Source organism: Bacillus swezeyi (assembly GCF_001969815.1).
Lineage (GTDB): Bacteria > Bacillota > Bacilli > Bacillales > Bacillaceae > Bacillus > Bacillus swezeyi.
This window is the reverse complement of record NZ_MRBK01000004.1, coordinates 1-57,671: the sequence shown is the minus strand read 5'-3', so window position 1 is coordinate 57,671 and position 57,671 is coordinate 1. Positions and strand designations below refer to the sequence as shown.

The window sequence follows — 57,671 nt, the reverse complement described above, 5'->3', positions numbered from 1 at the left end:
TGCATTTTTCTTGAAAGCTCTTCTCTTATAAACTGGGGATATCGAATATGAAGGGAGGGACAAAATGTTTAATCAGATCATGCTGGTCGGGCGTTTAACAAAAGACCCGGAGCTTCGCCATACATCTAACGGTGTCCCGGTTGCGAATATTATCTTGGCTGTCAGCAGGCATTTCAAAAATGCCGGCGGCGAAATTGAAACGGACTTTGTCAATTGTACACTGTGGCGCAAAACGGCTGAGAATACAGCCGAATATTGCAGAAAAGGATCAATCATCGGTCTGAATGGAAGAATTCAGACCCGAAATGATGTTGATTCAGAAGGGAAGCGCGTCTTTAAAACAGAAGTTGTTGCCCGCTCAGTACGGTTTTTGGGTGAAAAGCCCCGTGAATCCGCTGACGCTTAGAGAAGTAAAATGATGCCCTCTATACCCCCTTTCTTATATAAAATCAATCAACTCCCCGTTTTATCCCCTTTATAGCCGGTCTTTTACGACCGGTTTTTTTATTTGGACAAAAAAAAGACAAATTTAAATTGACTCAGAAAATTCTCATATGTATAATGTAAGCGAATACACAACAAATGTTCAATATTTGCACAAATGTGCAATGGAAAAGGGTGATCATATGGAAATGAAGGATGATAAACGCCTTTTGATTAAAATTTGCAAAATGTATTACGAAGAAGATCTGACACAAAGCCAGATTGCAAAAGCGACGGGAATATACAGGACAACTGTCGGGCGCATGCTGAAAAAAGCGAGGGAGGAAGGGATCGTCAAAATTACAATTGATGATCATGTCGGAGCACATTACGATTTGGAACGCCAACTTGAACAGCTCCTGGGACTTAGAGAAGTATACATTTGTGAGACGAATCCAGGGCAGGCAGAAGAAGAAAAGAAAAAAATCGTCGGCAAAGCAGGCGCAGATATTTTAAAACGCGTCGTTAAAGACGGAGATACAGTCGGTTTTGCCTGGGGGACGACGATGGCGGGAATGATCGGAGAATTCCACGGCGTGAAAAAACGGAGCGCTTCTTTTGTTCCGCTTGTCGGCGGTCCCGGAGCAATGGATACGAAATATCATGTGAACAGCATCGTTTACTCTATCGCCAGCGACTTTGGAGGCACCCCGCACTTTATCGATGCGGCGGCAGTCGTTGAAAAAAAGGAAACGAAAGACGAAATCGTGAAATCCCACTATTTCAAAAAAATCGAAAATCTATGGAACAGTCTTACCGTGGCAGCTGTGGGAATCGGAGCGCCGCTTAGTTCTTCGAACATGATCTGGACCGGGTTTTACGGGGATCAAGATATGGAGTGTTTAAAAGAGAAACATGCTGTCGGAGATATATGCTCCCGTTTTTTTGACCGTACAGGACAATTAATAGAGACGGAGATTAATGACAGAACCATCGCAATAGACATCAATAGGCTGAAGAATCTGGAGTATTCTATCGGTCTCGCTGAGTCCCATGAAAAGGTTCCTTCAATTATAGGAGCGGCAAAAGGCGGCTATATCAACATATTGGTGACAACTGCCGAAACAGCGAGAGAAATCGCCGAGGAGGTGAAGAATCAAAAATGATCTTTTATTTTATCATCACCATTGGGATAGCCTGGCTTCTCCAAAGCATCTTTGGTTTTTGGCAAATCAGGCATTTTAATCAAACATTTGCGGAATACAGGAAGTTGGGAAGGGTTGCTGTCGGAAGGCGGACCGGGCTATTCAGAGCCGGTACGGTCGTTCTGTTTGTCATTGATAAGCGAAACAAAATTCTTCGGGCATCCAAAATGCAGGGAGTGACGGTTTTTTCAAGGATCAGGCCTTTAAAAGGATTTGAGGGGAAATATTTGCTCAAAATCGGGCCGGATGATATTGCTCCGCATGACCGTCTGACAAGACTTGCAATAGAAGATGCCTTGAGAACATTTGACATCATCACTAAAGGGGGTGATATTCCGCCAAAGAAATCATTGCTTCAAAAAATAATGAGTGTTCATACGAAAAAAAGAGGTGAAATATGAAAAACGTAACAGGGCTTGCAGAGAAGTTTATGGATTTGTTCAGACATGGCGGAGAGGTTTTTGTCAGCATGCTTACAGACATCGTTCCTTTATTAATTATGCTGCTTGTCGCCATGAATGCGCTCATACGTCTGATTGGAGAAAGACGCGTTGAAATGCTTGCCAAAAAATCCGGAAAAAACCCTTTGACAAGGTATCTGGTTTTGCCGGTCATCGGTACCTTTATGCTTGCAAATCCAATGACGCTGTCGCTTGGAAAGTTTTTGCCGGAGAAATATAAACCAAGCTATTATGCGGCTGCTTCTTATTCTTGTCATACCCATAACGGACTCTTTCCCCATGTAAATCCCGGCGAACTTTTCGTATTTCTTGGGATTGCCGCCGGCATTACGACCTTGGGGCATGAAACGACAGAGCTTGCTCTCCGCTATTTTTTAGTCGGTATTTTTACAAACTTTCTGAGAGGCTGGGTGACGGATTTGACGACAGCATATGCAGCTAAGCAGCAGGGCATTCAATTGAAAGATTCGGTAGATCTTAAATAAGGAGGGCGGTTGATAACATGAGTTCCTATCGTTCAGTTGTCGTTTCAAAAGGACAGGGAGGATTTGGCGGACCGCTTTTGATCACCCCTGATGAGCAGAAAAATAAAATCGTTTATGTGACGGGAGGAAACAAGCCGGAGATCGCTGACTATTTAGCAGAGCTGACAGGGTGTGAGCTTGTCGACGGTTTTAAAACGACGGTTCCTGAAAAAGAGATGGCCGCCGTGATCATTGACTGTGGGGGAACACTGCGCTGCGGTCTTTATCCGCAAAAACGAATTCCGACAATCAATCTCATGGCAACCGGAAAAAGCGGACCGCTCGCTGCCCATATTACAGAGGATATTTATGTTTCAGGCGTAAAAAAAGAGAATATCAAACTGCAAGAGGCTGAAGAGGAGCCGGAACAGTCCAATATTCTAAAAGAAAATCATAATGTAAATAAACAAAACCATTATAGCACAGAGAAAAAAATTAGTGAACAACAAGCCCCAAAAGGCGTTATGGCTAGAATCGGGATGGCGATGGGGTCCGTTGTCAGCGTTTTCTACCAGGCGGGCCGGGAGGCGATTGAAACCGTTATCAAAACGATTCTTCCATTTATGGCCTTTGTCGCTTTGTTAATCGGCGTGATTAAGGAGTCTGGAATCGGCGACATTTTTGCTCAATTTCTGTCTCCTTTTGCAGGTTCTCTTCCCGGGCTCCTATTAATCTCGCTTGTTTGTTCTTTTCCGCTGCTCTCTCCGTTTCTCGGGCCAGGGGCGGTCATTGCTCAGGTTGTCGGTTCATTGATCGGCGTAGAGATCGGAAAAGGGAACATCCCGCCGAATTTGGCGCTTCCGGCGTTATTTGCCATCAATTCACAAGCTGCCGCAGACTTTGTTCCCGTCGGCCTCGGACTTGCGGAAGCGGAAGTCGAAACCGTTGAAGTCGGAGTGCCATCGGTGCTGTATTCGCGGTTTTTAACGGGGGCGCCGACTGTATTCATTGCTTGGCTGGCAAGCTTTGGACTATATGACAGCTAGATTTTCTAAAGGAGTGAGAAATGATGGTCATGCTGTATGAAACAAAAATAAACAAGATTGGAGCTCTGTCATCTGCTTTCTCAGGTGACAACATGCTCATCCTGTTCGGTGACGGGGCGCCGGATGAATTAAAAGATTACTGTTTATCCATTGACATAGAGCCTGTGGAAGGCGACTTCAGAGAAGGCGACGAACTTTTGCTCGGCGGAGAATCTTACAGGGTGACAGCCGTTGGAGAAGCTGTCGCAAAAAATCTGGCAAGCCTGGGTCATATTACGCTGAAATTTGATGGCTCAAAATCTGCTGAATTGCCCGGAACACTGTATCTCGAACAGAAAGAATTACCTGAGGTTTTGGCTGGAGACAGCATTCAAATCAAAAGATGTTGTTAAGGAGCGGGTGCAATATGGAAATCAATAAAGGAAAAGCGGCTTTGATTTGCGGCGGGGGACAAAGCTTGGGAGAAGCGCTGTCCTATCGCATGGCAGAAGCCGGATATGATGTTGCGATTGCAGATATCAACGGTGAAAACGCCAAAAGGACTGCCGATCAAGCGGCTGAGAAATACGGTAAAAAATCTTTGGCCATTCAAGCGGATTTTACGAAAGAAGCAGATGTGAAGGACATGATTGAGAAAGTTACTGCAGAATTCAACACAATTGATGTGATGGTTTACAGCGCGGGGATCGCCACAAGCAATAAAATCACCGATTTTCAGCTGAAGGATTGGGAGCGGACTCTTGATGTCAATCTTACAGGATACTTTTTATGTGCAAGGGAGACGTCAAAAGTGATGATTGAGCAGGGAGGCGGCTCAATGATTCAAATCAACTCGAAATCTGGAAAAGTCGGCAGCAAACATAACACGGCTTATTCAGCTTCAAAGTTCGGAGGTGTCGGGCTGACTCAAAGCCTGGCGCTTGACCTAGCTGAGCACAATATTCGTGTGAACAGTATAATGCCGGGGAATCTATTGAAATCCCCGATGTTTCAAAGCTTAATTCCGCAGTATGCGAAAAAACTCGGCATTCCTGAAAGCGAAGTGGAACGCGTTTATACGGAAAAAGTGCCGCTGGGACGGGGCTGTACGTATGATGACATCGCCAATGCCATATTATTTTACGCATCTGATAAAGCTTCCTATATGACGGGACAATCGATTAATGTAACCGGAGGACAGGTCATGCATTAAATCAGAGGGGGTGAACAGGATGAAACTGCTGGTGGATTCCGCTGATATATCCGAGATTGAAAGTTTGCTAGCTTCGTTTCCCATTGACGGTGTGACGACAAATCCCGTCTTGATTGCAAAGGAAAAGCGGCCTTTTAAACAGCAGATCCAAGAGATTCGCCATCTTCTTCCCGATCGCCTGCCTCTTCACGTCCAAATCATTGCGGATGATTGTAAAGGCATGATTGATCAGGCAAGAACACTTTATGACTGGCTGGACGGAAATGTATGGATTAAAATTCCTGTGAGCAAAGAAGGCTTGCGTGCAATACGGGAGCTTTCAGCAGACAGTATCCGCACCACAGGGACAACCATTTATACTCCTCTACAGGCAGTTCTTGCGGCAAAGGCCGGAGCCGGCTATGTCGCACATATGTCAACAGGATTGATCATGAATACGGTGATGGGGCGGGTGTTGTCAAAACGATTGCCGATTTTTTCAGATCATACGGTTTTAACTGCAAAGTGCTTGCGGCAAGCTTTAAACATAACAGCCAAATTCTCGCCGCGATGGAAGCGGGGAGCCATGAAGCGACGATCAGCCCTGAGCTTTTAAAACATTTGGCTGACCACCCTGCTGCAAATCGCGATATCCATGGATTTCGTCATGTGTGGCAATCTCAATATGGAACGTTCTCACTATAGCATGATAGCCTGAGTGGTGCTGGAATATCAATTCAGCCCTCAGGCTTTTTTTTGCTTAAAAACACTTATATAAACTTGATTTATTTATTTTTTAAACTTATAATTACTTATAGATAATGATGATTACTTAATTACTAAAGGGATGATCCAGTGTATCAAGAGGAAAGGCTAATTTCCATCATTGACTATTTGAAGGAGCATCAACGGATTTCCGTAGAGCAGATTTGTTCTTTATTCCAGGTTTCAAGAGATACGGCGAGGCGCGATCTTGTCAAGCTGAATGAGCAGGGCGCGATTATCAGGACGAGAGGCGGAGCCATTCTGCCTACCATTCATGATGAAATCAAAGATTATTCTGGAAGGCTGAATATCGTGTCAGAGGAAAAGAGCATGATCGGTAAAGCAGCCGCTTCTTTAATCAGAGAAGGCGACCGTATCATTTTGGATGCTTCCACCACTGTTCAGTCGTGTGCTGAGCATTTGCCTGATATCAATTGCACGATTATTACCAACTCGATTAACCAGGCGGAGGTTCTTTCGTCAAAACAGGGGGCTTGCATTCATCTCCTTGGCGGAAAACTTCAGAAAGAGCACCGATTTTTATATGGGGCTTCTGTTACTGAAAAGCTGTCGTGCTATCATGTTGATAAAGCGCTGATCGGTGTAGTAGGGATCTCTGAGCACGGATTGACCATCGCTCATGAAGAGGATGGAATGGTGAAGCGAAAAATCATTTCCCAGGCAAAACAAGTGATTGCACTCGCCGACCATTCGAAAATCGGCAGGACGGATTTTTATCGGTATGCTGAGCTAAGCGATATTGATCTTCTGATCACAGACCGGCTGCCGTCAGAAGATTTTCAGAGACTGCTTGATGAACACGGGGTGGAGCTGCTTGTGGCAGAGCATGAAGGAACTTAAGAGGGGGAATACAGAAGATGAGAATGATCGCGGTAGATTTGGATGGGACACTGCTAAACAGTGAAAGCAAAGTCGCAAAGGACAGCATAGATGCGATTAAAAAAGCCCGGGACAACGGGATTGAAGTGGTGATTGCCACAGGAAGGGCTTCATTTGATGTGCAGGCGATTTTTCAGTCGACCGGTATTAAAACATGGATCATCAGCGCCAATGGAGCGGTGATTCACGATCCTGAAGGGCGCCTTTATCATGCCGTGCCGATAGACCCTAAGAAGGCAGAAGGAATTCTCGAGTGGCTTGAAGAAAAGAATTACTATTATGAAGTATTCAGCGACGATGCGATCTTTACTCCGCAAAATGGAAAAGAGCTGCTCGAGATCGAATTGGATCGACTGAAAAGCGCAAATCCCGGCGCTGATTTTTCTAGGCTGGAGCAGGCCGCCGAACAGCAGATCAGCCAGCATGGATACGCATATATCCGCTCCTATCGGGAGCTCTATCAGCCTGATCGAAGCGTAAATGTATACAACATCTTAGGTTTTTCTTTTGATCAAGAAAAGCTTGAGGAAGGCTGGCAGCGTTTTAAAGATGCAAAAGATATCACGCTTGTCACTTCCGCAGAGCACAACTTTGAGATAGAGCATCTTCAGGCTTCAAAAGGGCTCGCTCTAGAAAAGCTTTCTCAAAAGCTCGGCATTCCGCTTCATGAAACAGCTGCTGTCGGCGACAGCCTCAACGACTGTTCCATGCTGAAAATAGCGGGAAAAAGCTTTGCTATGGGAAACGCACGCGAGGACATTAAAGAGCTGGCAGATGAAGTAGCGCCGACAAATGATGAGAATGGCGTGGCACACATCCTCCACAAGCTTATTGAACAAAATGTAAAATCGGTTTAATTCGCACATCCTTTACTATCGGCGTGATGCCGGAGCTGGAAACCGGCAGCGTAACGATGAGGGAGTGCGATTAAGCAGCGGGTTGTTCTTTTCTGAGAATGACCCGCTTTTTTAATTCTTTCAAAATGGGATGTTTGAAAACGGCTGAAAACGGGAAATTCACCAACGGATTCCGGCCACCAGACGATGTAGAAGGAGAGAGTAATGAATGCATCAAACATCCGCTAATCTGCTGTACAAGCTTAACCTGCTGAAAAAAGCGGTCGACCATATGAAGATGGGTTTGACGATTACAGATCCGTCATTGCCCGATCATCCCATTATTTTCGTGAACAAGGGCTTCTTGCAATTGACCGGTTATTCAGAGGAGGAAGCGGTTGGACGGAACTGCCGCTTTCTTCAGGGGAATGATTCCAATCGATCCGAATTGGAAAAAGTCAGAAGAGCCATTAAAAAGGAAGAAAGTGCTGCGGTTCAGCTGAAAAATTATAAAAAAGACGGCACTATGTTTTGGAACGAAGTGGTGATTGAGCCTTTGCGTTTCACAGAGGGCGGAGAAGAGAAGCTTTATTTTATCGGTTTTCAAAAGGATGTGACATCTGAAAGAGAGCAGCAAAAGCAGCTGTCGAATTCGCTTGATGAAGTGCTCGCCATTTCAACTCCCATCGTCCCGGTGAAGGATGGCATATCAATTCTGCCGGTGATCGGAACATTGACAGAGCAGCGCTTTCAAAATATGCTTGAAAAAGTGTCTACATATATCATGCATTCAAAAGATGACTACTTTATTATCGATTTATCAGGACTGCTGGGTATTGATACGTTTGTCGCCGACGCCATTTTCAAACTTCACGATCTGATTTCGCTTACGGGAACAGAGTTTTTGGTTACGGGAATTCAAACAGATCTTGCCATGAAAATGGCCGAGCTCAGAGTGGATTTCGGCGGTTTGAAAACATATATGAATGTTAAAGCGGCACTAGAGCATATTCAATTTTAAGATGCTGCACAAAGGAGGGATTCAATGGAATTCTGGCTGGTGACCATTTGCTTAACTGTGGCGTGTATGGGGATTTCCTTTATCTTTGGAAAAAAGCGGTCGGCACTGCAGTTTGGTATTCCGGCTCTTTTGATGATGTTGAGTGTTGTTGTGATCATCGCCAGCTTTGCCGTCGGAAGATGGAATGGAATGATTTTGGGCGGTGCAGGTCTTTCATTACTGCTCGCTTCTACCTTCTCATTGATCATGTTGAGCTTATTTAGGATGATTAAAGGGTAAAAAAACAGCTGTCGCTTGAGGCAGCTGTTTTTTAAAATTCAACCCGTAATCGCAGAGGTGTTCAGTGTGAATAATTCTTCGAGTTCATCTTCCGAAAGCTCTGTGATCCAATTCTCACTCTGAATGATCTGATCATTCAATGATTGCTTGGATTCAAGCATTCGGTCGATTTTTTCTTCAATCGTACCGGTGGTGATGAGCTTATGAACATGGACAAACCGTTTTTGACCGATTCGGTATGCGCGGTCTGTTGCCTGGTTTTCAACCGCTGGGTTCCACCATCTGTCATAGTGTACGACATGATTGGCAGCCGTCAGATTCAAGCCTGTTCCTCCGGCTTTTAAGGATAAGATCAGGATGGGAAACTCCTTATTTTGAAACTGCTCCACCATTTTGTCCCGGTCCAGTTTGGATAGGCTTCCGTTTAAAAACTTAACTGGTTCGCCAAATGTTTTTTCAAGCAGGCGTTTCATCATTTCGCCCATTCCGAGGTACTGGGTAAAGACGAGGCAGCTTTCATCACTTTCGCGAATATTTTTTGTTAATTCAAGCAGTTTTTCCAGTTTAACAGACCTGCCGTTAAGAAGTTCTGACCCGAATTCTTTTAAATAAAGGGCGGGGTGGTCGCAGATTTGCTTCAGCTTGCCGAGCATGCTGAGGATTAAAGCCTTCCGCTGCATTCCGGCTAGGCTTGACATATGTTCAAACGTATCTTTTACAAGCTGTTCATACAGGGAAGCCTGCTCGGCGGAGAGCGGTACGAATTCTTTTTCTTCTTGTTTTTCAGGCAGGTTGAGTGCAACCTCTTGATCCTGTTTTGTCCGCCTTAATAAAAACGGTTTTATCAGCTGCTGAAGCTGTTCAATCCGTTTTTCATCACGATCTTTTTCGATCGGCAGGACAAAGCGTTTATGAAAGCTGCCAAGGCTTCCGAGATAGCCTTTATTCATAAAGTCATAAATGGACCAAAGCTCTGTCAGGCGGTTTTCCATCGGAGTTCCGCTGAGCGCGATATGGTGAAGGCCTTTCAGCTTTCTGATAGAACGGGATTGTTTTGTATGCGCATTTTTTATATTTTGGGCTTCATCAAGGCAAATGCAGTTCCATGTCACACTTTGGAAATCATCAAAATCGGATTGCGCAAGACCGTACGACGTCAAAACGATATCCGTATCTTGGTAAAATTCCTGAAATGCTTCTCCTTTAGGGCGTTTTGGCCCGTAATGGAGCGCAACCGACAGGCCGGGTGCGAATGTTTGAAGCTCGCGCTGCCAATTTCCGAGAACAGACGTCGGTGCAATGATAAAAGACGGCGTTTTTTGCCCCTGCTCTTTTAAATAGGCAAAATAAGCAATCATCTGAATGGTTTTTCCGAGCCCCATATCATCTGCAAGACAGGCGCCGAAGCCGCAGTTTCGCAGAAAGATCAGCCAGTTTAAGCCGTCCTCCTGATAAGCCCTGAGCTTGCCTTGAAAGCTTTTGCTGACAGGATAGACTGGAAGCTCATCCCTTTGGCTCAGCTTTCTGATCATGCTTTTCAGCTGATATGACAGTTCAAACCGTACATCACTGAAAGCGGAGGCATCAAACAGATCGTCGTCCTTCTGTTGATCGCTTCGGTCTGTCAGCTCACGCGCCAAGATATCTGACATGTGAAGGCCTTCAGTTTCTGCGCGTTCCATCAGCTTTTTCATTTGTTTGATAAAGTTCGGATCGATTTTGATCCATTGACCGCGAATATTGACCAGCCGCCTTTTATTAGCGACGAGCTGGTGAAACTCTTCTTCTGTGAGTTCAATTCCATTTGTCGCAAACCGCCAGTTGAAGTCCATTAAAGCGTTCATTCCGACAAACGACTCGCCGCGGGGGCCTGACGACACTTTCGCTTTCAGGAGCATATTGCTGTCTTTGACAATTTGCCACCATGACGGAAGCAGGATTTCAATCCCCATGCTGATGAGTGTTTCGCTTGCTTCCGATAAGAAAATCCAAGCTTCTTCTTCCGACAGCAGCGTCGTGCCCGATTCGATCGTCAGCCACGGAACGACTTGGCGGAACCGGTCTTGCTCCCGGGCGATTTTATCGGCGTATGTCTGCCATGATTTTTTCAGTCTATTCAAACCATCAAAAAAGCGAATTTCTCCGCTTTTTTTATCGCGCAAAAACAATTCGATTTTCCAATCATCACCGTCAAACTCAGGTTCATTTAAACGGAGGCCGACGGTGAACGGCACGGGGTTTTCGTGCCAGCCGATCGTTTCAAGAAAATCTTCTTCATCAAGAAAATGTCCCTGGAATGTGGTGACCGCCGGGGAATTCTCCACAATCGATTCCCATTTTGCTTTTAGCTCATCATTGTAGTTGATGTAGTCTTCGACAGCGCGGGAAAACCATTCTGCTGTATAGCCTTCCAAAAGCTCTTCTTGATCCTTCCAGCGCAGCATCCCTTGCTTCCATGCTTCATAATCGGGAAGAAAATCTTGATCTGCGATAAACTCATAAATCGTTGAAGCTGTTTTCATCAATGGCTCTGTTTCTTCAGTCAACAGGATTTCACTAAAGGAATTAAATGAATTTTTGCCGAGGAATTCAGCCGCCATCCATGGAGACAGCAGTACGGCCGGTGTTTCTAAACCCGCATCTTCAAGGAAAGTTCCATAAAAGGATGATTCATGCCACTGAAATAAATGCCTTTCCATTTCACCGCGCGTGAGCTGCTGCTGGTCTTGATCATAACAAGATAAAATGAATGTATAGTCCTCTGATTGCTCGACATGTATTACGATTTCTTTAAGACTCGCCATCGATCAACTTTCCTTTCTTTAGCTCCTCCTGGAATGCCCGCAGCCTTTTATGGCGGGCTGAAAGCTGTTCCATAAATCGGTTCCAGACATCTTGTTTTTTTAATTTTTTATAAAACGTACGCAGCTTTTTTAAATATTTGACGGCTTCTTTGTAAGCGGAGCGGTTTCTCTGTTCAATCAGCTCTGAAATTTCCCGGTGGTACGATGGAATCAGCGCTTCAGGTGCTGCTGCTGCGATGTCCTTCAAGGCATTCTGCCCGATCTCAGAAATGGAAAAACCGACGAGGCTGTGGATCTCCATCCACTCCATAAAACGCTTTTTGTTATATAGAAAGTGGCTGTATTCCGTAAATGTATAGGGAAGACATTTTCTGCTGTACCTTTCATAGATATGCTTGTCCTTTGTGTTTTTGCTGTAATCGCCGAGAAACAGAAAAAATTCGCTTAACACATCCCGTATTTCCCGGTATGGTTTGTCGAGTCTGCAAAAGCCTTCTGCGAGGTTTTCGAGATGTTCATACCATTTTTTCAGGCGTTTCCAGTCTTTTTTCGCCGTCATCACCCCGAGCCATTGAAACGTATACGGCAGAATGTCCGGCGAAAACGTATCGGCTTTTTCAAAAATCACATCGTCGTTTTTCAGAAGGAATTGAAGATGAAGCCGGCCGAATTGGATTTCGGGAGACGTCTTCAGTTCGTTTAACACTTCAAGCTCCTGTTTCAGCCATTTTGGGCGGGAGAGGAGTGCGCTCCATATCTCTCCGAAAATCCGCAGTCTTTCATATTGAAAAATGTCCTGTTTGAGCAGAAGCTCGCGAATCACCCCGAGTGTTTGCTCCAAAAACGGATCGAGGGAAAATGAAAGCGCATATGTTTTCAGTTCATCAATTGAACTGTATATCGTATCCATCAGCTGTTCGACATAAGGATTCAGCGAATAAAAATCTTTCTCCGGATCGATCCGGCCTTTTTCAATCAGTGTATGCATGGCAAGCCATGTCGCAAGAGCCGCATGAATCTGATACATTTTTTTCAGCTCAGGCTCCGGAGGCGTCCGCTTTTTTAAGCTTGAGAAATAGCCGTAATAAAGATACTGCATGGTTTGCTGGTTTTTAGGCGTGTGCTCTTCCCAGCGCCTGAATTCCTGTTTGAAAAAGCTGATCCAGCTGTGCAGCGTTTGCGTGCGGGAATTGAGGCCGCGCTGGATTTGCCCGGAAAGCATGTCATGACGCTCCCGTTGTTTTTGCGCTTCTTTCCAAAATTCTGTAAATGTTCCCAATCGTTCATATTGTGCATATACATATAAATAAACGGCAAGCACATGGCGGCAGGTGTTTTGAGCCGGGCATGCACATGTGCTTTTTTTGACATCGGAAAGGTCGATAGCGACCTTAACCGGAACAACATCCTGTACGTAGGCTGTAACCGTATGCCCGTTCAGCGGTTTGACCCGATAGACGGAATCCTGTCTGTATAAGATAAGGGCTTTTTTCAAAAGCTGAATGTTCTCATCAGTGCACGGCAGTACATGCTTAAACTGTTCAGCCGCTTCCATCACAACTGTTTTTGAGATCATATCTTGAAGCATGTCTATCGCTCCTAACCGAATGACTTTTAAAAAGTTTCCAATCTCTCTATTATAACTTAATCCACCCATCCAAAAAAGATTTTCTCTGGAAAAGGACATAAAAACAAATGGGTGTCGAATAATGTAATAGACTATGGCAAATCGATTCTTTACATCATATAATTTGAAGTATAAATATGAAATGTTTTAATTCATGGAAGCTGAAAGGAAAAGGATATGGATGACAAGGGATTGAACCAGGAAGAATTTTTGAAAATTCTTATGCACGCTTATGACATTGGTGAAAAGTCGAAAGACATTACGACAAAAGAACTTCTTGAAGATCTGATTCTTCATATTAAAAATGGATATACAACGTAAAAAGCTGCAAACTGTGTTTTGCGGCTTTTTTCTTTCAGCAAAAAAGTGCTGAATCCTGCAAAAGTCGATATGTAACACCATATAAAAACTCAGATTTCCCGGAATCTCCCGCTATTTGTCAGGAAATTTTTTCCCAAAGGCGAATCATCATATGTATAATCAAAGTAGTTGTATAATTTGCTGAAAATTTAAATAAATCCGCAAATCTTGAGGGGGCTTTTATGGGAGATAAAATCGGCTTTAAAGATGTGTTCCTCGTTTTAAAGAAAAGATTCATTCTCATTGCTCTGATGACGATAACGGCAGCTTTATCCAGCGCCGCCGTCAACTTTTTTATCCTTACACCAGTCTATCAGGCATCTGCTCAAATCCTCATCAACGGCCGTCAAACCTCAAACTTTACCGACATTCAGACCAACCTTGAACTGATCAACACGTATAACGTGATCATGAAAAGCCCGATCATTTTGAATGAAGTGAAAGAAGAACTCAGCCTTCAGGAAACGGCTGAAGAGCTGAAGAAAAAAATAACGGTTGTCAGCGAAAACGAGTCGCAGATTGTCAGTATTTCCGCGACTGACAAAGATTATTCCAAGGCGATGAATATCGCGAATACCGTCGTTTCCGTTTTTGCGAGAGACATTGAAAGCATCATGGGCGGGATCGCTGAAGTCAGTGTCGTGGCAAAAGCCATGCCGGATGATGCACCGGCTCCGATCAGTCCGAACAAAACGTTTAATATTGCCGGTTTTACGGCATTCGGCCTGCTGTTTGGGGCGGGGCTCGCTTTTCTTCTTGAACTTTTGAAAAACACAGTGAAAAACGAAGAGGACATTGAAAAGGAGCTGGAGCTATCCGTATTAGGAAATATATTATACACCAAACCGAAAAAAGGACAGGCTGAGCATTTAAATAGCTTCATCGGAAAAGATCAGTCGTTTTAAGGAGGTTCGGTTATGATCGATATTCATTGCCACATTCTTGCGGATCTTGATGACGGAGCAAAGAGTGTGAATGACAGTGTAGAAATGGCTAAACAAGCCGTTGGGCAAGGGATTCATACCATTATCGCCACACCTCACCATCAAAATGGTGTATATATGAATCAAAAAGAGACAATCCTCGCAGCCGTCACAACATTAAAAGCCAGACTAGAGCAAGAAAATATCCCGCTAAGCATCACACAAGGTCAGGAAATCCGTTTATATGGCGGATTGAAGGACGACCTTGGCCGCGGAAAGCTGCTCAGTCTCGCTGATACAAAGTATGTCCTGATAGAGCTTCCTTACCACCATGTTCCGCGCTATGCGGAAAAGCTGCTGTTTGATCTTCAGTTAAACGGATATATCCCGATTATTGCCCATCCCGAGCGAAACATAGAAATCATGGAAAACCCGGGCATTTTATATCGGCTGGTCAAAAACGGCGCATGTGTACAGCTCACATGCTCAAGTCTGGCCGGACGCTTTGGGAGGAGCGTCAAAAGTGCGGCCCGCCGTTTTATCGAAGCAAACCTCGTCCATTTTATTGCATCAGATGCCCACAATCTCACCACACGTTCCTTCTTTTTTGATGCTGTAGAAAACGAATATGGCCGCGACTTCTTGAGTATGTTTATAGAAAATGCCGGGCTTCTCTTGAAAAATCGGGGGATTCATAAAGAACCGCCGCTTCCAGTCAGAAAGAAAAAGCTGCTGGGTCTGCTGTAAAAGATCTCCCGCCTTGCTCCGCAAAGCCGGCATTATTCAGTCAGAGGAGGAGCTGCATGAATATTTCGATTGTCGGCACCGGTTATGTCGGCCTTGTGACGGGGGTATGCCTTGCGGAAATCGGCCATCATGTCACATGCCTTGATATCGATGAAAAAAAGATTGCGTTGTTGAGGAGAGGGATATCGCCGATTTATGAGCCCGGCCTTGAAGAGATGGTCCAAAAAAATCTCACCCGCCGAAGGCTGGCATTTGAAACAAGATTTGATAAAGGCTTGGCAAATGCGGAGATGATATTCATTGCAGTCGGGACTCCGCAAAAAGAAAACGGCCAGTCCGACCTCCGCTTTATTGAAGGGGCGGCGGAAATGATCGGACGCCATGTGCAGCGCGATTGTCTTGTGGTGACAAAAAGCACTGTTCCTGTCGGCACAAGCGATCTGATTTCCGCGATCATCAAACGGCATTTAAAGGAAGGAATACGTATAACGGCAGCATCCAATCCCGAATTTTTGCGTGAGGGGTCTGCCATTTATGATGCGTTCCACGGCGACCGCATCGTGATCGGGGCTGATGACGACAAAACGGCTGATGCACTCGAACAGGTTTTTCAGCCCTTGCGCATCCCTGTTTTTAAAACGGATATAAGAAGCGCAGAAATGATCAAATATGCATCAAATGCATTTCTTGCCACGAAAATCAGTTTTATAAATGAAATATCAAATATTTGCGAGAAAATCGGTGCCGATATTGAATCTGTTGCATATGGAATGGGTCAGGACAAAAGAATCGGCCATCAGTTTTTAAAAGCGGGGATCGGATACGGAGGCTCTTGTTTTCCGAAGGATACAAATGCGCTCGTCCAGATTGCCGGACATGTAGAGCATAATTTTGAGCTGCTTAAATCTGTGATTAAAGTGAATAATGAGCAGCAGAATCTTTTGGTTCAAAAAGCGGCCGATCGTCTTGGCGGATTAAAAGGCAAGACGATCTCCCTGCTGGGCCTTGCCTTTAAACCGAATACAGACGATATGAGGGAAGCGCCCTCCATCAATGTCGCCGAAAAATTAGTTGAGATGGGCGCTTCCATTCAAGCATTTGATCCGGCTGCGATGAAACATGCAAAACAGGTTTTGCCAAGCTCTGTTCAATATGCAGAGACGATTGAAGATGCGATAAAAGGTGCAGATGCAGTGATGATTTTAACAGATTGGGAAATGATTAAAACCTTCCCTCTAGATTCTTACAAAACGCTGATGGATGAACCGGTTGTTTTTGACGGGAGAAACTGCTTTGAGTTAACGGAAGCTGCAGAAGCGGGAGTCGAATATCACTCGATAGGAAGACGGCAGGTTGTCCCGCTTCATATTTGACAGCCTCCGCCTCTCAGTCCGCTTCTTTAAAGCAGCGGCATGACCAGTCCGCCGTAAGCGAATGCCGCTGCAATGAGAAATGCGGGATGAACGCGAAATTTCGTTAATGCGGCTAATGATATCAGGGCAATCACCATCGATTGGATCAGACCGATAGAATGAACCGCATCACCGCCGATTTCCCATGTCAGCAAAAGCATCATCACGGCAATCACGGGCTGAACGGACAGTGTCATGCCTTTGATAACTGGTGACTGGCGAAAGCGGCGGATCAGTTTAAGCAGCAAAATCAGCGCGATAGCCGAAGGCAAGACGGTGGCGATGAGAGCGATGATGACACCAGGCCATCCGAGGACACTGTAGCCGACGAAAGCGGCAATTTTCGTGGCGATCGGGCCGGGCAAGGCGTTCGCAAGCGCGAGCATGTTTGAAAATTCGTCTTTTGACAGCCAATGAAAGTGCTGAACAATCTCTTCAAAATTGAGGGGAATCGAAGCGGGACCGCCGCCGTAGCCCAATAGATTGGCAATAAAGAAAGCCCAAAACAAATATAATACGATCATGGAGCGGACACTCCTTTATCCTTTTCCTGCTCCGAATTTCTTTTTAGCTTAAAGTGGAATGTGCCGTACGCTAAAAAAATCACGACAATGATGCCGGGGTGTATGGAAAACACCTGAAGGCCCAAGAACGCAAGAATGAAGAAAAGGACGCCTGTAAACACGCCAAATCCCTTCAATGCTTTTTGGCCAAATTCATAAGCCATAATCCCGAGCATGACGGCGATGACAGGGGTGACCGCGCCGATCATTCCGCTTACGACTTTTGAATGGCTGAGCACATTGACGGCCGCAAACAAGACGGCCATGGCGATACAGGTCGGCATGATATGCGCTGCTGTTGCGACGACCGCTCCTGGGACGCCTTTTACTTTGTGCCCCAAATAAGCCGACATTTTCGTTGCAATCGGTCCGGGGAGCGCGTTGGCGATCGCATATATTTCTCCGAATTCATCATCATCTATCCATTTAAATGTCGCGACGGCTTCATGCCGGATCAGCGGAATGACGGAAGGCCCTCCTCCAAACCCCAATATACCGGTTCTCACCATAGCAATGACCAGTTCCCGATAAGGATGCTTCATATGAGTTTCTCCTCCTGTTTTAAAGCTTCATTCCCATGCGGCTTTTATAGCGCTTGATCAGCATCTGGCAGTCAACGCTGACGACTCCTTTCAAAGGATAGAGCCGCTTAGTCAAAAATTCTTCCATTTCTTGATCATTGGCAAAGATTCCATGCATATGGAGTTTGCTCGGACCTGTCATATGATAGAGGCTTGTGACGGCAGGTTCTTTTTCCAAGGCGGCGGCGACAGACTCTAAATATTGAGGCTCGACTTCAACATTAAAAAAGACTGATACATGAATGCCTACCTTTACAGGGTTGATAACAGCTGTGAACCTCTCAATGATCCCTTCCTCGATCAAGTTGTTGATTCTTGTCTGAACGGCAACTCTTGAGAGGCCCACACGCTTCCCTAAATCCGTATAGGAAATTCTTCCTTCCTCATGTAATATGGAAAGAATTTTTTTATCTGTCTCATCAAGAATTAAATTTGGCATATGGTAATCAAGGCTCATAAATGGCACCTTCCTTTCACACTGTAGAAATCTCTTGCGTTTGATTTAAAACGAAATGAATTCTGGTTTTAAAATAACGTTTTGTAAATTGTATCATAACTTTAATTTCGATATGAATGATTTTATCTCCTTTATTAATCTTAATGACAAAAGTTATGAAGGCTTTCGCTAGCATCAAGGAATACAAGCCGCGATATGTCAAAAGACCAAAAGGGGTTTGGCCTGTCAGCCCGCATGATCTCGCTTCTCTTGCAGGGTACAGCTTGCTGGAAAGAGGAGGGAGTGCCTTTGATGGGGCATGCGGCAATCATCCAGATTGGGGAACCGATCCTTGAAGCGACTGGGCCGCTATTGGAATGTGACCGGGAGAACCCCGGTTTTTTCATCTTTCAGAACGCGTGAAAATGTATCAATAATCAAACAAAAATCCCCCTCGACCATTCGTTGAGTCAAGGGGGATTTTCTTGTTTTCTACCAGTCTATGAATTTGAACGGTGGTTCGAAACATCTATAAAATGTCTCAAAGCCGGATTTCGGTTGTCTTTTCTATAGGCAGTGACCCATTCAGCACGAAGCGGCAGATCTTCGATTTCTTTGTATACAACGTCCAAATTAAATAGCCGTTTGGCCGCCGTCGGAACGACCGCGATCCCCATTCCGGCCGACACCAAACCGATCACCATCTGGTATTCGGTAGCCTCTTGAGCGATGTTTGGGATGAATCCGGCCTTTTCACACAAAAAGTTGAATTCGGTGTATAAGGAGGGCCAGGATTCTTTGGCAATGACGATCAGTGATTCTTCTTCAAGATCTAACAAATCAACCCGGGTTTTTTTGGTCAGCGGATGTTGTTTTGGAAGCGCGAGTACGCAATGGCTTTTCTTCACTGTATTTGTTATCAGCTCATCGTTTCCCAGCGGGGGGTGCAGTACACCGATGTCGATATGTCCGTTTAATAAAGCTTTGACTTGATTTGGAGTTGAAAGCTCCCTCAGCTCAATTTTGACCGAAGGAAACTGGTTTCGGTATTCCCTGATGATGGGAGGCATGATCTCAAACGTCGCAGAGCCGACAAAGCCGATCACGAGCCTGCCCAGCTCACCTCTGGCTGTACGCTGGGCCATGTCGACCGCCTGGTCAATCTGGGAAAGGCCTTCCTTGATCTGTTTTAAAAAAACACCGCCTGCCGCCGTCAGTCTGACGGCTCTTTTTGATCTCTTCAGCAAGGTTACGCCAATTTCATTTTCAAGCTGTTTAATTTGCTGGCTGAGCGGAGGCTGGGTCATTTGCAGCCGAAGAGCTGCCTTTCCGAAATGCAGCTCTTCGGCTACAACCATAAAGTAACGAAGGTGGCGCAGCTCCATTATTCACTCATTCCTTTCTGAATGCGATTTCAGTCGTTTTACATATTAATTGTAAGACAAAGAAGTATTGGAAAACAATTTCCACAAGATGTATATTTAATAATACAATAAATTTATTAAAAATTCATTGTAAACGAATGAAAATGAAGGAGTGAGGGGCTTTGAATAATGTAGCCGCTAAAAATGAAACTCTTACGGTAAGAGGAGCAGAGCTTGTGGTGGACAGTCTCATTCAGCAAGGTGTCACTCATGTTTTCGGTATTCCGGGAGCAAAAATCGATGCGGTATATGACGTGTTGAAAGACAAGGGGCCTGAATTGATCGTTTGCCGGCACGAGCAGAATGCAGCATTTATGGCGGCGGCAGTCGGACGATTGACTGGAAAGCCCGGTGTTTGCCTGGTGACTTCAGGTCCGGGAGCGTCTAATTTAGCTACCGGTCTTGTAACAGCCAATACAGAAGGAGATCCGGTTGTTGCCCTAGCGGGTGCTGTAAAAAGAGCGGATCGTCTCAAGAAAACTCATCAGTCGATGGATAACGCGGCGTTGTTTCAGCCGATTACAAAATACAGCGCAGAGGTAGAGGATGCTAATAATATTCCTGAAGCCATGACCAATGCGTTCAGAGCGGCGGCTTCTGGACAGGCCGGCGCAGCCTTTCTCAGCTTTCCGCAGGACGTGACATCAGGTCCGGCAACCGCCAAACCGGTGGGAACCATGCCGGCGCCGAAAATGGGTGCGGCTCCAGATAAACAAATCAGCGCGGCAATCGCGAAAATCCACAATGCAAACCTTCCCGTCGTACTTGTCGGCATGAAAGGCGGAAGACCTGAAGCAGTGGAGGCGGTACGCCGATTGCTGAGAAAAGTGAAGCTGCCGTTTGTTGAAACATATCAGGCGTCTGGAACGCTTTCACATGATTTAGAAGACCAATACTTCGGACGAATCGGCTTATTCCACAATCAGCCCGGAGATATTCTCTTGGAAAAAGCCGATGTCGTACTCACGATCGGTTATGATCCGATTGAATACGATCCGGTATTGTGGAATGGAAAAGGTGAGCGAAGCATTATTCACCTGGATGAAATTCAAGCTGACATTGATCATGACTATCAGCCTGACATTGAGCTTGTCGGTGATATTGCGACAACGCTGGATCATATTGAACATGATTCTCTGCCGGTTTCAATTGACAAATCGTTCGTAACGTTGCTTCAGCAATTACAGAAAGCACTAAAGGAACAAAGCGAGCCTCCAAAAGAGAACAAAGCGGATCTCGTTCATCCGCTGCAAATTATTCAGGATTTGCGCAATTTAGTGAGCGATGATATCACTGTCACATGTGACATCGGCTCACATGCCATTTGGATGTCGAGATATTTCCGCTGCTACCGTCCGCTCGGACTGCTGATTTCAAACGGTATGCAGACGCTTGGCGTTGCTCTGCCTTGGGCGATTGCTGCAACCCTTGTCAATCCGGGGCAAAAAGTCGTGTCTGTTTCAGGCGACGGCGGCTTCCTGTTCTCAGCGATGGAGCTGGAAACAGCGGTCAGATTAAAAGCGCCGATCGTTCATCTTGTCTGGAATGACAGCACATATGATATGGTGGGATTCCAGCAGGAAATGAAATACAACCGGACGTCCGGAGTCGACTTTGGCGGAATAGATATTGTAAAATACGCTGAAAGCTTTGGTGCAAAAGGTCTGAGGGTCAATTCTCCTGATGAGCTCGCAGATGTGCTTCAAAAAGGTCTTGATGCAGAGGGGCCTGTTGTCATTGATATTCCGGTTGATTACAGCGACAATGTTCATTTGGCTGACCAGCGTTTTCCAAAAGCATTTGAGGAACAAATAAAAAAACAAACCTCTAATCAATCTTGATCACAGCATGTCCAGTCATCATAAATCAATCAAGGGAGTGAAAAGAGGAAAATGAAAAGTATAAGCAAGCAAAAAGTCATTCAACCGGTCGATAAAAATCTCGACCAAGTCTATCAGGTTTCAACAATGGTTTCCTTGCTGGACGGCATTTATGACGGTGATTTTTACATGTCGGAAGCAAAGGAGCACGGCGATTTCGGGATCGGCACGTTTAATCAGCTGGACGGGGAACTGATCGGATTTGACGGTGAGTTTTACCGCCTCCGTTCAGATGGAAAAGCCTATCCTGTTCAAGAAAGCGACTGTTCTCCATTTTGCTCGCTGACGTTCTTCCGTCCGGATGTCTACCATGAGATCAAACAGCGGATGACCCTTGAAGCGTTTGAAAAAGAGATGAACCTGATCATGCCGAGCGAAAACTTGTTTTATGCGATCCGTCTGGACGGAGTCTTTAAAAAAGTAAAAACGAGAACGGTTGAATTGCAGGAAAAGCCATACGAGCCAATGGTTGAAGCGGTGAAATCCCAGCCGATCTTTGATTTTAACGACATCAAAGGGACAATCGTCGGCTTCTGGACGCCGCAATATGCCCACGGCATCGCCGTATCGGGCTTTCATCTTCATTTTATTGACGAAGAGCGCAATGCCGGCGGCCATGTATTTGATTATGAAATTGAAGAATGTACGGTTCAGATTTCCCAAAAACTGAACATGAACCTTAGACTGCCGAATACGAAGGATTTCTTAAAAGCGGACTTAAGCAGCCATGATCTTGTGGCTGGAATTGAAGCTACAGAAGGAAATCCGGAATGAAAAAAAGCCCTCTGCTGTAAGAGGGCTTTTTTTCGTCGGTCAGCGTTTTCTCCCTGAAATCAATATCCCTTTCAGTTTGAAAGAGAGCGGATGGCCGTTTTCGCCGTGAACAATTTCAAACTCATCACGGCATGCCCGGGATGCTTCCGCCAAATGAGCGATCATTTTCGATTTTCTTTCTTCCGGGACGGCTCCGCGGCGAATCCAGTTTTCATATTCAATAGGGATGTTCCACTTCTGCTTTTCGATGTAGTCCAGCCCGTTTTCTTCAAACAAGCTGTTCCATTCGGCAAGAGCATATTCCCGTACATGTGACGGATCTCTCATTTGATTAAGCCGATTGATAAACTGATCGAGGGCCTTGTCTTCAGGTGCATAGTGATCCACCAGAATAAAGCTTCCGCCTGGTTTCAAAACGCGGGCGATTTCGGTCATTGCCCGGCGGACGTCAGAGAAATGGTGCGCTGCAAAACGGCATGTGACGATATCAAAAGAAGCATCATCAAAATCCAGCTTTTCAGCATTCCCCTGAAGAAATCGCACATGGCGGGCGTTTTTTTCTTTGGCAAAAAGGGCAGCGGTCTTCACCATTTCTTCGGTAATATCGATCCCTGTACAATGCTTCACAAGGGGTGAAAAAGCAAGGGCCGTATGTCCCGCTCCTGTTCCGACATCAAGCAGGGCTTCATCTCCTTTAAGAGACACACTGTTGACCATTGCTTCAAGGTCCTTTCCCGCTGAAAATAACGGTTCATCCCGATATTGGTCAGGGTTTTTCGAAAATTGCTTCTGAGCGCTCGTTTTCATGAATAGCATCCTCCCTTTACGGTTATGGTTTCATGGTAACGAAATCGACATATATAAGTCTAGGATATAAAATATATGAAAATGATAGCCTGAAACTATGGAGGTGAGGAACATGGACATGAGGCTTTTTGAATATACAGCTGAAATCTATAACAAAGGCAGTTTTACAAAAGCGGCTGACAGCCTTCATATCGCTCAGCCCTCGCTGAGCCAGCAAATCAAAAAATTAGAGAACGAGCTCGGCTTTCCTCTGTTTTACCGGAAAAGGGGTGGCGTGTCTCCGACTCCCCAAGGAAAACGATTTATTCGAAGAGCCCAAGAGATATTGCGGGCAAGGGATGATCTGCTGCGCGAAATGCAGGATCAGCTTCAGGAAATGGGGACAGAGCTATCGATCGGCATTCCAGCAGTGACGGGTGGATATCTCCTTCCGCCGCTGTTAAAAACGTTTTTGGAGAAGTATCCGAACGTGCACATCCAGTTGATAGAAGAATCGCCTGCGGTATTAGAGCAAATGACAGAAAACGGTGAGATCGATCTGTCGATTTTGCCGCTGCCCATCGACAATGAACGGCTGGCCACCGTTCCAATATTGACAGAGCCGCTGTTTTTGGCCATTCCATTTGAGAAGCAAAGCTGGATGACTGAACAAATGCAATCATTTATTTACTCCGTTCGCAAAGAAACGGAAAAAACGGCCGTTCCATTAAAGGCGGCCGAAGATGTTCCCTTTATTTTATTAAAAGAAGGATACGGATTCCGCAGGACGGTGCTTGATTTGTGTGCAAAAGCGGGATTTAAGCCGAAGGAAACATTCAAAACAAGCAGCATCGAAACCGCTCAGTCGCTTGTTGAATACGGTATGGGTGTAACGATCGTGCCTCAGATGGTCATCAGAGAAGCATCCGCAAAGATCGGCTATGTCCCGTTAGAACCCGAACCAACCCGGACCCTTGTGTTTGCTTATTCAGAATACTGCTATTTAAGCCTGGCTGCAAATGCGTTTATGGAGACTGTTGAAAAGCTGTTCGCACATGAAAATCAGACCTCCTTTCACCAAGAGGTCTGATTCGCTCTGTTTATTTTTTCGCCTCCAGCTTCAGCGGCGCCGGGATGGTTTTGTCTATCTTTTCGCCGTTTAGAATGTCCCTCGCCGCCTGGACTGCGAGCTTTCCGATTAATTCCGGCTGCTGGGCGATCGTGGCCGCCATATCTCCCGCTTTAACGGCTTTGACCGCATCTTCATTTCCGTCAAATCCGACGACAAGGATGTCTTTTCCGGAGCTTCTGATCGCTTCAATCGCACCGAGGGCCATTTCGTCATTATGAGCGAACACGGCCTGAATATCCGGGTTTCCTTGCAGAAGGTTTTCCATGACGTTTAATCCCTTTGTTCGGTCAAAGTCTGCCGTTTGCTTTGCAATGACATTCAGCTTTTGATCAGCTGTTTTATGAAAGCCTGAGCCGCGTTCCCGCGTCGCCGACGCTCCGGGTACACCTTCCAGTTCAGCAACTTTTGCGCCTTCTCCGAGCTGTTTCATGATATAATCGGCTGCCATTTGTCCGCCTTTTACATTATCTGAAGCGACAAGCGTTTCCACCTTTCCGTCTTCAGCGGAGCGGTCAAGGGTAACGACCGGAATACCGAGCGAGTTGGCGGATTGAACTGCCGTAGAAATCGCCGAGGAATCCGTCGGATTGATCAATAGAGCGTCAACGCCTTGCTGAAGAAGGTCTTCTACATCGTTCGTCTGTTTGGCTGAATCGTCCTGTGCATCAACGACGATCACTTCGATGCCCTGTTTTTTCGCTTCATTGATGACACCGTTTTTTAAAGAAACGAAGAACGGGTTTTTCAGAGTTGAGACGGATAAGCCGATTTTAATATCTGTGCCTTTTTCTTTTTTGGGCTTTGCCCATTCCGGCGGCTCCAATGAACAGGCTGATAGAAACAGAAGCATCAATGCTGTAAGAGCCGTTAGTACTTTTTTCATCAATATAGCCCTCCTTATGCGGATTTCTTGCGGTCGAGCAAGACTGCGATCAGTATGACAATACCTTTGACGACCATTTGGAAAAAGGACGAGACGCCAAGCAGGTTCAAACCGTTGTTTAATGTTCCGATAATCAGTACGCCGATCAGTGTGCCGGCAATCCGGCCCCTTCCTCCGGCAAGGCTTGTTCCGCCTAAAACGACAGCGGCGATGGCGTCAAGTTCATAGGAGGTGCCCGCCGTCGGCTGGGCTGAGTTCAGGCGCGATGTCAAAATGGCTCCTGCCAAAGCGGATAAAAGGCCGGCAAGGGAATAAATCATAATCTTGACCCGGGACACTTTAATTCCTGAAATCATCGCTGCTTTTTCGTTTCCTCCGATCGCATATGTGCGGCGTCCGAAGGGTGTTTTATGAAGAATCACCCAAAGAATGATAAAGGCTGCCGCCATGGTGATGGCAGGGACGGGAATGCCTAAAAAGTATCCGCGGCCGAAAAGCTGAAAGCCGTAATGATTGCCGAGCCCTGTAATCGGATTTCCGTCTGTATAGACCATCGTCAGCCCGCGGAAAATTGTCATTGTGGCCAGTGTTGCGATAAATGGAGCCATTTTGCCTTTTGTGATCAAGAGTCCGTTTACCATTCCAAGCGCGGCTCCGATCAGGCAGCCGATGATGATGGCGAAAATAGGATCGATGCCCCCGACGGTCATTCCCGCGATTAAAGCGCTTGATAATGCGAGAATCGCACCGACGGATAGGTCGATCCCGCCGGTCAGAATGACAAAGGTCATGCCGAATGCGATCAGTCCGTTGATAGCGACTTGTCTTAGCAGGTTTAAAATATTTAATGGTTCTAAAAAGCTCGGATTTAATATTGATACGATGACAACGAGAATAATCAGGCCGAGAAACGGGCCGAGCTTTTGCAAAACAGAGTCGACATTAAGGCTTTTTCCAATATCTTTAGCCGGTTGATGATTCATGTTACCGCCCTCCTGTAGCGAGTGTCATAATCCGTTCTTGAGTCGCGTCTTTTCTTGATAATTCACCGCTGAGCGTCCCTTCATGCACCACGAGCACACGGTCGCTCATTCCGAGAATCTCGGGAAGTTCTGAAGAGACCATTAAGATGGCGACGCCGCAGTCTGTCAGCTCATTCATCAGCTGATAAATTTCCCTTTTTGCACCGACATCGACGCCTCGTGTCGGCTCATCCAAAATGAGCACCTTCGGACCGATGCCGATCCATTTGGCGATGACCACCTTTTGCTGGTTTCCTCCTGAAAGGTTGCGTACATGGATTTCTCGTGAATCCGCTTTGATCGTCAGCCGTTTGATCATGAGATCAACGAATTCCTGCTCGCTTTTACGATCGATCCATCCCTTCGGAGAAAAACTGGCGAGGTTAGGCAGGGCAATGTTGTCCCTTATGGATGCATCAAGTACGAGCCCTTCGTCTTTCCGGTTTTCGGTGATAAAACCGAGTCCTTTTTGAACGGCGTCGCCCGGCTTTTTGATCGCGGTTTTTTTGCCGTTGATCAAAATGTCTCCTGAATCAAGCGGATCAAGGCCGAAAATGGCTCTCATCATTTCTGTCCGTCCTGAACCCATCAGTCCGGATATCCCGACGATTTCACCGGCGCGTACACTGAAACTGATATTTTGGAAGACGCCTTTTTTAGATGCATGCTTGACTTCGAGGACAATTTCTCCCGGGTTTGGATTCCTTTCAGGATAGCGTTCGGTCAGCTCCCGGCCGACCATCTTTTTCACGACTTCATTAAAATCGGTATCGGGTATTTCCTTTGTATCCACCGTTTTTCCGTCCCGCATGACTGTAATCCGGTCGCAAATCGTAAAAATTTCTTCCATGCGGTGGGAAATGTAGACGACGGAGACACCATTTTTCTTTAATGATGCGATGACTTCAAACAGCTTTTTGATTTCTCTTTCCGTCAACGCAGCTGTCGGCTCATCCATAATGATCACTTTTGCGTTTGTCATGAGCGCTTTGGCGATTTCTATCATTTGCTGCTGGCCGACGGAACAGAGTCCGGCTTCTTTTTCAAGAGAAATTGAGACTCCCAGTTTATCAAGCTGTTCTTTTGCTAGCGCTTTCATTTTTTTGCTATTTAAAAAGCCAAGTTTAGAAGACAGCTCACGTCCGATAAATAAATTTTCCAATACGGTCATTTCGGGCCAAATGTTCAGCTCTTGGTGAATGAAGGCGATGCCGTTTTGCTCAGCTTGTTTCGGATCGGTGAAATACGTTTCCATTCCGTCGACCTTGATTGTCCCGCTGTCTAGTTTATGAAGCCCTGTTAACAGATTCATTAAGGTTGATTTACCTGCACCGTTTTCTCCCATTAAGGCATGGATTTCACCTTCCTGAAGTTCGAAGGATACACCCGACAAAACCTGGTTTTGACCAAATGCCTTATAAATACCTTTCATTTCAATATGCATTGGCTACCCCTTCTTTCCAGATGTAAGGATAAGAACATCTAAAAGATCACTCCTGCGTGCAAGATGCAGTTTGCATAAGGTGTTGCTTCACCTGTGCGAATCACTGCTTTTGCTCGATTTGTCGCCTTTTTAAATGCTTCATGTGAGATATATTCAATCGGCTGGTCAGAAAACCGCTCTTTTAAAAAATCGGCCTGCACCGGATTGGCGGTTTCAATTTCTTTGGCAGCGGTTACTTTTTCCACAGCGATCTCTTCAGCGACAAGCCGTGTCACTTCTTTAAAGCTTGGCGTTCCAAGTTTCAGAGCAAGGTCTATTTTAGGAACGCCGGGAGGCACAGGCAAACCGGCGTCCGCGATGACGATGATATCGGTATGTCCGAGGTCGGCCAGCAGTTTTGCAATATGGCTGTTTAATATGCCGTGTTTTTTCATGACAGTTCACGCTCCACTTCTTCTCTTTTTGGCATGCCGCCTTGTGCGCCGAATTTTAACACTGACAAGGAAGCTGCCCGGTTTGCAAAGCGCAGGGCGGATTCAATGTCTTTTCCTTCAGATAGGGCGATGGCAAATCCGGCATTAAAGGTGTCCCCGGCTCCTGTTGTATCGATCGCCTCCACGGGAAATGCAGGGATGAGCTTTTCTTCATGTCCATTGTGATAACGGACCCCATTCTTGCCTTCTGTAATAAACAGTTTTCCGGGGTAGCGCTGTAATGCCTCTTCCTGAGAAAGTCCTTTGAAGAGAATGGACGCTTCGTGTTCATTCGGCGTGATATAGGCCGCGTTTTCAATTGTTTCGCGGCGAAGCGGCCGGGCGGGAGCCGGGTTGAGCAGGAGGGGAATGCCGAGAGTCTTGCACAGCCCGCTTACATAATCAACGGTTTCCTCTGGAATTTCTTGCTGAATCAGGACGATATCTGCCTCTTTTAACGCAGGCTGTGCTTGTTGAACATATTCAGGTGTGACATGATCATTTGCGCCTTTGACGACGATAATGCTGTTGTCTCCCTCGGCGAGTACGATATGAGCGGTGCCGCTTTCTTGACCTGTAACCGGTTCCACATAGTCTGTCAAAACGCCATTGGCTTTGAAATTATCGAGAATGTCTTTTCCGTAATGGTCATCACCTACACATCCGATCATACAAACTTCAGCACCGAGTCTGGCGGCAGCCACAGCCTGGTTAGCTCCTTTTCCGCCGGGAACGGTTTTAAATGAATCTCCAAGCACCGTTTCTCCGGCTTTCGGTCGTTTCTTCGATGTTACGACTAAATCCATTGAAGAGCTGCCAATCACGCATATTTTACTCATTGTCATCCGCCTTTCGAGTCGTTTGTCTTTCAATAAAAGCGACCGGCATTTGTACAGCCGATTGTTCAATATATTCATGTTTCATTAATCTTAACAGCAATTTTGCGGCTTCTATTCCCATTTGATATGCCGGCTGTCTGATTGTCGATAAGGGAGGGAAAAGCAATTCGCTTTGCGGAATATCGTCAAAACCGATGATCTGCAGGTCGTCGGGAACTTTGATCTTCCGCTTTAGCGCTTCATGCAAAACGGCAGTCGCCACAATGTCATTGCTTGCAATGATACCATCTGTCTCAGGATAGATGGAAAATAATTCAGCCGCCCGCTTCTGTGCTTCTTGAAAAGAAAATGTTTCGGTTTTCATGACATGAAAATCAACGTCTGCTCCGCTTAAAACCTCAAGCGCTCCGTTAAAGCGGTCTTTTGCAGTCTGCAAGTGGCCCGGCCCTTTGATCAGGGTGATGCGTGAGGCGTTTCTTCGGATGATTTCCGAAGCAGCGATCCGGCCGCCTTGCTTGCTGTCCGCAAACACGGAGGGGGCATTTTCTCCGGTTCGGTCAAGAAAGACGATCGGCATCGACAAGTCTTTGTAGTTTGATGCATCAGGATAATTCGTAGCCGAGATCACACCGACGACATGATTTTGCTTAAATGTCTGCAGGTAATCCAGTTCTTTCTCCAGATTTTCATCGCTGTTTCCGAATATCAGCCTGAATCCGTTTCGGTGGATTTCATCTTCAACCCCCCTGGCCAATTGAGGGAAAAATGGGTTTGTAATGTCGGGAAGCAGCAGTCCTATCAGTCTGGATTCTCTTTTATAGAGAGACCTGGCTACCTCATTCGGGCGGTAATTCAATTCTTCCATCGCTTTCATCACACGGGTTTTCGTATCCTCATGGACATATCCCGTCTCGTTTAAAACACGGGATACCGTAGCAACGGATACTTTTGCAGCAAGCGCGACGTCTTTAATCGTAGCCACCGAGGTCTTTCTCCTTCCTTGTGTAACCGTTTACATAAAGATTATCACGATCTATATCAAATAACAATGAAAAAAATGCTGTATCGCGAATTTTATTTGTCATGTGTACACGCCTTTATTTGATAGAAAGAAGCGGCTTATATTTAGGGAAATCGAAGAGCGTTCATCATTGTAAAACAGTCCAGGAATACAAGAAGAGTAATTCCGGCAGAAACCGTCTCAATCAATTCGTTATCTTATTCAATAGAAAAAACCTATTCATTTAATCAAAATGTCCCGAGAATGTGCTGATCAATTATAAATTTGTCGAATAAATTAACAATATGAATAATGAGAAAAATTAAAAATGTTAAAGTTTGATGAATTATAGTTGAAAAAAATTAACGGCTTTTTAAATCCTAGGATTATAACCTAAAAACGAAAAAAATAAGGTGAATCGAACGGCTTAAGAATTGTTTGGATTTGTTAAAGAATCCCGACCTGCAAAGAAAGAGATTTTAAGATTTTAGTATATAGTCTGAATATCATAGGACGTCTATATTTTAAACAGGGATGATTGATGACTTTTTGACCCGTAGAAAAATAGTGAAAATAGATAAAGGCGGCAGCGAAGCCTATTGTTTTCCCATCTGTAAAGGAAGGGGCGACATATAAAGATGGACCCGAGAATCATCTTTTAGCCTTTCATCAAAATAGGGAGAAAAGTATAGAATCAGATTTGCTGATTTTTGAAAGCGCATTCTTAAACATGTTATAAAAAATTAGTAGGATATAAGAATGACCGATTTCCATATTTATCAACGGAAGGATAGGAAATAGTGACGTAAGCGAGGGGATCTTTGTCACGGAAAATTTAGTCGTCTTCTGTTACATAATGCCGATTGTGATTTCATATTGAACCTATATACTGATGAATGAATTTACATATCAGATTCCAAGAAGGAGATGTAGACAAACAATGTGGGTAATGCTATTAGCCTGTGCGGTCGTTGTTGGGATCGGCATTTATGAAAAAAGGCGCCATCAGCAAAACATCGATGCGCTGCCAGTCCGAGTGAACATCAACGGGATACGCGGAAAGTCCACGGTGACAAGATTGACAACAGGAATATTAATGGAAGCAGGCTACAAAACAGTGGGAAAAACAACCGGGACTGATGCAAGGATGATCTATTGGGACACACCGGAAGAAAAGCCGATTAAGAGAAAGCCTCAAGGGCCGAACATCGGGGAGCAGAAGGAAGTTATGAAAGAGACGGTGGAAAGAGGAGCCAATGCGATCGTCAGTGAGTGTATGGCCGTCAACCCTGATTACCAAATCATCTTTCAGGAAGAATTGCTTCAGGCTAATATCGGCGTGATCGTCAACGTACTTGAGGATCACATGGATGTGATGGGACCGACTTTGGATGAAATCGCAGAAGCTTTCACGGCAACAATTCCTTATAATGGCCACTTGGTGATTACTGATAGTGAGTATACCGAATTCTTTAAAGAAGTTGCAAAAGAAAGGAACACAAAAGTCATTATCGCGGACAACTCTAAAATATCTGATGACTATCTCCGCCAGTTTGAATACATGGTGTTTCCTGATAATGCGTCGCTCGCTCTCGGTGTTGCACAAGCTTTGGGAATTGATGAAGAAACGGCCTTTAAAGGCATGCTGAATGCGCCGCCTGATCCAGGAGCGATGAGGGTTCTGCCGCTGATGAATGCCAAAAACCCCGGCCACTTCGTCAATGGTTTTGCAGCCAATGACGCATCTTCTACTTTAAACATATGGAAGCGCGTGAAAGAAATGGGCTATCCTACAGATCAGCCGATCATTATCATGAATTGCCGCGCCGACAGGGTAGACAGAACACAGCAATTTGCGGAAGATGTTCTTCCTTATATAGAAGCCAGTGAACTTGTGCTGATTGGCGAAACGACAGAGCCGATCGTCAAAGCGTATGAAGCAGGCAAAATTCCTGCGGACAAGCTGTTTGATTTTGAGCACAAAACAACAGACGAAATTATGTTCATGCTAAAAAATAAGCTGGAGGGTCGCGTCATTTACGGAGTCGGAAATATTCACGGTGCGGCGGAACCTCTCATTGAAAAAATACAAGATTACAAGATTAAGCAGCTTGTTAGCTAGGAGGAAGAATACACAATGTTTGGATCAGATTTATATATCGCCCTCATATTAGGAGTCTTACTCAGTTTAATTTTTGCAGAAAAAACAGGAATTGTACCAGCGGGCCTTGTCGTACCAGGTTATTTAGGACTCGTGTTTAATCAGCCGATCTTCATGCTTTTGGTTCTCTTTGTCAGTCTTCTGACATACGTCATCGTCAAATACGGACTTTCAAAGATCATGATTCTTTACGGACGCAGAAAATTCGCAGCCATGTTGATTACCGGGATTCTTTTGAAAATCGGATTTGATTTTATATATCCGGTGATGCCGTTTGAAATTGCGGAATTCAGAGGAATCGGAATCATCGTTCCAGGTCTGATCGCAAATACCATTCAAAGACAGGGGTTAACTATTACGCTGGGAAGCACGCTTTTATTAAGCGGAGCAACATTCGCCATTATGTATGCTTACTATCTAATCTAAAGTTAGGTGTGTCAAAAAGATGAAAAAACAACTGAACTTTCAGGAAAAACTGCTGAAGCTGACAAAGCAGGAGAAGAAGAAAACACATAAACACGTGCTTATCGTATTGCCCGCTATTTTTTGTCTGATGTTTGTCTTTACTTGGATCGGAAGCGCCAAAACTCCTTCACAAATGGCCGAAAAAGAGGATGCCAAGCTTACGGCTACCTTTGTCGGAGATATCATGATGGGAAGAAATGTAGAAAAAGTAACGAACTTGCATGGTCCGGAAAGTGTTTTCAAAAATGTAAAACCATATTTTAATGTGTCAGATTTTATAACAGGAAACTTTGAAAATCCCGTAACCAATGAAAGCGACTATCAGCAGGCAGACAAGAACATTCACCTGCAAACCAATCAAGAATCTGTAGAAACATTAAAAAAGATGAATTTCAATGTGCTGAATTTCGCCAACAACCATGCGGTGGATTATGGACAAAACGGTTTGAATGATACGCTTGATAAGTTTTCACAAGAGGATATGGATCTTGTGGGAGCCGGCAAAAATCTAAGCGATGCGAAGAAACATGTATCATACCAGGATGTGAACGGCGTAAAAATCGCAACGCTTGGTTTCACAGACACCTATACAAAAAACTTTACAGCCAAAAAGAACAGAGGCGGAGTGCTGCCGCTTAGTCCGAAGATTTTTATTCCAATGATTGCAGAGGCATCGAAAAAAGCGGACCTTGTCATTGTCCATGTTCACTGGGGACAGGAATATGACAATGAACCGAATGACAGGCAGAAGGACTTGGCTAAAGCGATCGCCGATGCCGGAGCAGACGTTATTTTAGGCGCTCATCCCCATGTTCTTGAACCGATTGAAGTGTATAAAGACACTGTCATTTTCTACAGCCTGGGCAATTTCGTATTTGATCAGGGCTGGACAAGAACACGCGACAGCGCGCTTGTTCAGTACCATTTAATGAACGATGGCAAAGGCCGTTTTGAGGTAACGCCTCTCAATATCCGAGAAGCAACGCCGACACCTTTAGGCAAGAACGATTTCTTACAGCGAAAATCGATTTTCCGCCAGTTGACAAAGGGTACAAACCTCGATTGGAAAGAGGAAAACGGAAAATTGACTTTTGAAGTCGATCATACAGACAAACTGAAAAATAATGAAAACGGAGTGACGAAAAAATGAAATTTGTCAAAGCGATATGGCCGTTTGTAGGATTGGTACTGATCATGGCATTCATGTCCGCTTTTAAATACTCTGATGAACTGACAAACGATGAAAAAACAAAAATTTCAACTGAGATTCAAAAGGTAAATCAGCAAGATATCACAGAAGGAAGCAAACAATAGACAGGAGAAGAGAGTGCAAGGACTCTCTTCAGCGTGTCGACAAACCCTCGCATTTGTTGTCAGGCCTGCTGAGTCAGTGCTCACGTTCAAGGAAGGAACGGCGGCTAATCGCTCAGGCGTCCTGCCTGAACGCCGCCGTCATCACATCTAAAAGTAAGGAACGACGGTTAAGTGCGCGGACGTCCTGTCCGAACACCGTCCTCATCACGTCCTGTGAAAGCCCGATGCTCCCCCTTCCTAGACTGCAAAGGTTGCGGGTCACGCTGAAAGGATGACCAAATCCTAAAACTTTAAACCGCTTTAGGATTTGGTCAACAATCTGAAGAGAGTGCAAGGCACTCTCTTTTTTGATGATGGGATTTTTTGCGTGCGACAGTGCCCCAAGCCTCACCCAGCCTTCGGGAATCTCAGGTGTGCGACAAATTCCTTAACCAATCAGGGAAAAAAGTTTTACAGAAATTCAGGAGGATATATGTACGGTTTTGGGGTTGGTTATAGGCGATGTTTATTGTATTCTTTTTAAGGGATGAAAACTGAACTTAAAGTAAGAAGAAATTGCGGCAAGTGCTAAATAAGCGATCAGGCTTCTTTTTTTTGAAAAAAACGCATGCAGCACCTTTTTTTAATCAGGATGGAACAACACCACATGTATATGACCTTCTTAAGAACAAGTCCCTTCGTTATGATTTTTTCGTTTTTAGTTTGTCCACAAAAGCTAAAGCATAAGTGTCTCGCGTTTCTTCTCATCATTCGTTTGACATGCTGAAAAAGCTGCCCCTTTAAATATCCCAATTCACTGCCGATGAAAGAGAAAAGAAGAGGAGGAACAGATCAATTGAAGAAAAAAACGGCAAACAAAAAGTTGTTTTTGCTATTTGGAGTTGCGTTGTTTTGGATTTCTTCGTTTTTGACAGGTGGAAAAACTGTACAAGCCCATACAACCGGTGAATATATTGCTGAAACCGCAAAAGAGCTGGAAGGCGTTAAATACAGATATGGCGGGGAAATGCCTAAAACCGGATTTGATTCATCCGGTTTTGTACAGTATGTCTTTCAGTCGCTGGACATTTCGCTTCCGAGAACGGTAAAAGAACAATCGAACCTCGGGATAAGCGTGAGCCGTGACAAGCTCGAACAGGGCGATCTTGTCTTTTTTAAAAACGCCGCCCTTGAATCAGACGCCCCGACCCATGTCGCTATCTACTTAGGGAATGATCAAATCATTCACAGCACAAAATCGAACGGGGTTTCAATAACAAAGCTGCAAGGCAGCGCCTATTGGAGCTCCGGCTATGACGAGGCAAAAAGAATAACAAAAGAACCGGCGGTTTCAAAAGATCCCGTTGTTCAAAAAGCGCTCGATTACATCGGGGTTCCGTATGAGTTTGGAAGTGCTTCTCCTGATCTTGGCTTTGATTGCTCAGGGCTGACTCAATATGTCTTTCGAGAGATGCTCGGCGTGTATTTGCCGAGATCGGCAGAACAGCAATGGGCAGTCGGCCGAAAAGTGGAGCTGGAAGATATACAGCCCGGAGATGTTGTGTTTTTCAGCAACACCTATAAGCCGGGAATTTCCCATAACGGTATTTATGCCGGGGGCGGCCGGTTTATTCATGCAAGCCGTTCAAATAAAGTGACGATCTCTTACTTGTCTGCTTCATACTGGCAAAAGAAATTTACGGGCATCCGCCGTTTTGATCGTTTGTCCTTGCCGGATAATCCAATTGTTTCTGAAGCCATTAAGCATATTGGCGAAGTTGACTACAAAAAAGGCGGAACAACGCCTCAGGATGGTTTTGATACAGCTGGATTCATCCAGTATGTGTACAAAACGGCCGCGGGAGCTGAGCTTCCCCGTTATGCCGATAAACAGTACAATGCAGGCGAGCGGATCACAAAACAAGACCTCGAGCCGGGAGACATCGTTTTCTTTAAAGGGACCACCGTCCTTATTCCCTCCATCTACATCGGAAACGGACAGGTCGTTCTTGTCACCTTGTCTTCCGGTGTGACGACAGCAGATATGGAGACAAGTGCTTATTGGAAAGATAAATACGCCGGAAGCGTCAGAATTCAGTAAAATATGCAGCCAAAACCGCTTGAGTCTTCTCAAGCGGTTTTCTGCATTAGTGATATTCATTTTCCAGCAGTTTATTGATGAAATAAGCGACACCATTTTCATCATTGCTTTTCGTGATGAATGTGCTCATATGTTTTAATTCATCGATTGCATTCCCCATCGCGATCCGGTGGCCGGCTTCTTCAAACATTGATAAATCGTTCGGGCTGTCGCCGATGGCGTAGATGTCTTTTTTCTCGATCCCATAGTGCTTGGCCAGTTTTCTTAAAGCATGGCCTTTGCCGGATTCATCAGGCAGAATTTCGATAATATGCTTTCCGGAAGAAGTGAGTCCGAGTTTGGAATAAGCGGATAAGTCTTCTTTCGCTTTTTTGAGTTTCTCCAAATCAAATGAAAAGCACAGCAGCTTATAAATATTTTCGCTTCCGTTAAAAACGTCGCGTATATCAGGAACCGGTTTAATGCCGAATTGTTTGAACTGAGTCAGTGCGCCCTGCCAAAGCGTATCCCTGTCTTCATTCGGATTGGCGCTTACTGCAATATCAAGCTCGGCCTCAAGCTTCTGGCGGCCGTCAAAAGGAGATAAGAGGGCATCATCCGTATATACTTCAAAATAAATATGATGGTCTGTTAAGTATTGAGCCGCCTTTTTTCCGGTCTCCCGATCCATTAAGGTCCGGCTTAACAGTTTATAATTAAAATCATGAACCGTGCCTCCGTTGGCGGCGATAATCGGAATATCCAAATCATTCAGAAGCGCTTTTACATCAAAGGTTGCTCTTCCTGTACAAATCGTCACAATGCAGTCGGAGATGAGCGCCTTTTTAATAGCCGCCCGATTTTCAGCAGAAATTTTGCTTTCAGTGTTTAAAAGGGTTCCGTCTAAATCGATCGCAATTAATCTCATTATGTAAATATAACCTCCTATAGGAGCAGTTTACCGTTTTTCAAAGGCGAAAAACAACTATCTCTCCCAGCAGTATTCCCTGAATGATATATTATGTAAAAGGCTAAACCTAAATTTAAATTTTTTCAATAGTAAATATAGAACAGAAAAAAGGATGATGCGTGATCATCCTTTTTTAAATCAATAGTCCAGCTGCTGTTTTAATTCTTGTTTGATTTCCGCAAGGCTTTCCTGATCAAGCTGATAATAGTAAACTTTCCCCGGTTTATAATCGCTGCCTTTCAACTGCAGAGTCTCGACTGATTCGAGCGATGAGACGAACGGAATCAGTCCGATCAGATCATTCAGCGACAGGTTCATCGACACGTTTTTCCCGACTGTATCCAGGATATCGTCGTATGCAGGAATTGATGTCAGCGATTTGGATTTATTGATGACCGCTTTGATCACTTCCATCTGCCGCTGCCCACGCATTAAATCGGTGTCGGCTTTTCTCGTTCTGACATACGCCAAGGCTTCTTCGCCGTTAAGCATCTGTTCGCCGGTTTCTAAATTAACCTTCCCTTTTGTATCTTTTGTAATTTGCTTCACGATATATTCCTTTTTAATGTTGACCGGAACACCGCCCAGCTCATCGACGACTTCTTCAAAAGCCGAAAAGTTTCCATCAATGACATAATCGACAGGAATGTCGAGCAGATTCTCGACGGTTTCCACGCTCAGGTCACGTCCGCCGAGCGAATGGGCATGGGTGATTTTATCATAGCCGCGTCCGGGGATATTCACATATGAATCCCTTGGAATGCTCAAAAGCTTGACCGATTTGTCTTTTCGATTGAACGTAGCCAGGATCATTGCGTCGCTTCGTTCCTTATCCATGCTCTGTCCCGGACGTGCGTCAATCCCCATCATCAGAATGGAGAAGTTATCTTTTTTAGGGTTGAACTCTTTAATCCGTTTAACAGACTGTTTTCCCCTTGAAAGGCTGACCTGTGCTTCGTTTGAAGCACTGGCAATTTTATAGTAGGCATAGCCGCCTGCGGCCGCTGTCGCCGTTAAAAGCAAAACAATGAAAAATAGTGAGTATTTGACCCATTTCTTTAACCTTTTTTTCTTCGTTCGTTGCGATCGTAGCATTCGATAAACTCCTCTTTCAATTTATTGAAACGTACCATTATTACTAAAGTAAGTGAAAATTATGATATGAAAGTTAATTGGTTCCTAGTCTTGGATTTTACAGGATTATTTCCATCTTGACCATGGGTAGTCTCTGGAAAATGGCTTGGCAGTTTAATTTAAGCCGCCTTAATATGACGTTATAGCTCATAAAATGTTTCATTTTATTTATCTTCCTTTTAATGGAATTGAAAATTTGATGTTTGAAGAGTGAGAGATGAGGTAAAAGATTCATAAAAGCTGAGGCGCTGAAGGAGGATTTATTCATGAAGAAAAAGAGGTCGAATGCCTGGCTTTATTTTTTTGGAGCCTTGGGCGGAGTGCTTTATGGATATGACACGGGTGTCATTTCCGGGGCGATTCTCTATATGAAAGAGGAGCTTGGGCTGAATGCTTTTACCGAAGGGCTGGTTGTCAGCTCTATTTTAATCGGGGCGATTTTCGGCTCCGGTTTATCAGGCAGGCTGACCGACCGCTTCGGCCGACGGAAGGCGATTATGTCAGCCGCGGTGCTGTTTTGTATCGGCGGGCTTGGAACGGCGCTGGCGCCGAGCACGGAATATATGGTCGCTTTCAGAATCGTGCTCGGCCTTGCAGTAGGCTGTTCAACGACGATCGTTCCTTTGTATCTATCAGAACTTGCGCCAAAAGAATCCCGCGGCGCTCTTTCATCATTGAACCAGCTGATGATTACGATTGGAATTCTGCTTTCCTACCTGATCAACTACGCTTTTAGTGATGCTGGGGCTTGGCGCTGGATGCTCGGCTTGGCGCTTGTACCGTCAATCGGTCTCTTGATCGGCATTTTTTTCATGCCGGAAAGTCCGCGCTGGCTGTTGTCAAAAGGAAAAGAAGAACAAGCGAGAGCGGTGTTGAGCAGGATGAGAGGAGAAAAACGAGTTGAGGAGGAAGCAGAGGAGATCAAGGAAGCGGAAAGGCAGGAGCAGGGAGGTCTAAAAGAATTATTGGAGCCATGGGTGCGTCCGGCATTGATTGCGGGGCTTGGACTTGCCTTTCTTCAGCAGTTTATCGGAACAAATACGATCATTTACTACGCACCGAAAACGTTTACGAATGTCGGTTTTGAAAATTCGGCCGCGATTTTGGGCACGGTCGGAATCGGGACAATAAATGTTCTCATGACGTTGGTGGCCATCCGCTTTATTGACCGGATCGGCCGGAAACCGCTCTTATTATTCGGAAATGCAGGGATGGTCATCAGTCTGATCGTGCTATCGCTGACCAACATCTTTTTTGGAGATACGATTGAAGCGGCATGGACAACGGTCATTTGTTTAGGGGTGTTTATTGTAGTGTTTGCGGTCAGCTGGGGGCCGATCGTCTGGGTGATGCTGCCTGAGCTATTCCCTCTCCGTGTCAGAGGGATTGGAACAGGGGTCTCAACGTTAATGCTCCATACCGGCAATTTAATTGTGACTTTGAGCTTTCCGATTCTTCTCGAAAAGATAGGTATCAGCAGCTTGTTCCTTTGCTATGCGGCAATAGGAATCGCTGCATTCCTGTTCGTTTTCTTTAAAGTAACAGAAACAAAAGGAAAAAGCCTTGAGGAAATTGAACAGGATTTAAAGGACAAGCACAGAGGCAGTCTGAAAACCGAGACACGAACGGCTGAGCAGTAAAGAGGATGGTTCCGCCATCCTCTTTTGTCGGCAAACGGGTGAATTGCATTCTGTCATGACTCATCTTTTCTTTCCTCATCTTCCGGCGGCTGGTCATCATGACGGGGCAAATGGCCCGATTTGATTCCCCTGAACACCAGAAAGAAAACAATAAAAACAAATAATCCCCCGACTAATATTTGCAGCAGCATCATAACACCTCCGTTTCTTTTATTTATGAATGGCCATCGCCGATGATTCAGCTTTTTTCTGTGTGCCGTACGGGAGAGCCTCTGTTAATGAAACGTTTGTTTAAAAATCTGAATAAGATCACAGCTTTATGCGACACTATCAATAACTGAAATGAAGGGAGTGTGACCGGTTGAAGGCTGTAACGTTTCAAGGGCCTCAGCATATTGAGGTCAGTCAAGTGGAGGACGCCAAAATTGAGAAAAAGGACGATATTGTCGTTCGGATTACATCTACGGCGATTTGCGGGTCTGATTTGCATCTCTATCAAGGGAATTTTCCGCTTCCTAAAGGCTTTCAGCTTGGCCACGAGCCGATGGGAATCGTTGAAGAAACAGGATCTGACGTGACAAAGGTGAAAAAGGGCGACCGGGTTGTCATACCGTTTACCGTCGCTTGCGGGCATTGCTATTATTGTGAAAACAAATTGGAAAGCCAATGTGACAATTCCAATCCACACTATGATTCAGGCGGATATTTCGGCTATTCGGAGAAGTTCGGCAATCATCCGGGAGGACAGGCAGAATATTTGAAGGTTCCATTCGGCAACTTTACGCCGTTTGTCATCCCCGAATCGTGCGAGCTTGAGGATGAATCTCTGCTTTTCTTATCAGATGTCCTGCCTACCGCTTATTGGAGCGTGATTCATGCGGGCGTCAAAAAAGGGGATACCGTCATCGTGCTCGGCTGCGGTCCGGTCGGATTAATGGCGCAAAAGTTTGCCTGGATGGAGGGAGCAAAACGGGTTATCGCCGTAGACTACTTAAGCTACCGTTTAAAGCAGGCCGAAGCATTAAACCGTGTTGAGACATTTGATTTTACAAAATATCCTGATATGGGGGAGCATTTGAAGGAAATCACCAAGGGCGGAGCAGATGTTGTCATTGATTGTGTCGGCATGGATGGGAAAAAATCGCCGCTTGAATATCTTGAACAAAAATTAAAGCTTCAGGGCGGGACGCTCGGGCCGATCCAGATTTCAACAAAGGCGGTGCGGAAATGCGGAACGGTGCAGATCACAGGTGTATATGGAAGCAACTATAATATGTTTCCTCTCGGAGCGTTTTTCGCCAGGAATGTCACGCTGAAAATGGGGCAGGCGCCGGTGATTCATTTAATGCCTGAGATTTTTAAGAAAATTGAAGCGAATCAATTTGACCCGAAAGAAATCATTACACATCAGCTTCCGCTTGAAGAAGCGGGACGGGCCTACCGCTTGTTCAACGATCATGAAGATGATTCCATAAAAGTCATTTTAAAGCCATAGGAACTTTCGGCGGCATGAAAGGCCGCCAGCCATTGCCGGCAGCCTCGAAAGTTTATCTTGCCAGCCATCCTCCATCAACGGCTAACACGTGTCCGTTTACATAATCTGAAGCCGGAGACGAAAGGAACAGTGCTGCACCGGCAATGTCATTCGGCTGTCCCCAGCGCTCCGCCGGAATTCGTTTTAAAATTTCCTCATTGCGGTTTTTGTCTTCGCGGATTTGTTTTGTATTGTTGGTTGCTATATATCCCGGTGCAATCGCATTCACCTGAACGTTGTGAGCGGCCCATTCATTGGCGAAAGACTTGGTTAGTCCGGCTACCGCGTGTTTGCTCGCCGTATATGCCGGAACGAGAATACCGCCTTGAAACGAAAGAAGAGAGGCGATGTTGATGATTTTCCCTTGTTTGCGCTGGATCATCTTCCGACCGACGGCCTGTGTCAGCAAAAATAGCTGTTCAAATTGACATTGATCACCGTTTCCCAGTTGTCCCGGGAAAACTCAGCCGCTTTTTCCCGGCGGATCGTTCCGGCATTGTTGACCAGAATGTCGATTTGATGACGGTCAAGAACTTCTTTTGCAAAAGACTCAACCTCGTCAAGGTTCCCCATATCAAGCTGATAAGACGTAAACGTCCTGCCGGCATCTTCAATGAGCCGTTTTGTTTCATCAAGTCCGCTCGTATGGGCCGTACCGATAATATCGGCCCCAGCTTTTGCGAGAGCTGTAGCGATGCCTTGGCCGATCCCTGTGCCGGGCCCTGTGACAAGCGCTGTTTTGCCTTTAAGAGAAAAATATGATTCAGGATGTCCCATCTCACTTCACATCCTTACCGTATGACATTCATCGGGACAGCATCCATGTCCTTAAATGTGTAGTTTTCACCGGCCATTGCCCAGATAAAGCAGTAATTGGAGGTGCCGGAACCTGAGTGGATAGACCATGCCGGTGAAATGACAGCCTGTTCATTTCCGACTACAAGATGGCGCGTTTCCTCCGGTTCCCCCATAAAGTGAAACACCTTGCTATCCTCATCAAGGTCAAGGTAAAGATAAGCCTCCATCCGCCGGTCATGTACATGGGCCGGCATTGTGTTCCACGTATTATTAGGCTCAAGGAAGGTGATGCCCATCATCAGCTGACAGCTCTGAATGCCGTCTGCATGAATCACTTTATAAAGATTGCGGACGTTCGAGGAGGCATCTTCCCCCAAATGGTCGTATGGCAGTTCGGATAGCGAAGCTTTTTGGACGGGATAATGTTGATGCGCTGTCGCCGAGACAAAATAAAACTTAGCTGCGCCTTCATCCAAGCTTGAGAAATAAACGTCTTGAGTCCCCATACCGATATACAGAAAATCCTTATGTCCCAAAACATGTTCTTCATCACCGATCTTTACCGCACCAGGTTTGCCGACATTCACAATCCCGATTTCGCGGCGTTCAAGAAAATACTCCGTTTTTAGGAAATCACCGGCATCAAGCTGAATCGATTCTTTTACAGGAACGGCTCCGCCGATCACAACTCTGTCTTCATGCGAATAAAACATGTTCAGCCGATTTTCAACAAACAATGACTCTATTAAAAAATGCTCGCGAAGCTCTGCGGTTGTGAATCGTTTCGCTTGTTCAGGATGAACAGAGTAACGATTTTCCATACATTCTCCTCCTTGGATAGGGCGTTTTCATTTAACTTGAATGAAGCATCAAAGTTTTTGGTAACGGTTTCAAAGATGAATTGTAAAGAAAATAATGGTAATCGTCAACAGCCTTTTCATATTTTTCTGAAGTTTGCGGGTGCAAATCTAAAATTTTCAAAATGCCTCTTCCAAAATTTCGCTGATGTGATATGCTAATGTTATAAGGTTTTTGAAATCGGTTTCAAATTTAAGGCGTATAGGAGTACTTGAATGAAGGATAAACAGGCAGCAAAAGTAACCATCAACGAAGTAGCCGCACATGCGGGCGTTTCAAAATCAACGGTTTCCCGCTATATCAATGGGAAGCTTGATGCCATTTCACCAAAAAAGGTTCAAAGCATTAAAAAGGCAATCGAGGAGCTGAATTACCGCCCCAGTCAGATGGCCCAAGGTTTGAAGGTGAAAAAAAGCAAAGTCATCGGCTTTTTAGTAGCCGATATAACAAACCCGTTTTCAGTTGCGACCTTGAGGGGCGTGGAAGAGGTTTGTGATCAGTATGGATACAGTATTATGGTCTGCAATACGGATAACAGCCCAGAGAAAGAAAGAGAAATGCTTTATAAGTTGAAAGCGCACTACATTGAAGGGCTGATCATTAATACCACCGGCCAGAACAACGATGTGCTAATGGATTTGATCAGCCAGGACGTATCCATTGTGCTCGTTGACCGGAAAGTGCCCGGGCTCAAGCTTGATGCAGTCACAACAAATAACCGCGACGTCACAAGTCAGATCGTTAATATGATGTATGATAAAGGCTATTCTCATGTCGGCTTGTTTACCGAACCGATGAAGGGGATCAGTCCGCGGGAAGAAAGAGTTTCAGCCTACACAGAGATTGCGCTGGAACGCAATGCCGGGCGCATTCCTTTCGTTTATGAAGTCGACGCCAAAGACAAAGAGGCACTTTTACAGTCTGTCAACAGCTTTTTGACGATGAATGAAGGGAAAAAAGCCATTCTCGGAAACAATGGGCTTTTGATGCTGAAAATCATCAGCTGCCTTTACGAGCTGGGCGCATCCATTCCCGAAGACATCGGGATTGCCGGTTTCGATGATACAGAATGGTATAAGTTAATCGGTCCGGGAATTACAACCATCGCTCAGCCGTCGCATGAAATGGGAAGGGTCGCCATGGAGCGGATCATCAAACGGCTTGAAGGAGACGAAAGCGCTCCGCAAACGATCGAGCTCGAGGCGGAATTAGTCCTCAGACATTCATTATAAGAAGAACGTCACTTTCAAAAAAACACTCGCCCCTCCCGGTATCCGGGAGAGAGTGTTTTTCTAACAGTACATTTGAAACCGGTACCATTTTGAATAGGGGGGGAAAGAATGACAATTGATGTCATGACATTCGGTGAATCCATGGCGATGTTCTACGCTAATGAAGCAGGTGAACTCCATGAAGCGTCTTCATTTTCCAAGGCGCTCGCCGGAGCTGAGACGAATGTTGCTGTCGGGCTTGCCCGCTTAGGCTTTCGGATAGGCTGGATGAGCAAGGTCGGGGATGATTCACTCGGAACGTTTATTTTAAATGAACTAAAAAAGGAACGAGTCGATATTTCGGAAGTCAAACGCACGGCAGGCAGACAGACGGGGATACTGCTCAAATCAAAGGTTGAAAACGGAGATCCCGATGTGACGTATTACCGGAAAGGATCTGCCGCAAGTACGATGAGTATACACGATTATCCCGCCGAGTATTTCAAGCAGGCGCGGCATATGCATATGACGGGTATACCGCCGGCATTATCAAAAGACATGAAAGAATTTACACACCATGCTGTTCAGCAAATGAAGAAAGACGGAAAAACGATTTCGTTTGATCCGAATCTTCGCTTCCAGCTTTGGCCCGATCAGCAGACAATGGTTCATACGATCAATGAAATCGCCGTCCAGTCTGACTGGTTTCTTCCCGGAATCAGCGAAGGGAAGCTGCTGACGGGGTTCAACACACCTGAAGAAATCGCGGAATTTTACTTGAATCAGGGAGTCAAGCTTATCGTCGTCAAGCTTGGAAAAGAGGGGGCTTATTACCGGACAGCCGAAAAAGACGGCTATGTGCCCGGTTATGCCGTTGAGAAAGTGGTCGACACCGTTGGAGCGGGGGACGGCTTTGCCGTGGGGATCATCAGCGGACTTTTAGACCGGCTTCCATTGGAAGAAGCTGTGCAAAGAGCAAATGCGATCGGAGCGCTCGCTGTGATGGCTCCGGGGGATATGGAGGGCCTTCCGTCGAGAGATCAGCTGAAAGACTTTATGACGGCCCTGGGAAACAATCAAAAAATAGGGGGTTAACCATAATGGAAATGTCCATGATCGAAAAAGTGCAGGAGCATCTTGCAAAGGCCGGGCTGATCGCTGTCATCCGTGCGAAAAATATGGAAGCGGCTGAAGAAGCGATTGAGCGTCTGATCGATAAAGGAATTACTGCGATTGAAATCACATATACCACGCCGGGTGCGTCGCTGCTGATCGAAAAATTGGCGAAAAAAGACGGCATTCTTGTGGGGGCGGGAACGGTTATTGAAAGCCGGCAGGCGCGGGAAGCCGCTGCAGCAGGGGCGAAATTTATCGTCAGCCCGGGGTTTTCTGGAGAATTGGCCGATGAAATTGAATCATTGCATACATTTTTTATACCGGGCGTGATAACACCAAGCGAAATTATGGAAGCGGTCTCAAAGGGATTTCGCATTCTTAAATTGTTTCCCGGCGGAACTTCAGGAATCTCCTATATGAAAAATCTCGCCGGCCCTTTCCCAAATATCCGCTTCATTCCGACCGGAGGAATTCATCCGGGCGAGGTGGAAAAATGGCTTGATGCCGGGGCTTTGGCCGTAGGAGTGGGAAGCCAGCTGGATAAAGTTTCAGAAGAGGATCTTCAGCACATCTTGAATAGAAAGGTCAAACAAAAATAAACCATACTGCAGCGTGAAGATCATTCGGGTTTTGGTAGATCAATAGCTTTGTGTTTTCATTACTTTAGAATGGGAGATTAAATGATGAAAATTAAAGCAACGATTGAACGTGTGCCGGGGGGCATGATGATTATTCCGCTGTTTCTTGGCGCAACGCTGAATACGTTCGCCCCCGGAACGGCAGAATTTTTCGGCGGATTTACGGGTGCCCTGATTACTGGAACACTGCCGATTTTAGGCGTATTCATCTTTTGTGTGGGGCCACCATTGACTTTCGCTCTTCAGGCTATATTGCCAGAAAAGGTTTGACGCTTCTGATCGGCAAGATTGGTTTTGCTGCTGTATTGGGATTGATCGCTTCGCAGTTTATTCCCGATGAAGGAATTCAAACAGGATTTTTTGCAGGATTGTCGGTTTTGGCGATCGTTGCGGTCATGAATGAAACAAACGGCGGGCTGTACTTGGCGTTAATGAACCATATGGGGCGAAAGGAAGACGCCGGTGCTTTTGCTTTTATCAGCACCGAATCAGGCCCGTTTATGACGATGGTAACGTTTGGTGTAACAGGGCTGGCGGCATTTCCATGGGAGACGCTTGCTGCAACCGTGATCCCGTTTTTGCTTGGCTGCATACTTGGAAATCTTGACCCTGATCTGCGTGATTTATTTGGAAAGGTCGTCCCTGCGATTATCCCGTTTTTCGCATTTTCTTTGGGAAACACGCTCGATTTTAAAATGCTGGTTCAATCCGGTCTTTTAGGTATTTTTGTCGGTGTATCGGTTGTCATTTTATCCGGAACCTCCCTTTATTTACTCGACAAGTTTATTGCGAGAGGAGACGGGGTGGCCGGGGTGGCGGCGTCATCAACCGCCGGGGCGGCCGTAGCCGTCCCATACGCCCTGGCGGATGCAAACCCGATGTTTGCCCCTGTGGCAGAGTCAGCCACGGCTATTATTGCCACAAGCGTCATTGTCACTTCACTTCTGACACCGCTTGCGACCGTTTGGATAGAAAAAAGAACGAGACAGAGAAAGCCTCCAAAACAAATAACGATTGACTATAAATGATTCAGGCTTAAAAGCGCCGCGGGACTGTCCAGATCCGCGGCGCTTTTTTTTTCGGCGTTTTCAAAGAACGTCACCAAATTGTTGAAATTTACGACTGAAATCCGTGCTAATATCAATATGTAGTGTTTGTATATATACCTAACTCAATATATGGTTTTAATAGGAGAGATCAGGATGACAACAGGCAGTAAAGAACAAGGATTATCACAACTGACAGAAACGTTTCACGACATCGTCGGGTATGGAAACCATGATATTATGCAGGAAAATGCCAATGTAGACGGCCGATCCCCGATGGGGCAAATGAGCCGGTTTGCATCCGAGAGCTCCAGACATTATGCGCTTCATTACTTAATGTCACCGGAAATAAAGAAGGCGGTCGATGACAATGTGTTGTATCCGCACGATTTGGATTTTATGGCGAGCGGGACAACGACTTGCTGCCAAATTCCTTTAGGGCAGCTGTTAAAAGGCGGGTTTAACACAGGCCACGGCTCCCTCAGGGAACCAAAAGACATTATGAGCGCCCTGTCACTCGCATCTATCATTTTTCAATCCAATCAAAATATGCAGCATGGAGGCCAGTCATTCCCGATGTTTGATTATGACCTGGCGCCTTATGTCCGCAAAACCTTTGAAAAACATGTCAATCGGATCAAACAATATCCGACTTCATTAACTGAAGAGGAAATAAGGGAAATGGCATGGGAAGAGACGGACCGGACAACCTACCAGGCGTGCGAAGCTTTTATACATAATGCCAACAGCATGCATTCCAGAGGCGGCGGACAGGTTCCGTTTGTCTCGATTAATTACGGGACGGATACATCAATGGAAGGGCGCATGCTGATCAGAAACGTTCTCAAGGCGACAAAAGCCGGCCTGGGCAAAGGGGAGACGCCCATTTTTCCAATCCAGATTTTCAAAATGAAAGAAGGAATCAACGTCCATAAGACAGACAAAAACTATGATTTATATCAGCTGGCATTAGAAACGAGCGCAGAAAGGCTGTTTCCCAACTTCAGCTTTATTGACTCTCCGGTGAACAAGCCTTTTTATGACGGGACACCGGAAAGTGAAATTGCTTATATGGGATGCAGAACGCGTGTCATGTCTAATATCCATGGAAAAGAAAACAGCATCGGCAGAGGAAATTTGTCATTTACGTCGATCAACATCGTCAAAATTGCGCTGCTGAGCGAAAACATAGAACAGTTTTTTACTTCTTTAAGCCATTATATCGATTTAACGATTCAACAGCTGCTGGAACGGTACGCCTTTCAGTGTAAAAAAAGAGCGAAAGACTTCAAATTCCTGTATTCGCAAGGCATTTGGCATGAAAGCGGGCAGCTCGGTCCCGACGATACGCTTGAAGACGTTTTAAAGCATGGTACGTTGAGCATCGGGTTTATCGGACTGGCTGAAGCCTTGACAGCATTGACGGGAAAACACCATGGGGAAAGCGAAGAATCGTTTGAGCTTGGGAAAAAAATCGTGCAATATATGAGAGACAGGGCAGATGAAGCCACAGAAACATACAAGCTGAACTTTTCGCTGATCGCTACACCTGCAGAAGGGTTGTCAGGTAAATTCGTGAAAAAAGACAAAATCCAATTCGGCTCCATTCACAATGTAACAGACCGGATTTATTATACGAATTCGTTTCACATCCCTGTCCACTATAAGCTGACTGCAATCGAAAAAATCAGAAAAGAAGCGGCTTTCCATCTGATGTGCAACGGCGGGCACATCAGCTATATCGAGCTGGACGGAGATCCAAAGAAAAACATTAAAGCGATGGATACACTTGTCAATGCGATGCGCCAAGAAGGCATGGGATACTCATCCATCAACCATCCCGTTGATCATTGCAAAGCCTGCGGGTTTACCGGCATCATTGATAATGAATGCCCGCAGTGCAAAAACAGTGATGAAGCATTCATTGAACGGATCAGAAGGATTACCGGGTATTTAGTCGGAGACATGTCAAAATGGAATTCTGCCAAAAGACAAGAAGAAAAGGACAGAGTGAAGCACCTATGAAAGTGATGAATATAATTCATGACAGCATCGTAGACGGAGAGGGCCTGAGAACAGTTGTATTTTTGGCAGGCTGTCCGCATATGTGTGAAGGCTGTCATAATAAACAGAGCTGGAACATCAATAACGGATTTGACATGAGCGTTGACGAAGTCTTTGAAGAAATCATGAAAAACCCTCTCACAAATGTGACGTATTCAGGAGGGGAACCGCTCTTGCATGCTAGCGAGCTGATCGAGCTGTCGGAGAAAATAAGGCAGCACTCGGAAAAGGATATATGGCTGTACAGCGGATATACGTATGAACAGATTTTAAGCAATGAAAAGCACAGCGCTCTATTAGCCTATTGTGATGTATTAGTAGACGGTCCGTTCGAGATTATGAATAGAGATTTGACTTTATTGTACAGAGGAAGTTCCAATCAAAGGATCATCGAGTTAACATAAGCAGAAGCCTTCGGGTTTCTGCTTTTTATTCGGAAACCAGCTTTTTCCTTATCGGCATTGACTTCTTTTGAGATAACGTCATAATGAATATGAAAAGGTTTATCATTTTTAGCGTATGTCAAACGATAAAAGAAAGCGTTTTATTTACATAGTCGAACATTGACCAACGGCTAGAAGACAACAAAGGGGGAGAGGGCTTCATGACGCAATCGCCAATATTTTTGCAGCCTGAATTTAAAGAGAGGATATGGGGAGGAACGGCTTTAAGAGAACAATTCAGCTATCATATCCCTTCAGATTTGACAGGTGAATGCTGGGCGATTTCCGCCCATCCGCACGGACCGAACCTCGTGGCTTCAGGACAGTATAAAGGAAAAACGCTCGCCGAGCTTTGGGACAAGCATCGCGAACTGTTTGGCGGCATAGAGGGCGACCGTTTTCCGCTTTTGACGAAAATTCTCGATGCGGCTAAAGATCTTTCGGTTCAGGTACATCCTGATGACTATTATGCCGGAGAACATGAAAATGGTGAATTGGGAAAGACGGAGTGCTGGTATATCATCGACTGCAAAGAAGGGGCAGAGATCATCTACGGCCATACCGCAAGGACACGGACAGAGCTTGTCACAATGATGAACAGCGGCGATTGGGACAATTTATTAAGGCGAATCAAAATCAAACCGGGCGACTTTTATTACGTGCCGAGCGGTACAATCCACGCCCTTTGCGAAGGCACGCTTGTTCTTGAAACTCAGCAAAGCTCTGATACGACATACCGGGTATACGATTATGACCGGACGGATCAAAATGGAGAAAAGCGCGAGCTTCATCTTGGACAGGCGATCAATGTCACAACAGTCCCGCATGTTGACGGATACACGGATGAATCAATAGAAACCCGAAAAGGTATCACCATTAAAACATTTGTAGAAGCAGAGTATTTTTCAGTATACAAATGGGATGTCGACGGACTTGCCGAGCTGACTCAAGATTACCCCTTCCTTCTATGCAGCGTCATTGAAGGAGATGCTAAGCTCACCCAGGGCGGTGAAACATTTTCGATCAAAAAAGGAACACATTTTATCCTGCCGGCAGAAACCAACGACTTTACAATAGAAGGAACATGCGAAATGATCGTTTCACATATTTAAGAAAAAGCTTAGGCGGCCTGAAAAAGGGCCGCTAAGCTTTTTTTTGTGAAAAAACGGTGTCGGCTTGCCGATATAGAGAGAAAGCAAGTTTGATAAACTAGGAGGCTTTAGGCGAGGGGAGAAGACAATGTGAATAAGTCAATCAGAACAGCCGTTTTTTTCGCTGCGGTTTTACTTTTCATACATGCAGCAATCCCGGCGAACCATGCTCTTGCAGTATATACGGACACCTCCGTATACAAGATTGAAACAGGAAAAGAGTTTCATAGTGAAAGCGAAGCTGTAAAAGCGGTTGAGAAACTGAAAAAAGATACGGGATGGAAAGCAGAGCATCAAGTTTCTGGAAAAAACAGAACGACATATGAATTGACAACAGGCGGGATTGAGGGAGAAAGCAGGACAAAAAGCCTTCATCTTCAGTTTGAAAAGGAAACCGGCCTTAAAGGAACATACAGTCCTCTTGGACAGCGCGAGCCTTTAGCAAAAGCTGTCTCACAGACGTTTGCAGGGGAAGCGAAAGCGAAAGAATGGGCTCTCCAGCTTGCAAAAGAAACAGGTTTGAAAACGTCATATACACCGGCAGGAAAACAAGAGCCGTACGTAAACGTGGTCACTGAAGCGGTCAAGGGTGAAGGAAAAACAAAAAGCCTGCTGAGCCGTTTTGAAAAAGGGACAGGATTAAAAGCGGCATACCGCCCATATGGAACCGGACAACCAACAGTAAAGCTGTTATCCGGGGAAATTGCAGGAGAAAGCAAAGCAAAAACGATGCTCGCGCAATTTGAAAAGCAAACCGCGCTAAAAGGGTCGATTGAGCTATTAAAAAAACAGCAGCCAAAGTATAACATCACGACAGGCGCGATCCAGGGAGAAGCAAACGCTAAAAACCTAATGAAGCAGTTTGAAAACAAGCTGAAGATCAAAGCGTCATATGAAGCCGCCGGAAAGCCCGAACAGTTATACAATGTAAAATCGGGCTATTTTAAAGATGAAAAAAGCGCCAAAAACGCCGTCAGCCAGATTAAAAAAAATACAGGCGTCTCCCCGGGCATTGAAAAAGTGAAAAGGACCCGTTTCTGGATTGTTACCATGAAAAACCTGAACGGTAAAAGCCTAAGTCAAGTAAACGCTTTTTTCAAAAAGAAAACGTGGCGCTACACTGCATCAAAAGCGGGAAAAAAGCAGACGGCGTTTCGGATTGTCACCGTTCCGGTTTCCGAACAAAAGAAAGCAAACGACGCGCTCAATTTCTTTAAGAACAAAAAAGTGCAGGCTTCAGCCCAAAAGGCAGGCAGCGTGATAAGCAGCCGCTATCGGATCGTTTCAAGCGAAACATCTGTACAGGAGAAAATCAGCAAAGGGCTGGACTTCTTTAAGAAAAATGGTGCCGCCGGTACAGCTGCAGCAACGGGGAAAAAGGTGTACAGCCATTTTCAGCTGACATCAGAAGCCGTTTTTGAACAGGAAAACATCACGAAAGCGCTCAGCTTCTTCAAGGCCAACGGCATTCATTCCGACGCCGTCAAAACAGGCCAATTGTACAGCCGATACAAACTGAGTACGGAAGCTGCGGTCAATAAAACCAAATTAAATCAAGCGCTCGATTTTTTCAGGAAGAGAAATATAGCGGGCACGATTCAGCAAACCGGTCAATACGGCTACAGGCAGTATCGGATGACATCAGGTCCGATCACAAGCAAATCAGCACTTGACAGAGGCCTCGCTTTCTTTAAGAAAAACACCGTCAGCGCATCTTATCAAACGAAGACGATCAGTCTCTTTAAGATCGCCATTCACGAGCACTTTACAGGAAAAGACCGGGCTGCGGCAGCGGCGAATCAGGTTCAATCAAACTACGGATGGCCGGCGAATATCGTCAAAATCAAAAACGGTCCGCAAATGATGACGACCGACTACGGGATCACACTGAACCAGATGGTTGATAAACAGGTGAAAGTCAGCCCGCAAACCGATGCAGCCGCATATGTCTCTTTAAGCTATATCAATACAGTCAATCAAACTGTAACCGCTGATTTGCTGAATGTCAGATCAAGCCCCCGTGTGATAAGCGGCAATCTCATCGGCCAGCTGCAAAAAGGAGATAAAGTCAGCATCATCTCCCAAGAAAACGGCTGGGCCAAACTGAGAATGAATTGGAGAAATGCCAGCAGGGAAGAAGTGAAGAAATATGTTAATCCGAAGAATTTCACACAGGGCAGTTCAGCTTATTTTCAATTTCTAAAGCTTTCCCAAACAGCCGGTTTGAATGCAGCAGAGATCAATGGGAAAATTCTTTATAACAAAGGGATTCTGACAGGGAAAGGCCAAGCGTTTATCGATGCAGCCAGAAGGTACAGCATCAACGAACTGTATCTGATTTCACACTCGCTCCTCGAAACAGGAAACGGCACCTCTTTATTGGCAAAAGGAACGAGCTTCAACGGCAAAACGGTTTACAATATGTACGGAGTCGGAGCTTATGATAGCAATCCGCTCTACTATGGCGCAAAATACGCATATGAACAAGGCTGGTTCACACCGGAAGCCGCTATCATGGGCGGAGCCAAATTCATCGGCGAAAAATACATTCATCATCAAACCTACAAACAAGACACTCTCTATAAAATGCGATGGTCGCCGAACGCCGTCCATCAGTATGCGACAGATGTCGGCTGGGCTTATAAGCAGGTGGGGAGAATGTACAGCCTTTATGCTTTGCTTGATGATTATACGCTTTATTATGATATACCGGTTTATCGGTAGGAAGCAGGGAGCAGGGACCTGCTTCCTATTTTCGTAGGCGTAATTTCCTAAAAAGGAAAAGAGAATTGTGTCGAAATTCGCCAACTCCTGTTGCAATTGTCGTTTTGTAAATATTATAATCTTAGATAGACTTACAGAATTATATGAATCTGTTTCATTTGGTGGTTTGCTTGCATAATTGTTATTTTGCGGTAATGCTGGCAATCTGATTCAAACGCAGAATTCATATTTTAATTTTTTGTGGAAGTGCGGGGAGTTTATTTGAAAATTTTAATCATCACACAAAATTTTTATCCTGAAATCGGCAGTGCGGGTAATCGTATGAAAACCATCTTCCTTATGCTTAAACAAAAAGGTTACCATGTAGAAGTTTTAACCACAGAGCCGACGTATCCTTCCAGGGACATTTATTCTCAAGACGGTTTTTGGAATGAACGAGATATCGATTTAGACCGAAAACGAATTACTCGATTGTCAGTTCGAAATAAAAAGTATTCTTCCAACTTCTTTAGCCGCCTTTTCTATTATCTTGAGATCATGTTAAAAATGTTTTTTTACGTTAAGAAGGATAAAAATAAATATGATGTTGTGTTTGTTACTTCTCCGCCTATTTTTGTAGCCTTTGTCGGTTTAGCCGCTAAATACCGTTACAAAGCTAAACTGCTGCTGGATATCAGAGATTTATGGCCTGAATCATTAAAAGGTGTCGGTGTATTTAATCGTTCCTTTATTATTTGGTTGTTTGAAAAAATGGAATCTGCTTTATACAAAAAAGCGGACCGCATCATTATCAACAGTGAAGGATTTATAGACCATTTTAAAAATAAATCTGAGGGATTAACAAAGAAGCTGATGTTTCTCCCGAATGCAGCAAGAAGAAAAGAGATCGTGTTAAGAGAACGCGAAGATGATTCCGTATTTAATGTAGTGTACGCAGGCAATATTGGCCTGGCTCAAGATGTCACAATGCTCATGCAGCTGGCAAAAAAGCTTGGTGAACATCATATTTCACTAAATGTTATCGGCTACGGGGTGCAAAAACAGACTTTTACAGATTTTGTCCGCCGCCATCATCTAAAAAACGTAAAGTTTATCAAGCCGATGGGAAGACAGGATTGTTTAAACCGGATGTCGCTTTGTGATGTGGGAATTGCAACACTCAATAATTCCAGGGTCTTTGAAACGGTGCTGCCGGGCAAGATCATTGACTATTTAACATGCAAACTTCCAGTTGTCGCATCGTTGTCTGGATATCCTAAAAAACTGATTGAAAATGAAAAAATCGGATTCGTAACAAGCAGTCAATCAGTTGATGAAATGGTAAATCATATTTTAAAGCTATATCATGATCCTAAGCTATTACGGGATATGCAGTCAAATTGCGGGAAATTTATCGAAGAAAATTTCTTGTGGGAAAATAACATTAACAAATTAACAAATTTGTTAGATCAAATTGCTAAAGGTTGATTATGATGAGAACGAAAGTTTGTATGTTTGTTTGGAACCATTTCACAAATGACGCTAGGGTTATGAGGGAATGTACAGCTCTGTCCGAAGAAAACTACGATGTTGATTTGATTTGTATACACGACCCAAAAGACCCTAATCTTAAGACTTTTGAAGAATACAATCAACATTTTAGGGTGCATCGTGTAAAAAGATATCCGGAAAGCCTGCTGTTTTTTCAAATGATCAGTAAGCGTCTGAAGCGGCATAAATTGTTATTGCTGCTGGCTGTCCTTCTATGGCTGTTGGCAGCTTATTTGATGCCAATTCCTGTCATCATTTGCACTTTTTTTGCTTTAGCTGTTCTCAAAACGAAACTCAAAACAGCTATTGTCAGAGGAAGCATCATTTTAAGAATGATTTTAAAAGGGGCAAAGAGGACATACGACATTTATCATTCAAATGATTTAAATACACTTCCGCAAGGCTACATTTGTTCAAAATTACGCCTGAAGAAAAAACAGCTGATTTATGATTCCCATGAAGTTCAAACGAGCAGAACGGGATATAATAGCAGTTTTTACGGGAAGCTGGAAGCTTTCTTAGTTCATAAAATAGACGGGATGATTGTCGAAAACCATACAAGAGCAAAGTATAATGAGGATCTTTACGGTTTTTATCCGCATGTTGTGCACAACTATCCATTTAAACAAACAGAAGAATTCAGCGAAAAAATCGATCTTCACAGCCTGCTGAACCTGCCGGAAAATGAAAAAATCCTTTTGTATCAAGGGGGCATACAAACCGGAAGAGGACTCGAAAACCTCGTTAAAGCAGTTCCAAAATTTAATGAAGGAACACTTGTATTGATTGGAGACGGCCGTATTAAACCCGAATTGGAAAAAATGGTTGATGAAATGGGGATCGGGGACAAGGTTAAATTTTTGCCAAAGGTCCCATTGGCAGAGCTCCCTAAATATACGCGCAATGCATATTTAGGTTTTCAGGTTTTAAACAATGTATGTTTTAATCATTACTCAGCTTCTTCGAACAAGCTGTTCGAGTATATGATGGCCGGTGTGCCGGTTGTTGCTTGTGATTTTCCGGAAATCAAGAGAGTTGTTCAAAACGAAAAAACGGGAATTATAGTAGACTCTCATAATCCTGGCTCCATAGCTGAAGGGGTCAATCATCTCCTTGCAAATTCAGTCCTTAGAAGTGAATTGAGTGAAAATAGCAAAAAAGCAAGTGGAATATATAATTGGGTGAAGGAAAAAGAGAGGTTTATAGAGATTTATGAAACAATGAGAGGGAGAAAGGCATGAAAAAAATATCCCAAGGTACTTCAGAAACCTCAAATGAATTTGAAATAGAAGATCTCAAGTCTAAATTGGATTTTGTGTTAAATGAATTGGATAAACAGTTTAAATTAAGAGAAAGGGAATTGCTTGAGCTGAAAAAAATGGAAGAGAAATATGCAAACTTAGAAAAGAGATATCACTCCTTGAGAAATTCCTTTCTTGGGAAGTTGACAATAAAGTATTGGACGTTCAGAAGAAAGTTAACTAAAAAAAAGTAAGATGTTAGGGGGGAGTAAATTATGAGTAATAAAATCGAGGAGAAACTCAATTCCTTGTATAAACAGAGAGCATTAATTGAGAGTTTCGTTGCTACTTCGTCAGCGGAAGAGAGTATAGGTAGTTGGTATTTACCGAATAACCAAAATATAACGGTTGATGAAAATTATAAGATAAAAAAAGATGATTCGGGAGTAACCTATCTTTCTTTCGATGAAAAAAATAGAGATTTCACATTTGGTCCAAATAAAAATCCTTTTAAATTGGATAATGACACATATTATATTTCTTTTGAGGGAATAAAAAGTGAAGGAATCGAGGCTACTTTCTTTGTATTATTCTACAATAATCAAAAAGAAAAAGTTAGAACAGAGTCTTTATTACTAAATGAATCGAAAAGCATAACAGTTGATAATGAAGAAAAATTTGTTAGATTTGCCATTCGTCTTAAAGGAAAAGGTTTTTTAGATATAAAAAAATTAGCGGTTAATAACACTGTGCTTTGGAACAATATAAAAAAAACAAAACTTAAATATATTGATAATACACTATGGTGTATACCTGCTCTTCCAAATATCAATTATAACAAACTAAATAAAGAACTCAAATTCCAATTAAAGAATGATCAACATATCTATCTTTCATATAAAGAGTTAAATGAAAATTTTGATGTTAAACCAAACTTCCCTCTAGAGTTGGAAGGGGAAGCATTTTTTGTTTCATTTAAGGGAGAAAAAGATAGAACATTAGACGTTAATCTATCTATTATTTTTTATAGCCATCAAAAGAAAATATGTGTGGAGCAAGTCGCTTTAAACCAAAATAAAAAAATAAATGTCCCAAAAGGGTCTATATGTGCACGGCTTGCGATTAGAGTCGCTGGCTCTGGCAGTGTGAGTTTTGAAAAAATCTCAATTGACGGTAAAGAATTCTGGAATCCCTATTTGTTTGAACAAAACCCCATGAGTGAAATTTTTGATTATAATGTCAAAATCAATATGAATATGTTTAGAAGCAAATTAGATAATATGGTTACGTATAATCAGGGGAAAGATGTAATTTCATCTTTTTTGATTGGAGAACAGTATAAACAATTTTATATTGAAAAAATAGCATTTACTGATAGTGACGGCGATTTAGATGTCAAACAGAAGCATACTTATGAATTCTTTTTGGGCGCTTCTATCAAAGGCGATTTAAGGTTGGACCTTTTTGTGGAGGGCTATGATGATTATGATAGGATTGAAATCCACCAGATAAAGGCAAACCAAGCAACCAAGGTACAATTTAATGATAATACAAAAAAAATCAGGTTGTTTTTCCGAGTCCAAGGCAAGGGTTACTTAACCAATATCTCTCTCGGTATAAATGAGAGAGAAGTGGAATATACAAAACGCCTCAAAGTAGCTCTTGATCCGAAAGATTGGTTTTACAGTAAAAAAAGTTTACTTCTAACAAAAAAAGAAGATGAATTAATTGGAGAGATCACTAAACAAACTAATCAAAAACAATATCTATCTTATAAAGAAAATAATAATAAATTTAGTATTCCTCCGAAAAATAATTTGATTGATATAAAAAGTGAATATAAATATGAATTTTATTTCAGAGCACAAATGAGTGAAGGAATCGAACTCATTC

Annotated in this window: 55 protein-coding genes and 3 pseudogenes; 39 read left to right on the top strand and 19 right to left on the bottom strand. The window is 44.5% G+C overall.

The window, feature by feature from the left end; translation table 11 throughout:
* Positions 1-64 precede the first annotated feature (64 nt).
* The 12 genes and pseudogenes from ssb (at position 65) to BTA30_RS03015 (ending at position 8,571) form a co-directional block, all read left to right on the top strand.
* Positions 65-406, top strand: a complete 342-nt coding sequence (gene ssb / locus BTA30_RS03075) for a single-stranded DNA-binding protein (RefSeq protein ID WP_076759159.1) — start codon at positions 65-67, stop codon at positions 404-406.
* Positions 407-626: 220 nt separating this feature from the next.
* Positions 627-1,589 carry a sugar-binding transcriptional regulator gene (locus BTA30_RS03070; RefSeq protein ID WP_076759156.1) on the top strand — a complete coding sequence of 321 codons (963 nt, stop codon included), beginning with the start codon at positions 627-629 and terminating at the stop codon, positions 1,587-1,589.
* A complete protein-coding gene (locus BTA30_RS03065; protein ID WP_076759153.1) occupies positions 1,586-2,029 on the top strand; it encodes a transcriptional regulator GutM in 444 nt (147 codons plus the stop codon). Before BTA30_RS03070 ends, BTA30_RS03065 begins: the two co-directional genes overlap by 4 nt.
* A complete protein-coding gene (srlA, locus tag BTA30_RS03060) occupies positions 2,026-2,574 on the top strand; it encodes a PTS glucitol/sorbitol transporter subunit IIC (protein ID WP_076759150.1) in 549 nt (182 codons plus the stop codon). The genes BTA30_RS03065 and srlA overlap by 4 nt, the downstream gene beginning before the upstream one ends.
* 17 nt (positions 2,575-2,591) lie before the next feature.
* Positions 2,592-3,599 carry a PTS glucitol/sorbitol transporter subunit IIB gene (gene srlE / locus BTA30_RS03055; RefSeq protein ID WP_076759148.1) on the top strand — a complete coding sequence of 336 codons (1,008 nt, stop codon included), beginning with the start codon at positions 2,592-2,594 and terminating at the stop codon, positions 3,597-3,599.
* A gap of 23 nt (positions 3,600-3,622) precedes the next feature.
* Complete coding sequence (locus tag BTA30_RS03050) at positions 3,623-3,991, top strand: PTS glucitol/sorbitol transporter subunit IIA (protein ID WP_076759146.1); 369 nt, start codon at positions 3,623-3,625, stop codon at positions 3,989-3,991.
* A gap of 14 nt (positions 3,992-4,005) precedes the next feature.
* The gene (gene srlD, locus BTA30_RS03045; RefSeq protein ID WP_076759144.1) at positions 4,006-4,791 is read left to right on the top strand and encodes a sorbitol-6-phosphate dehydrogenase; all 786 of its coding nucleotides are present in this window, start codon (positions 4,006-4,008) and stop codon (positions 4,789-4,791) included.
* Between the two features lie 19 nt (positions 4,792-4,810).
* A pseudogene (locus BTA30_RS03040) lies at positions 4,811-5,475 on the top strand (transaldolase family protein).
* A gap of 150 nt (positions 5,476-5,625) precedes the next feature.
* Entirely contained in the window at positions 5,626-6,396 is a 771-nt protein-coding gene (glcR, locus tag BTA30_RS03035) for a transcriptional regulator GlcR (protein WP_076759142.1), read from the top strand.
* Positions 6,397-6,413: 17 nt separating this feature from the next.
* Entirely contained in the window at positions 6,414-7,292 is an 879-nt protein-coding gene (locus BTA30_RS03030) for a Cof-type HAD-IIB family hydrolase (RefSeq protein ID WP_076759139.1), read from the top strand.
* A 208-nt stretch (positions 7,293-7,500) separates the two neighbouring features.
* Positions 7,501-8,292: a YtvA family blue-light photoreceptor gene (ytvA, locus tag BTA30_RS03020; RefSeq protein ID WP_076759134.1), complete on the top strand. Its 792-nt coding sequence runs from the start codon at positions 7,501-7,503 to the stop codon at positions 8,290-8,292.
* 24 nt (positions 8,293-8,316) lie between these two features.
* Positions 8,317-8,571, top strand: coding sequence for a YesK family protein (locus BTA30_RS03015; protein WP_076759132.1), 255 nt, complete (start codon positions 8,317-8,319; stop codon positions 8,569-8,571).
* Between the two features lie 38 nt (positions 8,572-8,609).
* Here the strand turns inward: BTA30_RS03015 and BTA30_RS03010 are convergent, their stop codons facing one another.
* Together BTA30_RS03010 and BTA30_RS03005 are read right to left on the bottom strand one after the other, a co-directional pair.
* Complete coding sequence (locus BTA30_RS03010) at positions 8,610-11,375, bottom strand: DEAD/DEAH box helicase (protein ID WP_076759129.1); 2,766 nt, start codon at positions 11,373-11,375, stop codon at positions 8,610-8,612.
* Entirely contained in the window at positions 11,362-12,963 is a 1,602-nt protein-coding gene (locus BTA30_RS03005) for an SWIM zinc finger family protein (RefSeq protein ID WP_076759126.1), read from the bottom strand. The genes BTA30_RS03010 and BTA30_RS03005 overlap by 14 nt, the downstream gene beginning before the upstream one ends.
* A gap of 216 nt (positions 12,964-13,179) precedes the next feature.
* On the opposite strand from BTA30_RS03005, the gene BTA30_RS22665 reads away from it, so the two are divergent.
* From BTA30_RS22665 to BTA30_RS02990, 4 genes are all read left to right on the top strand, one after another.
* Positions 13,180-13,323 (top strand): YwzD family small protein, encoded by a 144-nt coding sequence (locus BTA30_RS22665; RefSeq protein ID WP_094777281.1) that lies wholly within the window; start codon positions 13,180-13,182, stop codon positions 13,321-13,323.
* Positions 13,324-13,544: 221 nt separating this feature from the next.
* Entirely contained in the window at positions 13,545-14,267 is a 723-nt protein-coding gene (locus tag BTA30_RS03000) for a YveK family protein (RefSeq protein ID WP_076759123.1), read from the top strand.
* A gap of 12 nt (positions 14,268-14,279) precedes the next feature.
* Positions 14,280-15,032, top strand: a complete 753-nt coding sequence (locus BTA30_RS02995) for a tyrosine-protein phosphatase (RefSeq protein WP_076759120.1) — start codon at positions 14,280-14,282, stop codon at positions 15,030-15,032.
* Positions 15,033-15,088: 56 nt separating this feature from the next.
* On the top strand, positions 15,089-16,405 hold the full coding sequence (locus BTA30_RS02990; protein ID WP_076759117.1) for a UDP-glucose dehydrogenase family protein: 1,317 nt from the start codon (positions 15,089-15,091) through the stop codon (positions 16,403-16,405).
* A gap of 26 nt (positions 16,406-16,431) precedes the next feature.
* Here the strand turns inward: BTA30_RS02990 and chrA are convergent, their stop codons facing one another.
* Genes chrA through chrS form a run of 3 tightly spaced genes read right to left on the bottom strand, consistent with a single transcriptional unit; the run spans position 16,432 to position 18,045 of the window.
* Complete coding sequence (gene chrA / locus BTA30_RS02985) at positions 16,432-16,968, bottom strand: chromate efflux transporter ChrA (protein ID WP_076759114.1); 537 nt, start codon at positions 16,966-16,968, stop codon at positions 16,432-16,434.
* Positions 16,965-17,549, bottom strand: a complete 585-nt coding sequence (gene chrB, locus BTA30_RS02980) for a chromate efflux transporter ChrB (protein WP_076759110.1) — start codon at positions 17,547-17,549, stop codon at positions 16,965-16,967. The genes chrA and chrB overlap by 4 nt, the downstream gene beginning before the upstream one ends.
* A 19-nt stretch (positions 17,550-17,568) precedes the next feature.
* Positions 17,569-18,045: a chromate efflux transcriptional regulator ChrS gene (chrS, locus tag BTA30_RS02975; RefSeq protein WP_076759106.1), complete on the bottom strand. Its 477-nt coding sequence runs from the start codon at positions 18,043-18,045 to the stop codon at positions 17,569-17,571.
* A 195-nt stretch (positions 18,046-18,240) separates the two neighbouring features.
* On the opposite strand from chrS, the gene BTA30_RS02970 reads away from it, so the two are divergent.
* Entirely contained in the window at positions 18,241-18,447 is a 207-nt protein-coding gene (locus tag BTA30_RS02970) for a hypothetical protein (RefSeq protein ID WP_076759103.1), read from the top strand.
* A 77-nt stretch (positions 18,448-18,524) separates the two neighbouring features.
* Here the strand turns inward: BTA30_RS02970 and alsR are convergent, their stop codons facing one another.
* Entirely contained in the window at positions 18,525-19,409 is an 885-nt protein-coding gene (gene alsR, locus BTA30_RS02965) for an acetoin biosynthesis transcriptional regulator AlsR (RefSeq protein WP_076759101.1), read from the bottom strand.
* A gap of 161 nt (positions 19,410-19,570) precedes the next feature.
* Between alsR and alsS the strand changes: the two genes are divergently transcribed.
* Both alsS and budA read left to right on the top strand, forming a co-directional pair.
* Entirely contained in the window at positions 19,571-21,289 is a 1,719-nt protein-coding gene (alsS, locus tag BTA30_RS02960; protein ID WP_076759098.1) for an acetolactate synthase AlsS, read from the top strand.
* Between the two features lie 51 nt (positions 21,290-21,340).
* A complete protein-coding gene (budA, locus tag BTA30_RS02955) occupies positions 21,341-22,102 on the top strand; it encodes an acetolactate decarboxylase (RefSeq protein ID WP_076759095.1) in 762 nt (253 codons plus the stop codon).
* A gap of 39 nt (positions 22,103-22,141) precedes the next feature.
* Here the strand turns inward: budA and BTA30_RS02950 are convergent, their stop codons facing one another.
* Complete coding sequence (locus tag BTA30_RS02950) at positions 22,142-22,909, bottom strand: class I SAM-dependent methyltransferase (protein ID WP_076759091.1); 768 nt, start codon at positions 22,907-22,909, stop codon at positions 22,142-22,144.
* 112 nt (positions 22,910-23,021) lie between these two features.
* On the opposite strand from BTA30_RS02950, the gene BTA30_RS02945 reads away from it, so the two are divergent.
* Positions 23,022-23,978 carry a LysR family transcriptional regulator gene (locus tag BTA30_RS02945; RefSeq protein ID WP_076759088.1) on the top strand — a complete coding sequence of 319 codons (957 nt, stop codon included), beginning with the start codon at positions 23,022-23,024 and terminating at the stop codon, positions 23,976-23,978.
* 10 nt (positions 23,979-23,988) lie between these two features.
* Here BTA30_RS02945 and rbsB read toward each other — a convergent pair whose 3' ends face one another.
* Genes rbsB through BTA30_RS02915 form a run of 6 tightly spaced genes read right to left on the bottom strand, consistent with a single transcriptional unit; the run spans position 23,989 to position 29,663 of the window.
* Positions 23,989-24,903: a ribose ABC transporter substrate-binding protein RbsB gene (rbsB, locus tag BTA30_RS02940; RefSeq protein ID WP_076759085.1), complete on the bottom strand. Its 915-nt coding sequence runs from the start codon at positions 24,901-24,903 to the stop codon at positions 23,989-23,991.
* Positions 24,904-24,917: 14 nt separating this feature from the next.
* Positions 24,918-25,886 (bottom strand): ribose ABC transporter permease RbsC, encoded by a 969-nt coding sequence (rbsC, locus tag BTA30_RS02935; RefSeq protein ID WP_076759083.1) that lies wholly within the window; start codon positions 25,884-25,886, stop codon positions 24,918-24,920.
* Position 25,887: 1 nt separating this feature from the next.
* Positions 25,888-27,369 (bottom strand): sugar ABC transporter ATP-binding protein, encoded by a 1,482-nt coding sequence (locus BTA30_RS02930; RefSeq protein ID WP_076759081.1) that lies wholly within the window; start codon positions 27,367-27,369, stop codon positions 25,888-25,890.
* 38 nt (positions 27,370-27,407) lie between these two features.
* Positions 27,408-27,803 carry a D-ribose pyranase gene (gene rbsD / locus BTA30_RS02925; RefSeq protein WP_076759079.1) on the bottom strand — a complete coding sequence of 132 codons (396 nt, stop codon included), beginning with the start codon at positions 27,801-27,803 and terminating at the stop codon, positions 27,408-27,410.
* On the bottom strand, positions 27,800-28,681 hold the full coding sequence (rbsK, locus tag BTA30_RS02920; protein WP_076759076.1) for a ribokinase: 882 nt from the start codon (positions 28,679-28,681) through the stop codon (positions 27,800-27,802). Before rbsK ends, rbsD begins: the two co-directional genes overlap by 4 nt.
* Entirely contained in the window at positions 28,674-29,663 is a 990-nt protein-coding gene (locus BTA30_RS02915; RefSeq protein ID WP_076759073.1) for a LacI family DNA-binding transcriptional regulator, read from the bottom strand. Before BTA30_RS02915 ends, rbsK begins: the two co-directional genes overlap by 8 nt.
* Positions 29,664-30,621: 958 nt before the next feature.
* On the opposite strand from BTA30_RS02915, the gene pgsB reads away from it, so the two are divergent.
* The 4 genes from pgsB to BTA30_RS23305 are packed head-to-tail and all read left to right on the top strand — an operon-like array spanning position 30,622 to position 33,621.
* Complete coding sequence (pgsB, locus tag BTA30_RS02910) at positions 30,622-31,803, top strand: poly-gamma-glutamate synthase PgsB (RefSeq protein ID WP_076759071.1); 1,182 nt, start codon at positions 30,622-30,624, stop codon at positions 31,801-31,803.
* Between the two features lie 15 nt (positions 31,804-31,818).
* Positions 31,819-32,268: a poly-gamma-glutamate biosynthesis protein PgsC gene (gene pgsC / locus BTA30_RS02905; RefSeq protein WP_076759068.1), complete on the top strand. Its 450-nt coding sequence runs from the start codon at positions 31,819-31,821 to the stop codon at positions 32,266-32,268.
* A 19-nt stretch (positions 32,269-32,287) separates the two neighbouring features.
* Positions 32,288-33,457, top strand: a complete 1,170-nt coding sequence (locus BTA30_RS02900) for a CapA family protein (protein ID WP_076759065.1) — start codon at positions 32,288-32,290, stop codon at positions 33,455-33,457.
* The gene (locus BTA30_RS23305; protein WP_094777279.1) at positions 33,454-33,621 is read left to right on the top strand and encodes a hypothetical protein; all 168 of its coding nucleotides are present in this window, start codon (positions 33,454-33,456) and stop codon (positions 33,619-33,621) included. Before BTA30_RS02900 ends, BTA30_RS23305 begins: the two co-directional genes overlap by 4 nt.
* 112 nt (positions 33,622-33,733) lie before the next feature.
* On the opposite strand, the gene BTA30_RS02895 is transcribed toward BTA30_RS23305, so the two are convergent.
* Positions 33,734-33,955: a hypothetical protein gene (locus BTA30_RS02895; RefSeq protein WP_125921343.1), complete on the bottom strand. Its 222-nt coding sequence runs from the start codon at positions 33,953-33,955 to the stop codon at positions 33,734-33,736.
* A gap of 468 nt (positions 33,956-34,423) precedes the next feature.
* On the opposite strand from BTA30_RS02895, the gene BTA30_RS02890 reads away from it, so the two are divergent.
* On the top strand, positions 34,424-35,701 hold the full coding sequence (locus tag BTA30_RS02890; protein ID WP_192855959.1) for a C40 family peptidase: 1,278 nt from the start codon (positions 34,424-34,426) through the stop codon (positions 35,699-35,701).
* Between the two features lie 46 nt (positions 35,702-35,747).
* Here BTA30_RS02890 and BTA30_RS02885 read toward each other — a convergent pair whose 3' ends face one another.
* Positions 35,748-36,608 (bottom strand): Cof-type HAD-IIB family hydrolase, encoded by an 861-nt coding sequence (locus tag BTA30_RS02885; RefSeq protein WP_076759059.1) that lies wholly within the window; start codon positions 36,606-36,608, stop codon positions 35,748-35,750.
* Between the two features lie 180 nt (positions 36,609-36,788).
* Positions 36,789-37,745 carry an LCP family protein gene (locus tag BTA30_RS02880; RefSeq protein WP_076759055.1) on the bottom strand — a complete coding sequence of 319 codons (957 nt, stop codon included), beginning with the start codon at positions 37,743-37,745 and terminating at the stop codon, positions 36,789-36,791.
* 305 nt (positions 37,746-38,050) lie between these two features.
* Between BTA30_RS02880 and BTA30_RS02875 the strand changes: the two genes are divergently transcribed.
* Complete coding sequence (locus tag BTA30_RS02875) at positions 38,051-39,424, top strand: sugar porter family MFS transporter (RefSeq protein WP_076759053.1); 1,374 nt, start codon at positions 38,051-38,053, stop codon at positions 39,422-39,424.
* 53 nt (positions 39,425-39,477) lie between these two features.
* On the opposite strand, the gene BTA30_RS23300 is transcribed toward BTA30_RS02875, so the two are convergent.
* Entirely contained in the window at positions 39,478-39,615 is a 138-nt protein-coding gene (locus BTA30_RS23300; protein WP_164470212.1) for a hypothetical protein, read from the bottom strand.
* A gap of 170 nt (positions 39,616-39,785) precedes the next feature.
* On the opposite strand from BTA30_RS23300, the gene BTA30_RS02870 reads away from it, so the two are divergent.
* Positions 39,786-40,919: a zinc-dependent alcohol dehydrogenase gene (locus BTA30_RS02870; RefSeq protein WP_076759051.1), complete on the top strand. Its 1,134-nt coding sequence runs from the start codon at positions 39,786-39,788 to the stop codon at positions 40,917-40,919.
* Positions 40,920-40,971: 52 nt separating this feature from the next.
* Here the strand turns inward: BTA30_RS02870 and kduD are convergent.
* Together kduD and kduI are read right to left on the bottom strand one after the other, a co-directional pair.
* Positions 40,972-41,735 (bottom strand): annotated as a pseudogene (gene kduD / locus BTA30_RS02865) (2-dehydro-3-deoxy-D-gluconate 5-dehydrogenase KduD).
* A 14-nt stretch (positions 41,736-41,749) separates the two neighbouring features.
* Complete coding sequence (kduI, locus tag BTA30_RS02860; RefSeq protein WP_076759049.1) at positions 41,750-42,577, bottom strand: 5-dehydro-4-deoxy-D-glucuronate isomerase; 828 nt, start codon at positions 42,575-42,577, stop codon at positions 41,750-41,752.
* A gap of 252 nt (positions 42,578-42,829) precedes the next feature.
* Between kduI and BTA30_RS02855 the strand changes: the two genes are divergently transcribed.
* The 12 genes and pseudogenes from BTA30_RS02855 to BTA30_RS02800 all read left to right on the top strand — a co-directional run.
* On the top strand, positions 42,830-43,846 hold the full coding sequence (locus tag BTA30_RS02855) for a LacI family DNA-binding transcriptional regulator (RefSeq protein ID WP_076759045.1): 1,017 nt from the start codon (positions 42,830-42,832) through the stop codon (positions 43,844-43,846).
* A 108-nt stretch (positions 43,847-43,954) separates the two neighbouring features.
* A complete protein-coding gene (locus tag BTA30_RS02850; protein WP_076759042.1) occupies positions 43,955-44,920 on the top strand; it encodes a sugar kinase in 966 nt (321 codons plus the stop codon).
* Between the two features lie 5 nt (positions 44,921-44,925).
* Positions 44,926-45,540, top strand: a complete 615-nt coding sequence (locus tag BTA30_RS02845) for a bifunctional 4-hydroxy-2-oxoglutarate aldolase/2-dehydro-3-deoxy-phosphogluconate aldolase (protein WP_076759038.1) — start codon at positions 44,926-44,928, stop codon at positions 45,538-45,540.
* Positions 45,541-45,624: 84 nt separating this feature from the next.
* A pseudogene (kdgT, locus tag BTA30_RS02840) lies at positions 45,625-46,607 on the top strand (2-keto-3-deoxygluconate transporter).
* A gap of 174 nt (positions 46,608-46,781) precedes the next feature.
* On the top strand, positions 46,782-48,650 hold the full coding sequence (locus BTA30_RS02835; RefSeq protein WP_076759035.1) for an anaerobic ribonucleoside triphosphate reductase: 1,869 nt from the start codon (positions 46,782-46,784) through the stop codon (positions 48,648-48,650).
* Positions 48,647-49,093, top strand: a complete 447-nt coding sequence (gene nrdG / locus BTA30_RS02830) for an anaerobic ribonucleoside-triphosphate reductase activating protein (protein ID WP_076759033.1) — start codon at positions 48,647-48,649, stop codon at positions 49,091-49,093. Before BTA30_RS02835 ends, nrdG begins: the two co-directional genes overlap by 4 nt.
* A gap of 200 nt (positions 49,094-49,293) precedes the next feature.
* Positions 49,294-50,244, top strand: a complete 951-nt coding sequence (manA, locus tag BTA30_RS02825; RefSeq protein WP_076759030.1) for a mannose-6-phosphate isomerase, class I — start codon at positions 49,294-49,296, stop codon at positions 50,242-50,244.
* Positions 50,245-50,373: 129 nt separating this feature from the next.
* A complete protein-coding gene (locus BTA30_RS02820; RefSeq protein ID WP_076759026.1) occupies positions 50,374-53,007 on the top strand; it encodes a glucosaminidase domain-containing protein in 2,634 nt (877 codons plus the stop codon).
* A gap of 261 nt (positions 53,008-53,268) precedes the next feature.
* Positions 53,269-54,474, top strand: coding sequence for a glycosyltransferase family 4 protein (locus tag BTA30_RS02815; RefSeq protein ID WP_076759022.1), 1,206 nt, complete (start codon positions 53,269-53,271; stop codon positions 54,472-54,474).
* A 2-nt stretch (positions 54,475-54,476) separates the two neighbouring features.
* Positions 54,477-55,778 (top strand): glycosyltransferase, encoded by a 1,302-nt coding sequence (locus BTA30_RS02810; RefSeq protein WP_076759019.1) that lies wholly within the window; start codon positions 54,477-54,479, stop codon positions 55,776-55,778.
* Positions 55,775-56,032 carry a hypothetical protein gene (locus BTA30_RS02805; RefSeq protein WP_076759017.1) on the top strand — a complete coding sequence of 86 codons (258 nt, stop codon included), beginning with the start codon at positions 55,775-55,777 and terminating at the stop codon, positions 56,030-56,032. The genes BTA30_RS02810 and BTA30_RS02805 overlap by 4 nt, the downstream gene beginning before the upstream one ends.
* A 21-nt stretch (positions 56,033-56,053) precedes the next feature.
* A partial coding sequence (locus BTA30_RS02800) for a hypothetical protein (protein WP_142243708.1) occupies positions 56,054-57,671 on the top strand: 1,618 nt, incomplete at its 3' end.

What these genes read in the sequence shown, in the direction of transcription:
- BTA30_RS23305 (WP_094777279.1), top strand. Translation starts at nt 33,454, where the DNA reads ATGAAATTTGTCAAAGCGATATGGCCGTTTGTAGGATTGGTACTGATC.
- BTA30_RS03065 (WP_076759153.1), top strand. Translation starts at nt 1,586, where the DNA reads ATGATCTTTTATTTTATCATCACCATTGGGATAGCCTGGCTTCTCCAA.
- chrA (WP_076759114.1), bottom strand. Translation starts at nt 16,968, where the DNA reads ATGATCGTATTATATTTGTTTTGGGCTTTCTTTATTGCCAATCTATTG.
- pgsC (WP_076759068.1), top strand. Translation starts at nt 31,819, where the DNA reads ATGTTTGGATCAGATTTATATATCGCCCTCATATTAGGAGTCTTACTC.
- nrdG (WP_076759033.1), top strand. Translation starts at nt 48,647, where the DNA reads ATGAAAGTGATGAATATAATTCATGACAGCATCGTAGACGGAGAGGGC.
- BTA30_RS03000 (WP_076759123.1), top strand. Translation starts at nt 13,545, where the DNA reads ATGGGAGATAAAATCGGCTTTAAAGATGTGTTCCTCGTTTTAAAGAAA.
- rbsB (WP_076759085.1), bottom strand. Translation starts at nt 24,903, where the DNA reads ATGAAAAAAGTACTAACGGCTCTTACAGCATTGATGCTTCTGTTTCTA.
- chrS (WP_076759106.1), bottom strand. Translation starts at nt 18,045, where the DNA reads ATGAGCCTTGATTACCATATGCCAAATTTAATTCTTGATGAGACAGAT.
- BTA30_RS02880 (WP_076759055.1), bottom strand. Translation starts at nt 37,745, where the DNA reads ATGCTACGATCGCAACGAACGAAGAAAAAAAGGTTAAAGAAATGGGTC.
- BTA30_RS02850 (WP_076759042.1), top strand. Translation starts at nt 43,955, where the DNA reads ATGACAATTGATGTCATGACATTCGGTGAATCCATGGCGATGTTCTAC.
- BTA30_RS03015 (WP_076759132.1), top strand. Translation starts at nt 8,317, where the DNA reads ATGGAATTCTGGCTGGTGACCATTTGCTTAACTGTGGCGTGTATGGGG.
- BTA30_RS02835 (WP_076759035.1), top strand. Translation starts at nt 46,782, where the DNA reads ATGACAACAGGCAGTAAAGAACAAGGATTATCACAACTGACAGAAACG.
- BTA30_RS02930 (WP_076759081.1), bottom strand. Translation starts at nt 27,369, where the DNA reads ATGCATATTGAAATGAAAGGTATTTATAAGGCATTTGGTCAAAACCAG.
- BTA30_RS02855 (WP_076759045.1), top strand. Translation starts at nt 42,830, where the DNA reads ATGAAGGATAAACAGGCAGCAAAAGTAACCATCAACGAAGTAGCCGCA.
- ytvA (WP_076759134.1), top strand. Translation starts at nt 7,501, where the DNA reads ATGCATCAAACATCCGCTAATCTGCTGTACAAGCTTAACCTGCTGAAA.
- manA (WP_076759030.1), top strand. Translation starts at nt 49,294, where the DNA reads ATGACGCAATCGCCAATATTTTTGCAGCCTGAATTTAAAGAGAGGATA.
- budA (WP_076759095.1), top strand. Translation starts at nt 21,341, where the DNA reads ATGAAAAGTATAAGCAAGCAAAAAGTCATTCAACCGGTCGATAAAAAT.
- kduI (WP_076759049.1), bottom strand. Translation starts at nt 42,577, where the DNA reads ATGGAAAATCGTTACTCTGTTCATCCTGAACAAGCGAAACGATTCACA.
- srlA (WP_076759150.1), top strand. Translation starts at nt 2,026, where the DNA reads ATGAAAAACGTAACAGGGCTTGCAGAGAAGTTTATGGATTTGTTCAGA.
- BTA30_RS02995 (WP_076759120.1), top strand. Translation starts at nt 14,280, where the DNA reads ATGATCGATATTCATTGCCACATTCTTGCGGATCTTGATGACGGAGCA.
- rbsC (WP_076759083.1), bottom strand. Translation starts at nt 25,886, where the DNA reads ATGAATCATCAACCGGCTAAAGATATTGGAAAAAGCCTTAATGTCGAC.
- BTA30_RS02990 (WP_076759117.1), top strand. Translation starts at nt 15,089, where the DNA reads ATGAATATTTCGATTGTCGGCACCGGTTATGTCGGCCTTGTGACGGGG.
- BTA30_RS02810 (WP_076759019.1), top strand. Translation starts at nt 54,477, where the DNA reads ATGATGAGAACGAAAGTTTGTATGTTTGTTTGGAACCATTTCACAAAT.
- alsR (WP_076759101.1), bottom strand. Translation starts at nt 19,409, where the DNA reads ATGGAGCTGCGCCACCTTCGTTACTTTATGGTTGTAGCCGAAGAGCTG.
- rbsD (WP_076759079.1), bottom strand. Translation starts at nt 27,803, where the DNA reads ATGAAAAAACACGGCATATTAAACAGCCATATTGCAAAACTGCTGGCC.
- BTA30_RS02970 (WP_076759103.1), top strand. Translation starts at nt 18,241, where the DNA reads ATGTCAAAAGACCAAAAGGGGTTTGGCCTGTCAGCCCGCATGATCTCG.
- BTA30_RS02900 (WP_076759065.1), top strand. Translation starts at nt 32,288, where the DNA reads ATGAAAAAACAACTGAACTTTCAGGAAAAACTGCTGAAGCTGACAAAG.
- BTA30_RS03010 (WP_076759129.1), bottom strand. Translation starts at nt 11,375, where the DNA reads ATGGCGAGTCTTAAAGAAATCGTAATACATGTCGAGCAATCAGAGGAC.
- BTA30_RS03070 (WP_076759156.1), top strand. Translation starts at nt 627, where the DNA reads ATGGAAATGAAGGATGATAAACGCCTTTTGATTAAAATTTGCAAAATG.
- BTA30_RS02890 (WP_192855959.1), top strand. Translation starts at nt 34,424, where the DNA reads ATGAAAGAGAAAAGAAGAGGAGGAACAGATCAATTGAAGAAAAAAACG.
- BTA30_RS02875 (WP_076759053.1), top strand. Translation starts at nt 38,051, where the DNA reads ATGAAGAAAAAGAGGTCGAATGCCTGGCTTTATTTTTTTGGAGCCTTG.
- BTA30_RS23300 (WP_164470212.1), bottom strand. Translation starts at nt 39,615, where the DNA reads ATGCTGCTGCAAATATTAGTCGGGGGATTATTTGTTTTTATTGTTTTC.
- srlD (WP_076759144.1), top strand. Translation starts at nt 4,006, where the DNA reads ATGGAAATCAATAAAGGAAAAGCGGCTTTGATTTGCGGCGGGGGACAA.
- BTA30_RS02805 (WP_076759017.1), top strand. Translation starts at nt 55,775, where the DNA reads ATGAAAAAAATATCCCAAGGTACTTCAGAAACCTCAAATGAATTTGAA.
- BTA30_RS03030 (WP_076759139.1), top strand. Translation starts at nt 6,414, where the DNA reads ATGAGAATGATCGCGGTAGATTTGGATGGGACACTGCTAAACAGTGAA.
- BTA30_RS03005 (WP_076759126.1), bottom strand. Translation starts at nt 12,963, where the DNA reads ATGCTTCAAGATATGATCTCAAAAACAGTTGTGATGGAAGCGGCTGAA.
- BTA30_RS02945 (WP_076759088.1), top strand. Translation starts at nt 23,022, where the DNA reads ATGGACATGAGGCTTTTTGAATATACAGCTGAAATCTATAACAAAGGC.
- BTA30_RS03050 (WP_076759146.1), top strand. Translation starts at nt 3,623, where the DNA reads ATGGTCATGCTGTATGAAACAAAAATAAACAAGATTGGAGCTCTGTCA.
- BTA30_RS02885 (WP_076759059.1), bottom strand. Translation starts at nt 36,608, where the DNA reads ATGAGATTAATTGCGATCGATTTAGACGGAACCCTTTTAAACACTGAA.
- BTA30_RS02950 (WP_076759091.1), bottom strand. Translation starts at nt 22,909, where the DNA reads ATGAAAACGAGCGCTCAGAAGCAATTTTCGAAAAACCCTGACCAATAT.
- chrB (WP_076759110.1), bottom strand. Translation starts at nt 17,549, where the DNA reads ATGAAGCATCCTTATCGGGAACTGGTCATTGCTATGGTGAGAACCGGT.
- BTA30_RS22665 (WP_094777281.1), top strand. Translation starts at nt 13,180, where the DNA reads ATGGATGACAAGGGATTGAACCAGGAAGAATTTTTGAAAATTCTTATG.
- pgsB (WP_076759071.1), top strand. Translation starts at nt 30,622, where the DNA reads ATGTGGGTAATGCTATTAGCCTGTGCGGTCGTTGTTGGGATCGGCATT.
- srlE (WP_076759148.1), top strand. Translation starts at nt 2,592, where the DNA reads ATGAGTTCCTATCGTTCAGTTGTCGTTTCAAAAGGACAGGGAGGATTT.
- rbsK (WP_076759076.1), bottom strand. Translation starts at nt 28,681, where the DNA reads ATGAGTAAAATATGCGTGATTGGCAGCTCTTCAATGGATTTAGTCGTA.
- BTA30_RS02845 (WP_076759038.1), top strand. Translation starts at nt 44,926, where the DNA reads ATGGAAATGTCCATGATCGAAAAAGTGCAGGAGCATCTTGCAAAGGCC.
- ssb (WP_076759159.1), top strand. Translation starts at nt 65, where the DNA reads ATGTTTAATCAGATCATGCTGGTCGGGCGTTTAACAAAAGACCCGGAG.